Here is a 57671-nt window from a genome sequence, read left to right on the forward strand (position 1 = left end):
CAATCACGTTTTTCGCGGCGGCCGGGTCTTGGACACCGGGCAATTCGATACGAATACGGTGTTCACCCTGACGCTGAACTAAGGCTTCTGTAATCCCTAACTCTTCAATCCGGCTACGCATAATTTGCAGGTTTTGCTGCACGGTTAAATTACGTAACTTGATTTGCTCTTCTTGAGCGAGTTTTACCACTAAACCATTATCCGCATTAGTTAATTGCCAAGTCGGGTAGCTTTGCTGCATAAACTGGCGAATGGCTGAGCGCACGTTATTGGCAGATTGAGCCGCGTCATTAAATGCAATCGCAATTTGCAGCCCTGCGTCATCGCGCGTGCTATCAATACGCACACTGGCGCCGCGAATTTGCTGTTCACGCAAAAACTGTCGAAGGGACTCCACTAATGCATCGGCTTGGGCTTGATAGACAGGCTGCACATCCACATCCAGCAAAAATTGCACCCCACCGCGCAAATCGAGCCCGAGTTTAATCGGTTCAAAGCCCATATTTTGCAGCCAGCTTGGCGCAGCACTCACCAGTGCCAGCGTGAGCTCTTTCGGCTCACTCACCATGGATGACACTAAGGTCTTTACCAAGGTTTGCTCGCTGTCATCATTGAGCACTATAAGGGTTTGCCCGTCTTCCGAGCTGTTGGTACTCCCCTGTTGGGCATGCTTAACTTCAATACGTTTAACCTCAACGCCCTGCGCCTTTAATTTATCCCGCAGTTCAATGGGGGTTAAGTTAAGTCCCGCTTTAGCGCCCACCTGCACGGCGGCGTCCTCTCCATACCAAGTAGGTAATGCACTGAATAACATCACAATAATCGTGACGATAAGCACAAGGTATTTCCAAGCTGAATAATGATTTAGCAGCTTTTTACTCTGAATTTTATCCATAGATATCACTCGCATGATATTGCCCGCTCTGATAGCCAAATGCTGCGCAAGTAGCGCTAATAAACATGAGCGAACAATCACTGTATGTACGGTGAAACCTGTAAATACCTATCCCACAAGGAGTGCGCTAAGCGCTTGTAAACTCAGTGGTGATAACCTATTCAAATTCGTCTAAACCGAATGGATTTAAATCCAATGCGATTTAGTCGCACCTTCGGCAATCACTCCGCAGGCTTTGACGCTAGGTTATCGGGTACAGGTTTCGGATGACAAAATGCAAAGTTAATCAAAGGTATCCGTAGAAACGTATCGTTCAGGGGACGAACTTAACTGTATCGTGATGGATAAGCCTTGCTAACTTGCGACAGAGAAGTGAGTTAAGCGGCTTGCTGACTAAAGCGATATTGCAGGTTGGAGACTTTCCAACCGGAGATCCGCGCGGGTGAAGATTCGGCTAAGAGAGTCCAATCCGGGCGAGCATCGAGGCGAATATTTTCCCCTAATGCGGGCGCTGACTCGGGTACAAACTCAAAGGCCAACAGGTAAACAGGCTTCACCTCACGCATATCATGCTGAACAAGATTGATAAAACGCTGGGAGTTAACCGGAGCAAAATTAAAATCATCCGAGTGACTGACTAATTCAGGCTCGGAGCAATCGATGGCTTGTGTCTTATCTGAAGCGGTGCAGACCGCTTTGCTATCGCTTGCAGTCGATGGTGCCTTTGAGTAATGTGATGCAGCGCTCTCTTGCACTGAAAGTGATGGCGTATCCGCGGTAAGCGCCGTTGTCACTACAGCTTTAGACGCCAGATGCTGTTGCTGGGCGGTTAAGCTGCGCGGCGCATAGCCACCCGCATGGGCGATCAAGATGATCGACACGCAGAGTAACATTAATCCTTGGCGCCAGTGCTTAATCAAACTCAGTTCCTAAAAGGTACACGCAACCATTTACGTGATGAAATATTTGCAGAAAAAAACAATACTTTTTTGGATAGCTTTCGTAAAGAACCTTGATGAATGCATAGAAAGCTCCAAGCATGCAGCTTAGGTAACGGCCGCTTTAGAGGCAAGTTAAACTTTATCCATCTTGCGAATTTGTGCGCTGAAGATTCTGATTTTGCAGTGTTTTACGTATAAAAAAGCCGCACTAGGCGGCTTTTTTATCGGTAAACAATCGAGTATGGCGATACCAAGACTTAGATGTATTGCACCGAAATAATTTCGTAATCGGTCAAACCACCAGGGGTTGCGATCGACACTTCATCACCTTCATTCTTGCCCACTAAACCACGGGCAATCGGAGAGTTAACTGAAATCAGGTTTTCTTTGATGTTAGCTTCATCGTCGCCCACGATACGGTAAGTCACTTCCGCATCGGTATCCAGATTAAGGATAGTCACAGTGGTACCAAAAATGATACGACCATTGTTCGCCATCTTAGTCACGTCGATGATCTGCGCGTTAGAAAGTTTGCCTTCAATGTCACGAATACGCGCTTCACAGATCCCTTGCTCTTCACGGGCTGCATGATATTCCGCGTTTTCCTTTAGATCGCCTAACTCTCTCGCTGAGGCAATCGCTTCAGTGATTTTCGGGCGACGTTCAAACTTGAGCATATCTAACTCTTTACGCAGCTGTTCTGCACCGACAACTGTCATAGGAACCTTAGTCATAACTTCTTTCGTCTCCTTTAAAACAAAAGCAACCCGTGCCGACGCTAAAGGTCAACACAGTAAAATCAGGGTGGAATTGCGCTATTCTAATCGTTATGCGCTTGGGATGCATCAAGAACTATGCACCAGTGCAGCTTACTGAAGCTCAGGCTCAGATGCTAGTGCCAAAGTATAATAGTGCGAACTTAAGTAGGATAAAACAAAATGCCCACAAACGAACTTGTGGGCATTGCTAAGAAGGAGCATTAAAGCCTGCGCTTATTCAAGCCCAGCTTCGAAGGTCAAAAAGATTTCGCTAACTGTTTTATCGGCAAGCGATTTATCAGGACTTGGACGTTCGATTGAAGCATGCAGCAGATAACGACCAGCAGCGGGCAGCGTCATCGCCACTTTACCTTCTTTATCCGAAGTTAAACTGATTTCTTCCGGCTTGTTACGGTACAGGCTGCCATCCTTCATGATTGCCACACTCACGCCTTCAACAGGCTTACCATCATAAACAAACTGCAATGTTGCGGGTTCATTTTCAACGATATCAGCGGGATGGGTAATAGGCACCAATTCCAAGTATTCCCCCTTCGGCGCTAATACCTTATCGGTGGGTTTGTTGCGGGTCACATAGGTTTCGACCCGTGCCACATTCAATGAGCCTTTAAGCTCATAGGCATCCTTTGGCATCACGGCCGCTGTCGCTTTTTTATCGAGTCGACTGCGAACCATGCCTTCTTTACCTTTGATTTTGTAAACAGAAAAGTATCTCGGCGTGACTTCCTTTTCAAATTTATAGGTACCGTCTTGCAGTAATTGCACATCGAACACCGATTTACGACCGCCAGTGTAGCTTGAACTTGGGGAGCTTGGCTTACCATCGGGTAAGTACACTCGCACATCGCTGGCGGTCACCGGTTTATCGTACATAAACACTTGGTTACTGGCGGACACATCAGATGTGATCCACACCGCCTCTTGGCTTTCGGCCGAGACGTTATAGTGGCTAGGTAAAATCCAGCGGTCATGGCTGCTCGCCAATGGGCTGATGCAGAGCGCGCTAACTAAGGCAAGTAAACGTAGTTTCATCTTCATATCCTTTTCAGTAAAGTGCAGGGCTTAGCGAGTCATACCGCTCAAGCGAATATCAATCACGCCAGTTTCAGTGGTTGCTGGTAGCTGGGCGGTAAAATCCCCCGCCGTTAAATCAATATTTTGTCTCACGAGGTCACGCCCGCCGTGCTCGCGCACCACTTCGATAAACACTGTGTAGGAGGCTGGCGTCAGCGGTTTACCCGCATCATCCGTTAAGTCCCAATCAATTTTGTAATGGCCTGCAGGCTTGGTCGCCGAGGCGATACCGTCGACAAAGCTCATGTCTTCGCGCCCCGCCTTTCGCCACCAACGGCGAATGTCCTTGAGCCATTTATGGCCCTCGTCCCATACCCATAGGCTTATGGTTTTAACGGTTTGGCCCTTGCTATCCTCAACCCACACCGCCACATAGGGTCTGTGATACTGGCCCTCGGTAATTTCTGGCAAGGTCAGATCAACGGTCATTTTCGGCGCGGCAAATACCGCTGAACTCACAAACAACGCACCGACGGCGCTGGTGCGAATAAGCTGACGCATCATTAATCGGTTCTCCCTATGGAACAAAATAGACATACACAAGTGCACAGCCTGAACTGACGAGCACCATATAAAACAAGGATTTTTTAAGTCGCTTCGTTTGAGGCAGCAGCAAATAGGCGCCGGTGAGCGAAAAGAGAATAATCAACAAGGCGCAAAGATCTAACACCCAAGCCCATACCGTTCCTGTATTGCGCCCCTTGTGCAGATCGTTGAGCACCGCAACAACGCCATAATCTAAGGTCTCAACATAGGCTTTGCCGTCGAGCAGATCTAAGGTGATGGTGCGATAGGTGCCAGGGCCTTTATTTACTAGGCTTATCTCATCCTCATCGATATCGGCAGTGCCAATATCCATATCCCATTGGCTTTTTAACCAATGCCCCGCCGCTAAACGCCATTCAGGCTCCTGCGGCGCAGCTGGTATTAAATAATTAGGAATATCAAACTGTTCACGTCGCGGTTCTTGATCCGCTGAAGAAAACCAATTGGGATGGTTTAAAGTGATCCCGGTTACGGCAAAAAACAGCATTAACAGCAGCAGTGCCATAGAGACATAAACATGAATAGTCCGAGCGAAGGAAAGCGATGATTTACTAACTTTTAATTTCAATGACTGACTCTCAAGAAGGGATATTAGGCGAGCGCCTAAATCGCCACCAACCGTTGGCTAATAGCCTGTATTAACGAAAGTTAATGGGATAGAGAGTAAATGATATTTATTATCAACAAAACCCAACTTTACATTCTTTACATCATAAGTACGGTATAACGGCAACGTTGATGGGAAATATCGCAAACTCGCAGAGCGAGAAACGAGGAGGAGAAAACAGAAATAATTGTAAAACCAATACAAATTCAATTAGATAAAACTTAACCTTTTACCCTCTAATCCCTGTAAAAATTTACTTATTCACCCCTCTCGTTTACAGAATCGCAATCGGCTACAATCCGCCGCCGGCGACTTGCTGGTACTTCCAAAGGAAATATCATCTTGAGTACAACTCTGCTCAAAAAAATGCGTTGCCTACACATTATCTGGCTCGCACTAATGCTTAATGCCTGTGTTGCCCCACTGCTATTGATGTCACCCCAAGGCCAACTCATGTGGGCACTGCTAAAACCCCTTGTCGGATTAAATCCAAATGACGTGGGGCTGTTCGAACAGCCACTGATTAAAGATCGGATGAAAGCTCTGCTCGGAGACAACTACGAGACCACGGTATCGCTGCTGAAAACCGCCGATAAAATCCAGCAGGAAGGTCCACTGTTTTATATGGTATCGACCTATACGCCAGTGCCGGAAATGGCCGAAAAAGCAGGCTTTGTGTGGAACTCAGAAACCAACCAAATGGCGGTGATGTTGCTTACGGGTGGATCGCCAAAAATTATCTCTGAGCAATTTACCGATCAGGCTGAGAAACTGGTACCAAGCTGGCCTAAAGAACTGGCTGACTACACAGATCCGCAAAAACTACAGCAAAAGGCGATAGATGCAGGCACGGAGAAACTGCAAGAACAAGTTCCAGCGGCCGCACCCCTGAAAGCGGTTGCCACAGGCGATGTAAAAGCGACACAGGAAGCAGTGCTTGAAAAGGCGGTGAGCGAAGTCGTAGCCCCCACGCCAGTAAAAGAAGTTAAACCCGTTCAATAATAACTAATCAACGCTCGGCGAACGTTTTAGTCGCATTTCACTTTTGTCGGTGTCAGCCACAGTGCTTATTAAGCACTGTGGCTTTTTTATCTCGGTGACACCCCCATTCCCAAAGCGTCTCTTAGCCCTTAGTCATTCGCACATAGCCAAATAAAGCCATAACACGCGAGTAATAGAGCAGAAGATTGAAAGATAACGAAGTAATAAGGGAGTGACTCGATAAGCACATCACAAAAGACAGAAAGCAAAAAGCCCGTCGTAGGACGGGCTTTTTAACTATGGCTGGGGTACTAGGATTCGAACCTAGGTATGCCGGGATCAAAACCCGGTGCCTTACCGCTTGGCGATACCCCAATTAACTTGTTTCACTTTGATGGTACGGGAAGAGAGACTTGAACTCTCACACCTCGCGGCACCAGAACCTAAATCTGGCGTGTCTACCAATTTCACCATTCCCGCATCAAAATGTACCAGATTGGCAAACAAAGGCGTCTCTGGATTTTTACCAGATAAATCAAATTGATTTAACGTGGATTTAAATATGGTAGCAATGGCGGGACTTGAACCTGCGACCCCAGCATTATGAGTGCTGTGCTCTAACCAGCTGAGCTACATTGCCATGGCTGGGGTACTAGGATTCGAACCTAGGTATGCCGGGATCAAAACCCGGTGCCTTACCGCTTGGCGATACCCCAAAAACTGAGAAACATGAAATGATGGCTGGGGTACTAGGATTCGAACCTAGGTATGCCGGGATCAAAACCCGGTGCCTTACCGCTTGGCGATACCCCATCACTAACTTGTTTCATACATCCGCTTACGCCGATGTTTAAAAATAATGGTACGGGAAGAGAGACTTGAACTCTCACACCTTTCGGCACCAGAACCTAAATCTGGCGTGTCTACCAATTTCACCATTCCCGCACTGCTTCAAGTTGACATCCTGAATTGATGCTAGCAAACGCTAGTATAACGAAATGGTAGCAATGGCGGGACTTGAACCTGCGACCCCAGCATTATGAGTGCTGTGCTCTAACCAGCTGAGCTACATTGCCACTTCGTTATTGCGTGCCCCTCGTAGCGAGGAACGGGGCGTATTATGCTTATTCGAGGTATCGAGGTCAACAGCTTTTTTTCGCTATTTCCTTCGAGACAAACCGTTCGGCTATTACTTCACCAAACTGAGCAACAGATGCGCTAAATCGACCTCTGTTGCCCGTATTTTGCCTTACTTTCTAAAGCTTAGCCCTTTATCAAAGCTGTTATACGTTAAACAGGAAGTGCATGACATCGCCGTCTTGAACAATGTATGTCTTGCCTTCTACACGTAACTTACCCGCTTCTTTGGCGCCTGCTTCACCTTTATAGGTAATAAAGTCGTCAAATGCCATCACTTGAGCACGAATAAAGCCACGTTCGAAGTCGGTGTGGATAACACCCGCCGCTTGTGGTGCAGTCGCGCCGACAGAAACGGTCCAAGCGCGCACTTCTTTCACACCTGCGGTGAAGTAAGTTTGTAGGCTCAGCAATTGGTAACCTGCGCGGATCACGCGGTCTAACCCTGGCTCTTCTAACCCGAGGTCCGCCATAAACTCATCACGCTCTTCCGCCTCCATTTCAGCCAGTTCTGACTCAATGGCGGCACACACAGACACAACAATGGCGTTTTCTTTTTCAGCAATGGCACGCACTGCATCTAAATGTGGGTTGTTTTCGAAACCATCTTCAGCCACGTTAGCGATATACATGGTTGGCTTTAAGGTTAAGAAGTTTAAGTAAGCAACCGCTTCTAATTCTTCCTTAGACAGCTCCATAGAACGCAGCATATGGCCTTCATCGAGGATGGGGCGCATCTTCTCGAGAACATCCACTTCAAACTTAGCGTCTTTATCACCACCCTTAGCGCGTTTTTGTTGGCGGATCACCGCACGCTCTAAGCTGTCTAAGTCGGCTAATGCCAATTCAGTGTTGATGACTTCGATATCGCGCGCAGGGTCAACACGGTTAGCCACGTGGACAATGTTGTCATCTTCAAAGCAGCGCACCACGTGACCGATAGCATCGGTTTCGCGGATGTTGGCAAGGAACTTGTTACCTAGGCCTTCACCTTTAGACGCGCCCGCCACTAGACCAGCAATATCCACGAATTCCATCGTGGTTGGCAGTACACGTTGCGGATTTACAATCGCCGCCAGCGCGTCTAAGCGTGGATCCGGCACAGGTACAACGCCAGTGTTTGGCTCGATGGTACAAAACGGGAAGTTTGCCGCTTCGATGCCAGCCTTAGTTAACGCATTAAAAAGCGTTGATTTACCTACGTTAGGAAGACCAACAATGCCGCATTTAAAACCCATATTCTTACCTTTCTCTCGATGATAGGCTGGCGAGTCACACTCACCAGCAAGTTTATAGTCAGCCTGCCCTTAGGCAGTACATTGATTAATTCTATTGTCCTTGTGTTCGCCGTCCTTTTCGCAGGCCGCGAGCACAGGACTTACTCCGCTTTAAAGGAGTGTAAGCGAGTCATGGCTTTCACCATGTCCTCTTTAAATAGCACTTCAGTGGAGCGTACAGCTTCATCTACGGCGGCGTTGATCAGCTCTTGTTCTTTGGCTGGCGCCTTACCCAGTACGTAACCACTTACTTTATTCTTATCGCCAGGATGGCCAATCCCAATCCGTAAACGGTAGAAGTTTTTATCATTAGCCAGTTTAGCAATAATGTCTTTTAAACCGTTATGGCCACCATGACCGCCACCGAGTTTAAATTTAGCCACACCTGGCGGCATATCCAACTCATCGTGGGCCACTAGAATTTCTTCAGGCGTAATACGGAAGAAATTCGCTAAGGCCCCCACGGCTTTGCCGCTTAAGTTCATATAGGTGGTTGGGATCAGCAAACGCACATCTTTGCCATGCAATACGGCTCTGGCGGTGAGGCCAAAATACTTGCTATCCGGCACTAAGCTGACGCCACAGATGCGGGCCAATTCTTCCACATACCAAGCGCCCGCATTATGGCGAGTCTGCGCATATTCGGCGCCAGGATTGGCAAGACCTACGATTAATTTAATTTCGCTCATGACACTCACTAATGGCACTCAATACTGCGTTAATTGGTCGATGGCAAAGCGCACATGGACGACCATCTTGAGTTAATAATGCCGCTTATGCTCGTTAAAAACGCGGCATTTTAGCACTCAATGCGTAAGTCAACAAATGCCAAGTGAGTCAGCACTCACGATGTGGCCTAATTGAGCCCCATCGCATACTTCAGCACGGTTCGCTTGATGGGAGAATTAATATTGGCCAGTTTTAACGCGAAGTTACGCAGTAATTTTAGTGGCAGAATGTCGTTACTAAAGCCTGCGTAAAACACATCCATGGTCGTCATCATCAGCTGATTATCGCGATAACGTTTAGCTTGATAGGCATTTAATACCTCGGTGGACCACCAAGGTTTATCCTCGATTAATGCAGTCTTGATGACCGCCAGTAAGGCCTCGACATCTTTAAAGCCGAGATTAACCCCTTGGCCCGCCAACGGGTTAATGGTGTGCGCAGCATCCCCTAAAATCACCACATTCGGCTTAAAATAGGCATTCGCGTGGCGGCGCGTGAGGGCAAAGCTGCCTTTGGCTTCGACAGTAAAGTCACTGTCTAAGCGAGCAGGGAAATGCTGGCGGATTTGGTCGGCAAGCTGCTTATGATTGAGCTGCATTAACTGTTTAATGCGATTGGCATCGTCATACCAGACTAATGACGCATGATTGCCGGGTAGAGGTAATAACGAGCGCGGGCCGTTAGGGGTAAATTGTTGCCAAGTGACATCTTGCTGGCCTTGGGCGGTTTGGATATTAATCAGCATCGCCGATTGGGCATAGTCCCACCCCGAAATGCCAATTCCCGCCCATTGGCGCACCTGCGAGTTGGCGCCATCGGCCCCGATGAGCAGCTTTGCCTCAAGCTGAATACCGGATTGTAAGTGCACACTCACACCGTCTGCGAGGCGCGAAAATGTCGCCACACGCTCGGGGCAAAACAATTTAATCGCATCCCATTGCTGCATTTGCTCCCACAGGGCGAGTTGCACCAAACGGTTTTCAACAATATGCCCTAAATGGCTCGCGCCAATTTGTGAGCTATGGAATTGAGTAATGCAGCCATCAAACTCCCAGGTTTCTAAGCCCAGATAAGGCACATTACGCATGTTAAGCAGACTCTCGAGTGCGCCTAACTGCTCGAGTAGCTGTTCGGAGGCCACGCTTATCGCCGACACGCGCACATCTAATGCCTGCTCGGGGGAATAAGCCTCGGGGGCAAATGATTCAATCACCGCCACCTGCAAGCCTTGCTTCGCCAACCCGATAGCCGTTGCCGCGCCCACCATACCGCCACCGACAAGGATCACATCAAATAGCTGAGTAGCTGTGGTTGTCTGGCTTGGTTGCTGTGTTTGGCTTATCGCTTGGCTCATCTTAGTTACCACTCTTTAGAATTCTTTCCATTTATCTGACGCACTTTACTCTTAGCAGAGCTCGAACTTAAGCCTCAAGCTTAAAGCGCATCAATCTGATCACGGGCATTGTATCAAAAGCATGTCAATTTCAGCTCAAAGGTGAGCAAATGTTGCTAGGGGCGCATTTGCTCACAGTTGCTTACAAAGGCAAGTTTTCAGCCTTGGCAAAGCCACTACACTCTAAGGCAACCCCGCGGGGATCTCAGGCGGTCTGCGGGATAAGCCGATTAGCTTCTCACTTAGCGAGCCCTAGCCGTTCGGGACGAGTTACCAGTGAATCCACTTAATAGAGTTAGTGAGGATGTCATGAAAACACTCATCCACTTGCAGATAGCCAGTAGTCTACTGATTTGCAGCGCGATCCCATTTAGTCATGCCCTGGCGGCAACGCCCGTGATGGAAACCATCACAGTCAGTTACCGCGACCCGCTCGATTATGCCCTATATCTACATACCACGGAAATGTTGAGCGTATTTCGACTCGAAATCCGTGAAGACATTAGCATTCAAGCCCGTAATAGCTTGTTAGAAATGGCAAATACGGCTCAATTTAGCCAGCCATCCCTAGCACAAAACCCGTCAGCCGAGATAAACCTAGCTTCTTTGTGGGTATCACAATCTCAGGGGATTAGCGAGTAAAAATGTGGACAAAGCTGGTCAGCAGCCATAACTGCGGGTAAAATGTCGCGCTATTTTTACTGGGCGGCCAGATTTGTCTGTAACAGGGCAAAGGCAGCTTGGGCACATATTTACTGGGCAGCGTAGGGCAACACAACTGATGAGCAAAAAACTCCATATTAAAACTTGGGGCTGTCAAATGAATGAGTATGACTCATCCAAGATGGCGGATCTTTTAGGCGAATACCAAGGTTACACCTTGACTGAAGAAGCAGAAGAAGCGGACATTCTACTGCTAAACACTTGTTCTATCCGCGAGAAAGCGCAGGAAAAGGTGTTCCATCAGTTAGGTCGTTGGAAAACCCTTAAAGATAAAAATCCCGCTCTGATCATTGGTGTGGGTGGTTGTGTTGCATCGCAGGAAGGTAAGGCGATCAAAGACCGTGCTCAATGCGTCGACATCATTTTTGGACCACAGACACTGCACCGTCTGCCGGATATGATCGACCAAGTTCGTCGTGGCGAAAAGGCCGTAATCGACGTGAGCTTCCCTGAAATCGAAAAATTTGACCGTCTACCAGAACCGCGCGCCGAAGGCCCAACGGCGTTTGTGTCTATCATGGAAGGTTGCAGCAAGTACTGTTCATTCTGCGTGGTACCTTATACCCGTGGTGAAGAAGTCAGCCGTCCATCGGACGACATCATCCTCGAGATTGCCCAACTGGCAGAACAAGGTGTGCGCGAAGTCAACCTGCTCGGTCAAAACGTTAACGCTTACCGTGGTGCAACCCACGACGGCGGGATCTGTACCTTTGCCGAGCTATTACGCTATGTCGCCGCTATCGATGGTATCGACCGTATTCGCTTCACCACCAGTCACCCGATTGAATTTACGCAGGACATTATCGACGTTTACGAAGATACTCCTGAATTAGTCAGCTTCCTGCACTTACCAGTGCAATCCGGTTCTGACCGCATTCTGACGGCAATGAAGCGTGGCCATATGGCGATTGAGTACAAGTCAATCATCCGCCGTCTGCGTAAGGCTCGTCCAGATATCCAAATCAGCTCAGACTTTATTATTGGCTTCCCAGGCGAAACCAAAGAAGACTTCGCCGATACTATGAAACTGATTGAAGATGTGGCGTTTGACCACAGCTTTAGCTTTATCTACAGTGCGCGCCCTGGTACTCCTGCGGCAGATTTACCCGATGACGTTGATATGGAAGAGAAAAAACAACGTCTGGCGATTCTGCAAGACCGTATCACTCAACAAGCCATGCGTTACAGCCGCCATATGATGGGCACAGTACAACGTATTCTGGTTGAAGGCCCATCGGTGAAAAACCCTATGGAGCTGCGCGGTCGTACCGAAAACAACCGTGTCGTCAACTTCGAAGGCCTGCCAAAGCACATCGGTAGCTTTGTGGATGTCGAAATTGTCGACGTTTACACTAACTCACTGCGCGGTAAATTTATCCGCGGTGAAGATGAAATGGATCTGCGCCGCAACCTGCGCCCATCGGATATTCTGGCCAAACACAAACAGGATGACGATCTCGGTGTGACACAATTTAAACCTTAAGGGTTTAAAATTTAGCGAGCAGCACCTATATCAGGGCGACATGGTTAGTTAACCTCAGTGTCGCCCTTTTTGTTTTGTGGGCTTTTGCCTTCTATAGAGCAGCTATTCAAAACCCTTGGGCTTAACGATTTTCCGTTAGCAATTATCCGCTATGGCTCGTAAACTGAGATTATCTTCTGATTAGAGACTGCGATAGCAAACAGGCATCGCACTAGGCTTTTTACTCAGCACTTTGCTTGGTATTTGACAATAGGAGTACTATTTGTCCAGTAAATTAACCACAATGAATCTGTATCTCGAACCCGCAGAAACCCGCCGTTTGGCCTCGCTGTGCGGTCCCTTCGATGACAATATCAAACAGATTGAGCGTCGCGTTGGCGTTGAGATAGTCCGTAAAAACAACCATTTTCAAATTACCGGACTGCCACGTAACTGTTTAAGTGCTAATAACTTACTTAAGCAGCTCTATATCGAAACCCAAACGGTCAAGGGCAGCACGCCGGATCTCGATCCAGAACAAGTGCACTTGGCAATCCAAGAAGCCATCGCCTTAGAGCAGGACGACAGCGGTGACGATAAAGCCTTATTTATCAAAACCCGCCGTGGTGTGATTAAACCGCGTAACCCCAACCAAAGCACCTATGTGGCCAATATTGTTCGCCACGATATTACCTTTGGTATTGGCCCTGCGGGAACGGGTAAAACCTATTTAGCAGTGGCCGCCGCCGTTGATGCATTAGAGCGTCAAGAAGTGCGCCGGATTCTGCTCACCCGCCCCGCGGTTGAAGCAGGCGAAAAACTCGGCTTCTTACCCGGCGATTTAAGCCAGAAAGTCGACCCTTACCTGCGCCCACTTTATGATGCCTTGTTCGAAATGCTCGGCTTTGAAAAGGTGGAACGCTTAATAGAGAAAAACGTCATCGAAGTGGCGCCACTCGCCTATATGCGTGGTCGCACCCTAAACGATGCCTTTATTATTCTCGATGAGAGCCAAAACACCACGGTCGAACAGATGAAGATGTTCTTAACCCGTATTGGCTTTAACTCACGCGCGGTGATCACGGGCGACATCACCCAGACAGACTTACCCAAACATGTTAAGTCGGGTCTGCGCCACGCTATTGAAGTCCTGAGCCAAGTTGAGGAAATCAGCTTTAACTTCTTCGTGTCCCAAGACGTAGTGCGTCACCCAGTGGTTGCTCGGATTGTCGAAGCCTATGATGCTTACGATCGTAAAGAGCAGGCATTAAAGGCCGAAAAAGAGCGCCGCGACTATCAACAAGCGCACCCACAAACGCAACCGGAAGTTTTAAAGCATGAGTCTTGATTTAGCCTTAGATGTGCAATACGCCACGGCGAGTGACTATCTGCCGAGCGAAGAGCAGTTTGCCCTCTGGGTAAAAACCGCCATTGGTAACAGCATGGAACAGGCGGAGCTGACCATCCGCATCGTCGATGCCCGTGAAAGCCAAATGCTAAACAGCACCTACAGAGGCAAAGACAAACCCACCAATGTGTTGTCGTTTCCCTTTGAAGCACCGCCAGAAATTGAACTTCCACTGCTTGGAGATCTTGTCATTTGTGCCGCAGTCGTTGAAAATGAAGCGCGTGAACAAGATAAAACCCTAGAAGCCCATTGGGCACACATGGTTGTACATGGTTGCCTGCATCTGCTAGGTTATGATCACATTGAAGACGAAGAAGCCGAAGAGATGGAGTCGTTAGAGACTCAACTCATTGAAAGCTTAGGTTTTACTGACCCATATAAGGAACAATAATTAACCGCAGTGCCAAGCATCAAGGTTAATGAGAAAACTATGAGTGACGATATCCCCCCGAGTACGAGCGCCCAAAAGAAAGGCTGGTTTGACAGAGTAAGTCAGTTATTTCAGGGCGAACCTCAAAATCGCGAAGACTTAGTCGATGTGATTGATGGCGCAGAGCAGCGCGAGTTAATCACCGAAGACACCCGCGAAATGATCAAAGGTGTATTAGAAGTTTCTGATATGCGTGTTCGGGATATTATGATCCCACGAGCTCAAATTGTCGCGATTCAAATCGACAATACTGTCGAAGAATTGCTCGCAACGGTTATCGGTTCAGGCCATTCTCGCTTCCCTGTGGTGAACGAAGATAAGGACCATATCGAAGGCATTCTACTGGCTAAAGATTTGATCCCTTATGGTTTCTCAAACAGTGAAGACCCCTTCTCTCTTGAGCGCGTGATCCGCCCCGCCGTCGTTGTGCCTGAGAGCAAACGCGTCGACGTGTTACTCAAAGAATTCCGCTCCCAGCGTTACCATATGGCGATTGTCGTCGACGAATACGGCGGAGTATCGGGTCTGGTGACCATTGAAGATATTCTCGAAGAAATCGTCGGTGAGATTGAAGACGAATTCGACCACGATAGCCCTGAAGATACTGAGATCCGCAAAGTCGGTAACACTGTCTACATGGTTAAAGCGTTGACGCCTATCGAGGATTTTAACGAAGAATTCAACACTCACTTCAGCGATGAAGAGTTTGATACCGTCGGTGGTTTAGTATCCCATGCCTTTGGTCATCTGCCAGAGCGTAATGAGAGCATTATGATCGAAGGTATTGAATTTAAAATCATCAATGCCGATACCAGACGCTTAATCCAACTCAGAGTTAAACTCCCCGACCCCAATGTCGGTGAAGACGTAGAATAACCCTCTGCGTAAGAATAACGCTCAGTGTAAGAAGAATTATCCGTGCTAACTAAGATTCGGGCTTTTGCCCAACAAAAGTCCCGACTGAGCGCGTTACGGCTCGTGCTGGCGTTTATTTTAGGCGCCAGTACGGCGCTTTCCTTTGCCCCCTATTCCTTGTGGATTATCTATCCCGTCGCCATGGCCTTAGCCCTGTGGCTGAGTGGCTCCTTGGGTTCTAAAGTCAGCTTCTTCCATTGGTTAAGCTTTGGTTTTGGCTGTTTCGCCGTTGGGATCAGTTGGGTGCATGTCAGTATGGACACCTTCGGTGGCCTCCCCTTAGCCGCGTCAGTGGGGCTAATGGCGCTGTTAGCCCTCTATTTAGCCCTCTATCCGGCCTTAACGGGTCTCGGTTTAGCGTGGTTGACCCGCGCTAATACGCCCTCGTTATGGCGCAATCTATTACTCTTCCCCGCGCTTTGGGTCTTAACCGAATGGGCCAGAGGCTGGGTGATGACGGGGTTTCCCTGGATCTGGGCCGGCTACTCCCAAACCCAAGGTCCATTAAAGGAACTCGCGAGTATCATTGGCGCCTTGGGACTCAGTTTCTTAATTGCGATGCTCGCGGGCGCCTTAGCTCTGTGTTTTAGCAAGCGCTACAAAAGCCTGTTGATTTTACTGCCCATCATCGCAGCTGCGGCCTGGGTTGCCCCAAAGCTAACGCAAATAAAGCCAACAGGCGAGTCAGTTAAAGTTGCCTTGGTACAGGGGAATATCCCCCAGAGTATGAAATGGGAACCCGAGGCGCTCTGGCCAACCCTATTGAAATACATGGATTTATCCCGTGAGCACTTTGACGCTGATATTATCGTCTGGCCAGAAGCCGCGATCCCAGCGCCAGAATCTATGGTGCAAGACTTTTTGGATAATGCTAACAAGGTCGCCAACCTTAACCACACTTCAATCATTACGGGGATTATTAGCCGTCAACAGGACGAGTTTTATAACTCTTTGATAGTGCTAGGTAACCATAATCAGAAGCAGCAAGAAACGCCCGATTATGAGAGCGATGGCAGCAACCAGTTTAAGAAACATCATCTGCTGCCTATCGGTGAGTTTGTGCCCTTTGAAGCCTTACTGCGCCCGATTGCGCCTTTCTTCAATCTGCCCATGTCCTCCTTCGCACGGGGCGATTATCAACAGCCGAATTTGAGCGCCGTAGGCCATAAAATTGCTCCGGCAATTTGTTATGAAATCGCCTTCCCAGAGCAGCTGCGTGACAGTGTTAACCTCGGCACCGATCTGCTATTAACCGTATCGAATGATGCGTGGTTTGGCACCTCAAATGGCCCGTTGCAGCATATGGAAATCGCCCAAATGCGCGCCATCGAATTGGGCCGCCCTCTAGTGCGCGCCACCAATAATGGCGTGACCGCGGTTGTCGATGAGAATGGCAATATCACAGCCGCACTGCCGCAATTTGAAACGGGTGTGCTGAGCGCGACGATTCCACTAGTCACAGGCCAAACCTGGTTTGCCAAAATCGGCCAAACGCCGCTGCTACTGCTCTGTGCTGCGCTCCTGTTACTCGGTTTTATTCGTCGTAAAAAACAGCAATAGAATTTGAAATGATTAATCACAAACACACTCAAGGCTTTACCTTAATCGAACTCGTGGTCGTTATTATCGTACTGGGGATTTTAGCGGTTATCGCAACACCGAAATTTATCGGCATGAGCAAAGAGGCGCGGGAGAAAAGCCTACTGCAACTCCAAGCCAGCGTAAAAACCGCCAATACCTTAGCCTATTCCAAGACCCAAATGCCGAGCTTGCAGAGTCAAGCCGTTGCTGGGCGTGACGATATTATCGACATCGACCTTGATGGTGATGGCAAAGCCGAAACCCGCCTAAAATGGGGTTATCTGGACAATACCGATATCGAGAAATGGATTGTGAAAGACGATAAACTCGTTATTCAATACCAAGGCATTGATATTACTTACATCGGCTACGACTTGAATGACAACACCTTAGCCGACGACGATCAGTGTTATTTCCGCTACACCCAAGCCGCCGATGCCAGCACACCACCGCTTTACGATATCAATATCCAAGGCTGTTGATGACGCATAAAAAACGACGCTAAGCGTCGTTTTTTATTTATGACACAACCACAGGACTAAGGCGTTAACGCCTCGCGGGTAAACTCTTCATGGTCACACTCGGGACAATCGGGGATCACTCCCGGGAACTCAATACTCATTTCATGACCGCAGTTAGTGCACACCATCACCCCTTGGCTGACGATATCACCGCTCTGGTAATAGCCGTGGTGTTTAAAATCTTGCGTCAGCTCGTGCCACTCCACTTGGCTACGGTCAGTGATTTCACTTAACCAATGCCAAAGGGTGTTTTCGAGGGTGATCACCGTTGGGCTATGGCTTAAACTGTCGGCATTTTGCTCACGCAAAAAGCTGGCGATATCACGCTTTAGGAATTGCTCCACTAAGGCGAGCTCATCTTCCCCCGCTTGTTCTTTGAGGCGTAAAAACTCCTTCCCTTGAGTGACAGACTTAAATAAATTCTTTGCAGTCAGCGAGTTATCTTCCGCAAATTGCGCTTTCACTTCGTTAATTAAGGCTTGATACAGTCCTAGTAGCGCACTACTTCTATCATTCATAACCAATACTCCTTCATAGAACCTTTTTAATGCATCGCTTCTAGTTTATTCTATGCAGATCTTATTCGCGTCGATATGGCGTTAGATCAAATAAATAGGCGGCACTGCCGGAAATAGCGTGATGCAAGAGCAATATAATCCCTCAGAAATTGAAGCCTTAGTGCAAAAGCACTGGCACGACAACAAAACCTTTGAAGTTACTGAAGATGCGAACAAAGAAAAGTTTTATTGCCTTTCGATGTTCCCCTATCCTTCAGGTCGACTGCACATGGGACACGTTCGCAACTATACCATAGGCGATGTGGTTGCCCGCTTCCAGCGTCTTCAAGGCAAAAACGTGCTACAACCTATCGGTTGGGACTCTTTCGGTTTGCCTGCAGAAAACGCCGCAATCAACAACAAAACCGCTCCAGCACCATGGACTTATCAAAACATTGAGTACATGAAAAACCAGCTAAAACTGCTGGGTTTTGGCTATGACTGGAGCCGTGAAATCGCCACTTGTACCCCAGAATATTACCGCTGGGAACAATGGTTCTTCACTAAACTGTACGAAAAAGGCTTAGTTTACAAGAAGACCGCTTCTGTTAACTGGTGCCCTAACGATGAAACCGTACTGGCTAACGAGCAAGTACAAGACGGTTGCTGCTGGCGTTGTGATACCCCTGTAGAACAAAAAGAAATTCCACAGTGGTTCATTAAGATCACCGCCTACGCCGAAGAACTGTTAAACGACATCGACACTTTAGACGGCTGGCCTGAACAAGTTAAGACCATGCAGCGCAACTGGATTGGTCGCAGCGAAGGCGTGGAAATGACCTTCGGTGTAGCGGGTAGCGACAAGTCATTCGACATTTACACTACCCGTCCAGATACCTTAATGGGCGTAACCTATGTGGCGATTGCAGCGGGTCACCCATTAGCCGAATTAGCGGCTCAAACTAACCCTGAGCTTGCCCAATTCGTTGAAGAGTGCAAAAACAGCACCACGTCTGAAGCCGATTTAGCCACCATGGAAAAACGTGGTGTAGCAACTGGCCTATACGCCATTCACCCAATCACTGGCAAACAAGTGCCAATTTGGGCGGCTAACTTCGTCCTGATGAACTACGGCACAGGTGCAGTGATGTCAGTTCCAGGTCACGACCAACGCGATTACGAGTTTGCGAAAAAGTACAACTTAGCCATTGAAGCGGTGATCAAACCTGTTGACGGCGAGTTAGACATCAGCGAAGCGGCTTACACCGAAAAAGGTGTACTGTTTAACTCTGGCGAGTTCGACGGTTTAGACTTTGACGGTGCCTTCAATGCCATCGCCGACAAGTTAGTCGCTGAAGGAAAAGGCAAACGTCAAGTAAACTACCGTCTACGCGACTGGGGTGTATCACGTCAACGTTACTGGGGCGCGCCAATTCCTATGGTGACCTTAGCCGACGGTACTGTTATCCCAACACCTGAAGATCAACTGCCAGTTATTCTGCCAGAAGATGTAGTGATGGACGGTATCCAAAGCCCAATCAAGGCCGATAAAGAATGGGCGAAAACTCAAGTTAATGGTCAAGATGCCCTGCGCGAAACCGATACCTTCGATACCTTTATGGAATCTTCTTGGTATTACGCCCGTTACTGCAGCCCACAGGCTGACCAAATGTTAGATCCAACCAAGGCTAACTACTGGTTGCCAGTAGATCAGTACATTGGTGGTATCGAACACGCCTGTATGCACTTGTTATACTTCCGCTTCTTCCACAAGTTGCTGCGTGACGCGGGTCTAGTCAACACTAACGAGCCAGCAAAACAACTGCTGACTCAGGGCATGGTATTGGCCGATGCTTTCTACTACACCAACGACAAAGGTGCCCGTGTATGGGTGTCGCCGCTGGATGTAGTGACCACAGAAAAAGACGACAAGGGCCGTATCACTAAGGCTATCGACAAAGACGGTAACGAGCTGGTTTACACCGGTATGAGCAAGATGTCTAAGTCGAAAAACAACGGTATCGACCCACAGGTGATGGTTGAGAAATACGGCGCCGACACAGTACGTCTGTTTATGATGTTCGCCTCTCCACCAGAATTAACCCTGGAATGGCAAGAGTCTGGCGTTGAAGGCGCGCACCGCTTTATCAAACGTCTGTGGAAACTGGCCAGCGATTATGTGGCGCAGGACAACAGCGAAGCACTAGACGTTAGCAAATTAACTAGCGAGCAAAAAGCACTGCGCCGTGAAGTACACAAGACTATCGCTAAGGTGACCGATGATATCGGCCGTCGTCAGATGTTCAACACTGCGGTTGCCGCCGTGATGGAACTGATGAACCACCTGCAAAAAGCGCCACAAACCACAGGTCAAGACCGAGCCATTATCGGCGAAGCCTTAACTGCGGTAGTGCGTTTACTGTACCCAATCATCCCGCACGTGAGCTTCACCCTGTGGAATGAACTGGGCAACACCAACAGCATCGAAGACAGCCAATGGCCAACCGTCGATGAATCTGCACTGGTAGAAGACAGCAAACTCATCGTGGTACAAGTGAACGGTAAAGTGCGCGCTAAGATCACAGTCGCAGCCGATGCTGACCAAGCATCAGTTGAAGCCTTGGGTATGGCGGACGAGCAAGTCATCAAGTACTTAGATGGTGTTACTGTTCGTAAAGTTATCTATGTACCCGGTAAACTGCTCAGCATCGTTGCCAACTAACATCGTTGCTGTGATAAACGGATGCTGTCCACAAGACAAACAGGAAACCGCGAAAACTTATGCTAATTAAACGCTTAGCTTTCGCAATCATGGCGCTGGTCATTATGACCAGCGCAGGTTGCGGTTTTAAGCTTCAACGTAGCTACCAAATCCCCGAGCAGCTCAATCAACTCAGTTTGAGCAGCTCGGACGAATACAGCGAACTCACCCGTTTGGTGCGTGAGCGGTTACGTTTGAACAACGTCAAGATTGTCGATGCCGCCAATGATGTGCCAGTGTTAAGGCTCATCACCGACTCCTTAGAGCGTTCTACCCTGTCACTTTACCCTACGGGCAATGTGGCTGAGTATGAGCTTATCTATTTCGTCGAATTTGCCGTGGCCTTGCCGGGCAAAGAGGCGCAGCCTTTCAAGATTGAAATTCGCCGCGATTACTTAGACGACCCTCGCACCGCACTGGCGAAAAGCCGTGAGATGGAACTGTTAGTCAAAGAAATGCGTATCCAGGCGGCCGACCGGATCCTGCAATCCATGGCCAGCACAGAGGTGAATTAATGCAGGGTCCAAATTAATGTGGCACTGCAATAAAATGTGGAGAGTGGTTTAAATGCGTGTTTATCCTGATCAACTCTCCCGCCATCTCAATCCGCTTCACGCTTGCTACCTGATTTTTGGTGATGATCCTTGGTTGCTCGAAACCTCCAAGGATCACATTCGCCAAGCAGCCAAACGCCAAGGGTTTGAAGAGCGCGTTCAGTTAATTCAAGAAACGGGTTTTAACTGGGGTGACTTGACCCAAGAATGGCAATCCATGAGCCTGTTTTCTAGTCGACGCATCATTGAGCTAACTCTGCCCAACGCAAAACCCGGTGCAGATGGTTCGGCGGCACTACAAGCGTTGCTGCAAACGCCAAATCCTGATGTGTTGCTGATCCTCGAAGGCCCAAAACTCGCCAGCGAGCAAACCAATAGCAAGTGGTTCAAAACCTTGGATAGTTTAGGGATTTATTTGCCCTGCACTACGCCAGAGGGCGACCAATTCAGACGTTGGCTCGACTCACGTATCGCACACTTTAAGCTGAATTTACAACCCGATGCGCGCGCTATGCTGTACACACTCTACGAAGGGAATTTACTCGCCGCAGATCAGGCCATGCAGTTACTACAACTGTTAAGCCCAAGTCAGCCTATCGGTGCTGACGAGTTAAGCCATTACTTTGAAGATCAATCCCGCTTTACCGTGTTTCAGCTCACCGATGCACTGCTGAATAATCGCCAAGACAGTGCTCAGCATATGTTGGCCCAGCTCAACGGTGAAGGCACGGCCATGCCGATTTTACTCTGGGCCTTATTCAAAGAGTTGCAGCTACTGCTTAGCCTCAAGAGTGAACAAGCCCAAGGCGCGCCCTTAAATAGCTTGTTTGGTAAACATCGAATTTGGGATAAACGCAAACCCTTGTACCAGACCGCGTTGCAGCGCTTAAGCCTCACCCAAGTCGAACATATGCTTGCCTTCGCGTCTAAGCTGGAGCTGAACCTAAAGCAATTAGGCCATGAAGATTGGACAGGGCTTAGCCACCTGTGCTTATTATTCGATCCTAAGGCCCACGGCCATTTGGCCCATATCAGCTTAGATTAAGGCACTGACTGAATGCGTATCGGTATTTTAGGCGGCACCTTCGACCCCATACATTACGGCCATATTCGCCCCGCGATGGAAGTCAAAGCGAGTCTCAAGCTGGATAAAATACTGCTGATGCCCAACCATATTCCGCCGCATAAAAACACCACCCACTCGAGCACGGCGCAGCGGCTCGAAATGGTCGCGCAGGTATGTGAGGCATTAACAGGTTTCGAGCTGTGTGATATCGAAGCTAAACGTGACAGTCCATCCTATACGGTTGTCACCCTTCAGCAGTTAAGTCGGCTTTATCCCGATGACGAACTGTTTTTTATCATGGGGATGGATTCATTTATTCACCTGCAAAGCTGGCACAAATGGCAACAACTGTTTGAATTAGCCAATATTGTGGTATGTCAGCGCCCAGGCTGGCATTTAGCCGAAGGGCACCCAATGCAGCATGAGCTCATTGCACGTCACGCAACGCTTGAAGACTTAAGTCACTCAAGCGCGCCGCAACATGGGCGCATCTTTACCGTCGATATCAGCCCACAGGATATTTCGTCCACTCAAATTCGCTCACAGCTGGCCATGGGGGAAATTCCGCTGGACGCCCTCCTACCCGTCACTCTAAATTACATTCAAAAACAACGGCTTTATTTTTCTTAGACCGAAAATCAAGCGCTATTAGTACAAACTCAGCCGCGAAGATCGCTAAGAGAATGTATTCCCCCGCTTAAGACTGATATACTAGCGCGCTATTTAAAATGAATGAGGTACATCAGCGTGCAGAGCGCCGAATTAAAGCAGTTTGTTGTCGACAAAATCGACGATTTAAAAGCCCGTGACGTCGTGGTTATCGATGTCAGCAACCAATCTAACATCACTGACTATATGGTGATTTGTTCAGGTACATCTAAAACTCACGTGAAAGCGATCGCCGAAAACCTCGTGCTCGAAGCGAAAGCCGCTGGCATTCCACCAATCGGTATCGAAGGCCGCGACAGCAGCGAATGGGTATTGGTGGATATGGGCAACGTGATCCTGCATGTTATGCAAGACCAAACCCGCGATTTCTACCAGCTTGAAAAGCTCTGGTCAGAAAAGCAAGCCTAATGAAGTTGCAACTTATCGCAGTAGGGACACGGATGCCCGATTGGGTCACCCGCGGCTTTGAAGAGTACCAACGCCGCTTCCCCCGAGATATGGCGCTGGAACTTATCGAAATCCCTGCCGGCAAGCGCGGAAAAAACGCTGATATCGTTCGTATCCTGCAGAAGGAAGGCGAGCAAATGTTAGCGGCAATCCCTAAGGGCAATCACATTGTCACCTTAGATCTTCCCGGCAAAAACTGGACTACGCCAGAATTGGCGACCGCCATGAACAAATGGCAACTCGATGGTCGTGATGTGAGCTTACTGGTTGGCGGCCCCGAAGGCTTAGCGCCCGCCTGTAAGGAAGCCGCCCATCAGAGTTGGTGCCTATCGGCATTGACCCTGCCCCATCCTCTGGTGCGGATTGTGGTTGCCGAAAGCTTATACCGCGCGTGGAGCGTGAACACCAATCACCCTTATCACAGAGAATAGCGGGATCTTGATGTTAACGAGTGTCAACCACCCGGATGGGATCAGCTGGAGATAGCCTAAGTGTCGCCAAAAAAGCGGATAACCATGCACGACCACGCCGCCGAGGCGTCACTGTTTAAGCGCCGTGCGCTGTTCACTTTTTTTTGTGTTGTCGCCCTCCTGAGCGTGTTGGTGACCAATCTTTATCACCTTCAGGTTGAATCCTATAAAGATTACGCAACACGTTCTAATGACAACCGTATTCGCGTCGTGCCCATCGCCCCCAGTCGTGGCCTGATTTACGACAGAAACGGCGTACTCCTCGCCGAAAACCAACCCTTTTATTCCCTCGATCTGGTGCCTGAAAAAATTGCCAATATGTCCGAGACCTTGGACGAATTGGGCAAGTTAATCGAGATCACCCCTGATGAGCGTGAAACCTTTACCGACGCCTTAAAGTTTCACCGCCGCTTTAAACCGCTTACCCTTAAAAATCAGCTGACTGAAGAGCAAGTGGCGATTTTTAGCGTGAACCAGCATCGCTTCCCAGGGATATCCGTCGAGGCGGGTTTAAAGCGTAACTACCCCTATGCGAGCCAGCTCACCCATGTGCTGGGCTATGTGGGCAAAATCAACACCCGCGATCGCGCTCAATTGGAGCGTAACGATCAATGGAAGAATTATGCCGCCACCAAGGATATTGGTAAGCAAGGCATTGAAAAGTTTTATGAATCTCTGCTGCACGGTACGCCGGGCCACCTCGAAGAAGAAGTGAACAACCGCGGCCGGACTATCCGCACCCTTAAAATTGTGCCACCGGAGCCTGGGCAAGATATTTACTTAACCCTCGATTTGCAATTACAGCAAAAGGCCGTGGAATTACTCCAAGGTCACCGTGGCTCGATTGTCGCGATCGACCCGAGGGACGGCGGCATCTTAGCCCTAGTTTCAAGCCCAAGTTACGATCCAAACCAGTTCGTCCAAGGGATTAACAGCAAAGATTACAGCGATTTATTGAACGATAAATCCCGCCCGCTGATTAACCGCGCCACCCAAGGCCAATATGCACCGGCCTCGACGGTCAAACCCATTATCGCCCTACTGGGGTTAGATGAAAAAGCCGTCACCGAGCACACTCGTATTTGGGACCCTGGCTTTTGGCAAATCCCCGGCGTTGAGCGTAAATACCGCGACTGGAAACGTTGGGGCCATGGCTGGGTCAACGTCTACAGCGCCATCGTCGAATCCTGCGATACCTATTTCTATGAATTGGCTTATAAAATCGGTGTCGACCCTATCGCCCGCTTTATGGAGCAATTCGGCTTTGGACAAAATACCGGTGTCGATATTTTCGAAGAGTCGGCGGGCAATATGCCGTCGAAGGACTGGAAACGCTTAAAATACAATCAGGCTTGGTACATTGGCGACACGATTTCCGTGGGTATCGGCCAAGGCTACTGGACTGCAACGCCATTGCAATTGGCCAGCGCCACCGCCATCCTCGCCAATGATGGCCGCCGCTTCCCGCCACATTTGTTAAAGTCGATTAAAGATAATACGGCCAAAATTGACTCGCCAATTAACGAGTTACCGCCAATTGAGCTTAAAAACCCGCGCAACTGGAAAATTATCAACGAAGCCATGCGCCAGACTGCTCATAAGTCGCGTTTTACCGACGCCAGCTACACGGCCGCGATGAAAACCGGTACGGCGCAGGTCATTGGCGTAGCCGAAAACACTAAGTACGATGCCAATAAGATTGCCGAGCATTTCCGCGATAACGCCCTCGTTGTCGCCTACGCACCCTTTGAAGATCCGAAAATCGTCCTCGCGGTGGTAATGGAAAACGCCGGCTGGGGTGGCGCAAACGCAGGGCCAGTCGCCCGCGCCATGCTCGATGAATACATGCTAAGAGACACTTGGAAACCAACGCCATGAGTGCCCAACCACGTCAAAATATCTGGCAACGAATGCATATCGACTTGCCCTTACTGCTCGGTCTGTTTGCCGTCATGGGCTTTGGCCTGTTTGTTATCTACTCCGCCAGCGGTGAAGATCTTGGCATGATGGAGCGCCAACTGTTTAGGATGTTTTTATCCCTAGGCATTATGTTTACCATGGCGCAGATCAATCCCGAGGCGCTAAAGCGCTGGGCCCTACCGATTTACCTTGCGGGGATTGTACTGCTACTTGGGGTACATTTTTTTGGCGAAATCAATAAAGGCGCGCAGCGCTGGTTGAACTTAGGCTTTATGGAGTTCCAGCCATCGGAACTGATTAAACTCGCCTTCCCTATCACTATGGCGTGGTATATCAGTAAGTTCCCTTTGCCGCCGAAGAAACGCTACCTTGCAGGTGCGGCGGTGATTTTGTTAGTCCCGACGCTGTTAATTGCCAAACAACCTGACTTAGGTACCTCGATTTTGGTTGCGGCATCGGGCATTTTCGTGCTGTTTTTATCGGGCATGAGCTGGGCGATTGTGGGTGGTTTTATTGCCGCCGTATTAGCCTTCTTGCCGATCCTCTGGTACTTCCTGATGCACGATTACCAAAGAACCCGCGTTATGACCCTACTAGATCCGGAGAAGGATCCGCTAGGTGCCGGTTACCACATCATTCAATCGAAAATCGCCATTGGCTCCGGCGGTCTCTGGGGCAAAGGTTGGCTTGATGGCACCCAATCCCAATTAGAATTTATCCCCGAACGTCACACCGACTTCATCTTTGCGGTGATCGGTGAAGAGTTTGGCCTGATAGGCAGTATTATCCTGCTCCTGATGTATCTGTATATCATCGGACGCGGCTTAGTCATCGCCTCTCGCGCACAAACCAGCTTCGCCCGCCTCCTTGCAGGCAGTATCACATTGACTTTCTTCGTTTATGTTTTTGTGAATATTGGTATGGTTTCAGGTATCCTGCCTGTGGTGGGTGTACCTTTACCCCTTGTCAGTTATGGTGGTACTTCCATGCTGACATTGATGACAGGGTTTGGCATTCTTATGAGCATTCATACCCATAGACGTTTTGTAGATAGATAATTTTTAGGGACTTTTTAATGCCTATTCTTCGAGCTTGTTTGGCTCCACTGGCAGTACTTTGCCTCAGTTCATATCTCCTTGGTTGCTCGACGGCAAACGAGCCTGCGGCACCTACACCGCCTCCAAGTGCGGCCGTGACCACACAGGCCCCTGCGCCAGTCTTACCCGAAGCCTTAAAGGCAGAATTTATTAAAACCCAAATGGCACAAGGCTTTACCCAAGCCGAAGTTGAAAGTTTTTTAGCAAAGGCCAACTACAACCAAGCCGTTATCGATGCTATTTCTCGCCCTTGGGAAGCCAAGCCTTGGCACCAGTATTATCCGATTTTCCTCACCGAAAAACGCCTCAATACAGGTCTAGCCTTCTGGAAAAAACACGAGGCAACGATTGCCAAGGCCGCGACAAAGTACCAAGTCGAGCCACAAATTATTGTGGCCATTATTGGTATCGAAACCTTCTATGGTCAGTACACAGGTAATTATCCGGTAATCGACGCGCTCTATACCTTAGGGTTTTATTACGAGCCAAGGGCCACCTTCTTTCGCAAGGAGTTTGGCGAGCTGATGAAGTTGGTAAAAGAAGAACACTTAGATATCAATAGCCTCAAGGGTTCCTACGCCGGAGCCATGGGCTTTGGTCAGTTTATTCCTTCAAGCTACCGCCACTATGCCGTGGATTTTGATGGCAGCGGCAACCGTGATTTGCTCCAGAGTCCAGAGGATGCCATTGGCAGTGTCGCCAATTATTTCCATGAACACGGCTGGCAATTGCACGCGCCCGTTGCGATCCCTTTAGTGAACAGCAGTACCAATGCGCCTAAAGCCAAAGTGTGGGCCGGCGAGAAGTTACACTACAAGGTTTCTGATATTCTCTCACCAAGCTTATCGCTGGCCACCGCCCGCGATTTAGATGCCTCGCAAAAGGCCATGCTCATCGAGCTGGAACAAGTGGATAGCAAGGACTACTGGTTAGGACTCAATAACTTTTATGTGATCACCCGTTATAACCGTAGCCCTTTGTATTCCATGGCCGTTTACCAATTTAGCCAACAACTGAAGCAACAACATGACGCTAAAAAATAACCTTTTACCGCTCTTGATGCTCGGCTGCTGTTTTGCGCTCGCGGCCTGCTCGAGTTCTAATTCTGGCTCGGCCAGCGAGAAGAACAAGAACATGGATCCCAATAAGGGCCGTTACGCGCTTAAAAACGATAAGATGCCCATCAATCCACCCAATGTGGACCATGTGCCAAACGCGACCCCCAAATACGAGCCCTACAGCCGTCGCGGTAATAAACCTTACACGGTTTATGGTGAGTCCTATACGGTGTTAGATTCGGGCCAAGGCTTTTCCGAAACGGGCCGTGCCTCGTGGTACGGCGAGAAATTCCATGGCTATGAGACATCGAACGGCGAACCCTACGACATGTATGGCATGTCAGGTGCCCACAAGACCTTGCCCCTGCCGAGCTATGCCCGCGTCACTAACTTAGATAACAATAAGCAGGTGATTATTCGGATTAACGATCGCGGCCCTTTCCATTCGGACCGGATTTTAGACTTATCCTACGCCGCCGCTTATAAGCTGGGTATGTTAGGCACAGGCACCGCACGGATTAAGCTAGATGTGATCTATATTGGTACTCAGGCCGCGACACAATCGGCCATAGCCAGTATCCAATCCTCAGGCAATCACTACATACAATTGGTGGCTTCGAAGGATCAGCATAGGCTGAACAAAATGGCGAAGGATCTGGAGAAGAAATATCAGGTCAAGACCCGTGTACAACCGGCAAACAATATGTATAGACTGCAGCTCGGTCCAATTGGCCAAACCGAACTGGCCGACCGATTACTCAATAAAGTGAAACAAGACGGTTACCCCGAAGGCTATATGGTTTTAGAGTAGTGACCGCTCACTATAAGATGTAGATTTAGCTTAAAAATACCCCAGATGAAGGAACCTTCACTGAAAACCTTTGTCGAAGGGTGGTATACTCGCGAAACTATTTTGCCTTTTCTTTCAATACAACCAAAAAGACGTGCTAAGTTAATGATGAATTTTGTAAAAAGTCCCATTAAAACATTGCTGCTAATTTCGAGTGTTTCTCTTCCTGTTTATGCTGCGCAGCCGATTGTTACCCCTGATGCACCTACAGTTGCCGCCAAGGCTTACGTCTTGATGGATTATTACTCGGGCCAAATCATTGCCGAAGAAAATGCCTACGAAAGCTTAAACCCAGCCAGCTTAACGAAGATGATGACCAGTTATGTGATTGGTCAAGAAATCAAAGCCGGTAACGTATCCCCTGATGATGATGTGACCATCAGTAAAAATGCGTGGTCGAAGAACTTCTCTGACTCATCAAAAATGTTCATCGAAGTGGGTAAAACCGTTAAGGTTTCCGACTTAAACCGCGGCATCATCATCCAATCGGGTAACGATGCCTGTGTGGCCATGGCCGAACACATTGCCGGCACCGAAGGCGCCTTCGTCGACATGATGAACTCATGGGCCAAGCAGCTTGGCATGCGTGACAGCTACTTCGAGAACTCCCACGGTTTAGACTCTGAAAACCACAAATCAACAGCCTACGACATGGCGTTATTAGGTGCTGCGCTTATCCGTGACGTGCCTGAAGAATACCGTGTCTACAGTGAAAAATATTATACCTTCAATGGTATCAAGCAATATAACCGCAACGGCCTGCTGTGGGATAACAGCATGAATGTCGACGGTATCAAAACCGGCCACACCTCTGGCGCAGGTTATAACTTAGTCGCATCTGCTACCAAAGACGGCATGCGTTTAATTTCAGTGGTAATGGGCACCCAGAGTGAAGCCGCCCGTAAAGCCGAAAGTAAAAAGCTGCTTACCTATGGTTTCCGCTTCTTCGAAACCGTCACCCCTTACAAGGCGGGCGACAGCTTCGTGACCCAACAAATTTGGTACGGCGATAAGAGCACTGTCGATTTAGGTGTAGCGACTGATACCCCAATCACCATCAGCCGTGGCCGCGCGAAAGACTTAAAAGCCAACTTCGAACTGACTAAGCCACTTGACGCACCACTGAAAAAAGGTGAAACCGTTGGCCGCTTATACTTCCAGTTAGATGGCAAAGATATTGCGCAATTCCCACTGGTTACCCTGCAAGAAGTCAACGAAGGCAGCTGGTTCAGCAAATTAGTTGATTACTTTAAGCAACTGTTTTCTGGTTGGTTTAGCTAATCCGAATCACAAAAACTAAGCCACCTTCGGGTGGCTTAGTTGTTTTTGGGGGAGTATCGCCCTTGAATCGGGTATAATCGTCACCATATATTTCCCATTAAAATGGTTATAGAGCACGACTATGTTAAACACGAAATTTGATGAACTCATGGAGTTCCCCTGCGCCTTCCCCTTCAAAGTGGTTGGCGATGCCCACGAAGCCCTGACCGACAGAGTCGTTGCCGTAGTGCAAAGACACGCGCCTGGTGATTATTCACCCACGGTTAAGGCCTCAAGCAAAGGTAGCTACTACTCAGTGACCATCCGCGTCACAGTGACCAGCAAAGATCATATTGAGACACTGTACACTGAGCTTGCCGGTATCGAAGGCGTACGCCGCGTACTATAAGTATTCCTCAAGGCCATGAAATGTGATCTGTCTTACATTTATGGTCAAGAGGCGTATAATAGCGCCACTCAATTCTAGGGGAGAGGTTGCCCTTGCAAGACACCACTTTGCATATTCGGCATCTGGGACAACAGGATTACGAGTCTGTGTGGCATGCGATGCAGCATTACACCGACACTCGTAACGGCGATAGCCCAGACGAGCTGTGGATCGTTGAACATCCAGCCGTATTTACCCAAGGCCAAGCAGGTAAAAGCGAACATATTTTGAATCCGGGTGATATTCCCGTGATCCAAGTGGATCGTGGCGGCCAAGTGACTTACCACGGGCCGGGACAATTAGTTGTCTACCCTCTCCTCGATATTAAACGCAGCAAGATTGGCGTCCGTCAGCTAGTGACCCACATCGAGCAAAGCATTATCGATATGCTCGCCAAATACGATATCAATGCCTACGCCAAGGCCGATGCGCCGGGCGTGTATGTGGATGAGCGCAAAGTCGCCTCTTTAGGGCTTCGCATTCGTAAAGGCTGCTCCTTCCACGGCTTAGCACTGAATGTCGATATGGATCTGGCGCCGTTTCGCCGCATTAACCCTTGCGGTTATGCCGGGCTTGAAATGGTGCAATGCAAGGAACTGGGCGGCCCACAAACCGTGATAGAAGCAGGCGACCAACTCATTATTACCCTTAGCCAACTATTGGGCTACCAACAACTAGTTCATCATCAAGGATTAGCAGCGTCATGAATAGGCCTGAACGTTTACAACCCGGAGTCAAATTAAGAGATGCCGATAAGGTCTCGCGCATTCCGGTTAAAATCGTGCCCTCTGAGCGCGAAACCATGTTACGCAAACCCGATTGGTTAAGGGTCAAACTGCCCGCTTCTAACCAACGCATTCTCGAGATCAAGCAAGCATTACGTTCGAATGGCCTGCACTCGGTCTGTGAAGAAGCTTCCTGTCCTAACTTGGCAGAATGCTTTAACCACGGCACCGCGACCTTTATGATTTTGGGCGCAATTTGTACTCGCCGCTGCCCATTCTGCGACGTGGCCCATGGCCGTCCATTGAAGCCTGATAGCGATGAGCCGGTCAAACTGGCACAAACCATTCGCGATATGAAGCTGAAATACGTGGTCATCACCTCGGTTGACCGCGATGACCTGCGTGATGGCGGTGCCCAGCACTTTGCCGACTGTATCCGTGAGATCCGTAAGCTCAATCCTGAAATTAAGATTGAGATCTTAGTGCCCGATTTCCGTGGTCGTATCGACGCAGCCCTCGACATTCTGTCGACAGAGCCGCCTGATGTGTTCAACCACAACCTCGAAACTGCGCCTATGCATTACCGCAAAGCGCGTCCGGGTGCGAACTATCAATGGTCACTCGACCTACTGAAGCGCTTTAAAGAGCGTCACCCTAATGTGCCGACAAAATCGGGACTGATGATGGGTCTAGGTGAAACCAACGAAGAAATCGCCCAAGTGCTGCGCGACTTACGTGAACACAAGGTGGAAATGTTGACCTTAGGCCAATATCTGCAACCGTCTAAGTTCCACCTGCCGGTTGAGCGTTACGTGTCACCAGCCGAGTTCGATGAGCTTAAAGTCCTTGCCGATGAGCTTGGCTTTACTCACGCCGCCTGTGGTCCATTAGTGCGTTCAAGCTACCATGCCGACCTGCAAGCTCAAGGTAAAGAAGTGAAGTAATCTTCGCTTTATTAATCCCATAAAAAAACAGCGCTAAAGCGCTGTTTTTTTATCCTCCTCTAAAACCTTAAGCCGTTTCGCTTAAGGCTAAATCCATCAAAATTGCATCTTCTTTGCCATCAGCCAAAGGGTAATAGCCTTTGCGACGACCGGTTTCGACAAAGCCCCGCTTCTGATAGAGCGCGCGTGCCGCAAGGTTTGATTCGCGAACCTCCAGCATCAGCACCACGGCCTTGGCAGCCTTAGCGCCGTCGATAACCGCCGTGAGTAGCTGATGCCCATAACCTCGCCCTTGTTGCGCTGGCGACAAACAAATATCCAGCAGTGTTGCCTCATCAACAATCTGCTGCACAATCGCAAAGCCGAGTAACTCGCCATCGCGTTGCATTAATCCAAGGACGCGGTACAAGTGGCCAAAACAATCGGCAAGATTATTCTCACTCATAGGATGGGAATGGGCGCTGGCTTCAATGCGCGCCATTTGGCTTACATCCGTTGGCGTCAGGAGCACAATTTGCAACGATTCACTAAGGGTCTTAAGGACTTGATGGCTCACGGGAAAATCCAAATTAAAAGGCAACTTAAGATAATGTATACAGGGTACGACCAATAGAGGCTTAGGCCGTTAATTGCTGTTCACGCCACTGGCAGATCTGCGCCCATAAGGCACGCTTTGCCTCACTGCGAGACAGTAAGTCCGCTAAGGGATCCGACACTAACCAAGCCACTCTGGGCCTAACCCTGTGGCGGCGTAAATCCCAGACGATGGTTTTGCCCTTATGTGGCTCAGTGTTGAACTCACAGTCGTCCTTACTGATGCCGATTAATCCCAGCACGGTTTCGAGTAAAGGCTCAGCGGCGGGCGTCATCTCGTCTGCATCCCAAACCACTTGACAAGGTCGCACTTTAGTATCGCGAAGCTGCCAGGGAGTAATCTCCATTGCGGCTAAATAGGCTGATTTATTCATGGGGTTATTGGGGTTTCATTAGGTTCTAACACAAGTACAAGGATACCAGCTAAATGGGCTGAATGTTATTGTCACGACGCAGGTCTCCATGCAAATCCATCCCAAAATCCCAATTAGGCTGCAAAGATTAATCTATAAATTCGATTTATAAAATCTATTTTAACCGCTTTAGATGTTTAGCTCATTTGATAAGCTATCTCCATTGAGTAGGACAATAGGAGGAATTTCCATGATTAACATCGGCATCAACCAGAGTCACAGAGAAGAAATCGCCGCTGGGTTAAATCAGTTATTGGCCGACAGCTACAGCCTTTACCTTAAGACCCACAGCTTCCACTGGAACGTCACAGGCCCCATGTTTACTAGCTTGCACTTATTGTTTGAACAGCAATATACCGAGCTTGCCTTAGCCGTCGATTTAATCGCCGAGCGAGTGCGCGCATTAGGCGCAAGGGCATTAGGTTCCTATTCGGCCTATGCCAAGTTGACTGAAATCCGTGAAGATCAAGGTGTCACTAAAGCCGAAACCATGATCCGTGAACTGTTAAGCGACCAAGAAGTAGTGATCAGAAACGCTCGTGCGCTCTATCCCTTGGTTAGCCAAGCTAACGATGAGGCAACGGCAGATTTACTCACCCAGCGCATCCAACTCCATGAGAAAAATGCGTGGATGTTACGTAGCTTATTAAGCGAATAACCCTTTCATCATCCCCAAGCCAAATGGCCGAGCAGTCACGCGCTCGGCCATTTTTATTGGACATTTATCGATGCTAAATTCTATTTAGAGATATTTAAGCCAAGCCTGCTGACACTGTCCTTTGTAACGGCTAAACCAGCGCACGGGATAATAGAGTAAAGGGATCAAGACTAAGCTTATCATCCATACCCACCCCATATGCGCTACGCCAAAAAGCTCGCCATGGTTTGCGCCAAATCCCCATTTAGCCAGCGAATACAGCAACAGCAGCACATATAAGTGCAAGATATAGAAGAACATAGGCACTGAGCCAAACACTGCTAACCTCTGCCCCATCCAACCTAATACTCTGCCTGTCGCAAAATAGCGCTCAAACACGACTAAGCCGTAGAACATCCCGCCCAAGGTCACCAACAAAAAACTGAGAGATGGCGGATACTTAGTTAGATTGAATACCGACATTAAGGTTTGGCCTAAGATATCGCCAAACTGCCAAGGCAGCGTCTCGCCGTAGAGATTGAATCCACGCAGCAAGCCAAACAGCACGATACAGCCAAGCCCTAACAGTATTAATTTTTGCTGACGCAGCCACGCATCTCCCCCTCGGCCAAAGACGGGGCCTGCTACATAGCCCAATAAAATCACGCCAATCCATGGTAGCGCTGGGTAACTTATCTTCAGCTTAAGCTCGCCCTCGGCAATCAAATAACCTCGGTCGTGCGATATCGTCCACAGACTATAGCCCCACTCGTCTGGCGTAAAATGAATAGGCGACAATAGGTTATGGCCAAAGATAATCAATAGCCCGAGTAATGCCATCCACAACCTTGGGAGGTTGATTAATGCCGCGAGGGCCAACATGCTCAGTCCTATCACCCAAATCACCTGCAACCACAGGGTGTGATAATTGCCCATCCATGAGAAATTAATCACCAGCACTTCGAGAGCGATTAAGAATAGTCCGCGCTTGATTAAAAACTCGCGCGCAGAACGCGGTTCGCCATAGCCACGATTGGCGTAAAGCCAAGCCGAAACCCCAGTTAAAAAGACGAAGACCGGCGCACAAAAGTGCGCCGCAAAACGGCTGACAAACAGCGCCCAGTTTGTAGTACTTAAATCCATAGGATCGCTCACCTGCATATGCAGGAAAAACCGCTCCCGCACATGGTCGAGCAACATAATCAACATCACTAAGCCGCGCATCATGTCGATGCTATTGATCCGCTGACGCCCTTGCAGTTTAGGCGCCACCAGCAAAGCCTCGGGTGTCACTGTGGTATTAGAATTCATAGCTAACACTCACTTTAACGTTACGTGGCTCACCCGGTACGGCCCACAGCGCCGAATAACTGCTGGCGATATAGTGCTCATCCAGCAGGTTATCGGCATTGAGCGCGAGACTTAGGTTTTCGCCAAGCCGAGTAGTGAAGAACATTCCAAGCAGCTGATAACTCGGTAATTGAAAACTTGGATCGGCCGAATCGCCCAAGCGTGAGTCCACATAACGCCAACTCAACCCTAAATGACCGTCAATAGAAAGATCATTTAAGTCCTGCTTGAGGATGACACTGCCCGAGTGTTTTGGCACATTGACCAGCGGACTCCCCACCGGAATTAACACGCCCCAATCCAGATTCAGGCTGTCGTTCGCCGTGCGGGTATTCAGGTAGGCATAGGACAAGGTCGCTTGTAAGCTCTCGGTCAACTCGGCCGCAATATCCAATTCAATTCCCGTGCTCTTAGCTTCGCCAAGGGTCGCCGAAAAGCCGACATTAACGGGATCTGAGGTCAAGATATTGCTCTTTTGCGCATCAAACCAAGCCAAACTGCCATTGACGGGTAGCTCAAACCAAGTGCTGTTGAACTTAACCCCTAACTCGACGGATTTGCTCTCCTCAGGCTCGAAGGGATTACCCGCATAATCAGTGCCTGAAAGCGGTAAAAAGCCTTCCGAATAGGAGCCGTAAACACTTAACGCCTCAGACCATTGATAAACTAATCCGACTTTTGGGCTGATCCTGTGATCGTTTTGTTTCGACAGACTCGCGTTCACCTGCTCTGCGATTTCTTGGGAATAACGATCAAACCTTAACCCTAAATGTAGTTTCCAGTGCTCGGATAACTCCAATTGGTCCTGTAAATAGGCGCCCCAGGCATCTTGAGTCTCTCGGTTTTCATACAGCAGACTGACCTCAGGCTGAACCGCGCCATATTGAGGCGCAAAAATATCGATTGCATAGGCGCCCTTCTGGCCTCGATAACGGTAGAGTCCCGTTTTTAGTCGATAATGATAGGCATCCGTTCCGAGCAGCAGATTGTGTCTTATGCTGCCAGTATCAAACTGGCCGCTGAGTTCGGCACGCACTGAATGGTCTTCAGAGGCGTAATCTCGATAGCGATGTTGCCGGGTCAGAGTACGGCCATCGTCATATAAGGATTGACGCCCCTTTGCTAATTCAGCATCCGATGAGTAGCCATTCAGACTCGAATCGCGATAGTTATAACCCGCGGTAAGCGACCAATCCTCATTTAATTCATACTCATAGGTAAGCTGATGCCCAGTCGCATCCACTTTAGTTGGCCCATCGTTGGGCTCGCCCAAGTAACGCGAACGGGGCACGGTATTAAAGTCGTTATTGAGCACTACTACGCCACGGTCAAATAACTGTTCTTGCCTAAGATATTCAACCTCATACAGGAGCGATGACTTATCCGACAATTGCCAGCGCAGCGATGGCGTGACAATTTTTTTATCGCTAAACACGTAATCGCGAAAACTGTCATGCTCCTGCCAAGCGCCATTGATCCTAAAGGCTAAGTTATCGGTCAGCCCCGAGGTAAAATCCCCTTCCAAACGATATTGTTCGAAACTCCCCGCGGACGCTTTTAAATAGCCCTGCGCCTCGTACTGCGGCTTTTTAGTCACAATATTCACAGTGCCGCCGGGCTCCGAGCGTCCATAAAGCGCCGAGCCCGGGCCTTTGAGGATTTCAACATAGGCCACGTTCGATAGGTCTCTATGGCCGCTAAAGCCTCGACCACCATTAAAACCATTGATTAAATAGCCCGATGGCATGTTTTCATTCCCAGGAAAGCCCCGTAACGAAAAACTATCCCATAACCCACCACCGTTATTTTGCCGCGCGACACTGGCGGAATAATCCAATAAGTCTTGAAAACGCGTCAGCCCAGTATCTTTAATCAGTTGCTCATCCAGCACAGTAATTGCCTGGGGCAACTCAGTCGCTGGCACATTGCCGCGGTATGCCTGACGATAATGAATGCTTAAACGCTCGATATCGTCATTAAGTCCAGTGGTATCAGTTGGCATAGCCTCGGCGGCCAATAGGGGAACACTCGCATCCAACGCCAATAACGCCACGCCCAGCACGAATGCCGAGCGCTTGTGGCTCATATAAACAGCCATTTTTTACTCCAAAAATAAACAGCATCGGGCACCTTGGTTAAGCCAAGGCGCTCGAAAAATAAGAGAAATAGATAAAAAGCAGGAGTTAGGCTGTTAGCGGCGGCGCACGGCTATGAAAGTGGCGCCTAAATGGCGTCTTAAAGGAAATAACATCAAACTCAACCGAGATAACGCCCTGTTGAGTAACTTGAAAATCTAGCGGAGAGTATGAGATGGCATGCTGCAATTGGTGCTGATGCAAACACAGCGCGCAATGGGCCTTGGTATCATCATTGAGGTGGGAAACACTGTGCACCGCAAACGCAACAGACAGCAACACTAAGATGGCTGCAAGCCATAGTGCTAATCTGCGCCTTGTTTGCATCACAGAACCCAAACCATACATCCTCAAACCAAAGGGCTTGCGATTGTATGTTAGCTCCTACGAAAGTTGCAAATACCTTTACTTAACAAATGTAAGCAAATGCGCAGGGAAATTTTATCGCGCGCAAAATAAAACGGCTCGCATATTTCTATGCAAGCCGTTGTTTTATTTGGCAGGGGTGGCAGGACTCGAACCCGCAACCATCGGTTTTGGAGACCGCTGTTCTACCAATTGGAACTACACCCCTGTTGACGTGGGGCATTATGCTAAAAGCACTCTCAAAGGTAAAGGACTTTTTATGACAAACTTAATTAACTGAGGAATTTTCAAACAAGTTTTGCATCTACTGTTGATTTAATTGGCATAAAGCTGAAAAAGTCGGCATTTACGCTTAGTACTGTATGTGTAAAACCTACTGACTATGAAGTAAATATTGAAACCTAATACCCTGCCTATGGCACAGAAACTCACAAAAGAGTCGTGAAAATTCCTTAAAAGATGAATTAAAGCGCAACGTGTACCACGCACTCGCGACCAAATCCCATCACGGATGGTTAATCATCAAGGGTTGAGATAAAAATTCGCCGCAAATCATTGTCCCAAAGCTGGATAATTTTGCGGGTCTTATCCTTATTCCAAAAACACTTGCCAAACAGGATAAGCCCTGCGCCCTCTAAATCCCGTTTATCTTCGATATTAAAGCGCTTAAACAGTTTAGTTTTGACGCCCTCAATAGGAATACCTATGTCTTTACTGTCGGCGGGATTAAGCCAAGATAAGGTCGGGTCGCTGTGGGAGATAGTGCCCCAGTACATATGGGGTTTATTATCTGTAGGATCCGCATCGGCAAAATTCACAAACAAATTCTTCGCCCGCCAGCGGTACTTACGCTCATCATCGGTGTAAACCCAAAGATCCGAAGTCGCCAGATCCGAGCCACGCAGCAGGCTATGGAGTAACTTTTCTAGCCCTTGGCTCGGAGTACGCTTTGCCGTGATGGCTATCTCGGGCTTATCGGCCGCCACCTGATAGCCAGCTTTAGGCTCCTGCACTGACTCTAATGGCTCGGTCTTATTTGCAGTTTTACTTTTGGACCCAACCTCTTGCTCTTGGGGAGCGTTCACTTTGAGCGTTGAGTTATAGGGTCTCTTGTTACTGGGATTGAGCGAAAAATCGATAACCAAGGCATCGGCGTCGAGCAGTTGTTGCTGCACTTCGAGGGCATCTTGTTCTTCACGGGACTTTTGCGCCGACGGATTAAATTCGATGCAATCGAGCTTATGGTAACGGGAGCCAAAACAGGCAGCCTTACCATCCTTAGATGCTTTACGAAAATAGGCTTTGCCGTAGCAGGCGGGGCAATATAAATGCTGGCGCAAACGCTCAATCTCAGCCTCGGGTAACTGCTGAAACTTGAACACACTGTAGGTGACACTGGTCTGCGCATTAGGGTTGAGTCGTAGTGGCGACGAAGCCTGTTCTGCCGCAGTCTCGGTTGTAAGTACACAAATCGCATCCAACATCGCTCGTCCCCCTAATCCTTATCTTCGCGAGCTTATCTTAAGTCTTAAGCCGGATGAAAATAGCTTGCTAGTCGTGCGGCTAAACTCGGCGGCAATAAGGGTTTATTGCCGACAGTCGTTTTGCCATAAAAACCTTGCAGCTTGTCGATTAACTGCCAAAAACACAGGTTTGCCGCCAATGCATCGAGGGCGGCGTACTGAACTTGCGCTTGGGATAAAGGCACCTGTTGCCAATTCGAGAGGGTAATTTTTTTAGGCTTATCGATGCGTTTATGCAGTAATACCGCCACCAATTGCCGCGTGCCCATTTCCTTCCCAGCACCAAGCTGCGCCATAGCCCAATTCAAATCGAGTCGTGGGGATACCTGAATATCCCAATCCCGTTTCAGTGCTTGGCCATCGCCCCTTAATCCAATCCCCACTTTGAGGATCTGCTCATTTTCCAGCAACGGTTTAAGTTCGGCGAGCCTCTCACCCAATACCGCCTGCTGAAATAAATAGCAGGTATCGGAGGTCGCTAGTTGCACTAAGCTCAAGGGATGTTGAACGCCCGGCTCAAAGCTTGCCCGCGTTTCGGTATCAAACCCCAGTACGGATTCACGGCTAAGTTGTTGTAATGCGGTGGCAAGCTTATCGAGCGTGACTAATTCAACATGCATTTCAACCCGCATTTCCTCCCGTATTTCGCCCCTTATATCCACCAGCGACAGTGGCGTAAGATTTGCCAGCTCGGCATCAGTTAATCGCGTGGTTAAGGCAAGCTTCTGCTGAAACCATTGGAACTTTAGTTGCGAATCGGCTGCCGATAAGTCCCCCGCTTGGGATTCGGCTAACCCAGCTAGATAGTGACTCCCTGCTTTATCCATCGCCGCGATAAGCTCATCGGCGTGTTCACCTAATTCCTGACGCAGCCAAGCCAACTTATTGGGAGAAAGGCAATAACGCATTAATTGCATACTTCGTCCTTGAGCGCTGAAATACTCGCAGCAAGCACCTTGGTACTCGCGCAACTCGGGTTAGCTGACTCAATAATGGCCAGCAATAAAGGATGAAAAATGGATCAACTCCGCAGCTTTTGGAATCCCGTCATCAGTAGTACCGCCACTGCGCCCGCTGCAATACCAAAGAGCGCGTTGAGCACACTCGGCGTCAGTAACCCAAGTACAGGGCCGACAACGGCAATGGTTTCCACAAATTGCTCGGCATGGTGAATTTGCTCGCCAACCCAATGTAATCCATGGGTCAGAATGCCGCAGCCCACCATAAACATGGCGGCAGTACCAATAATGGTTAAGCTCTTCATCAACACGGGGGCCGCGCTGAGCAAGCCAAAACCCAACTTACGATTAAAGCGAGTAAAACTCGATTCGCCCTGACGCTGGCTCAAATACAGACCCGCATCGTCCATTTTGACAATCGCCGCCACCAGACCATAAACACCTATAGTCATCACAATACCGATAATCGCGAGGGTGAAAAATTGTGTCGTTAGCGACTTGTCCGCGACTATGCCTAAAGTGATGGCGATAATTTCTGCCGACAACACAAAGTCGGTGCGAATTGCGCCCTTCACCTTTTCCTTCTCATAGGCCGCGAGATCGCTTATCTCGGGTAAGTCAGATTCGGTCTGCTCCGCATGTTTGTCTTTGCGATGACTATAGCTGTGGTGTAATTTCTCAAAGCCTTCAAAACATAAAAACAAGCCGCCGAACATCAATAAGGGGGTCACCGCCCAAGGAATAAAGGCGCTGATCAACATAGCCGCGGGCACTAAAATCAATTTATTGCGAAATGAGCCTAAGGCGACCGCCCAAACCACGGGTAATTCACGGTCAGCACTCACACCCGTGACTTGCTGGGCGTTTAAGGCCAAATCGTCCCCTAATACCCCAGCGGTTTTCTTGGCCGCGACCTTACTCATTACCGCCACGTCATCCAATATGGACGCAATATCATCGAGTAAGGTTAATAAACTCGCCCCTGCCATACATGCTCCCTTAAATAAATAATGCTGTTTTTATCAATTCTGCTTTTGCCATAGTAACTTAGTTAGATTAAGCCCGCCTAGCGAATCGTCAATAGCGAAATGGGCTTTATCTTAGGCGCATCACTTATTTTAACGAGTTCGCTGAGTGATTAAATCTGTAAGCACTGTAAACAGGACACTGCACGAGATCACAGCTACAGTGCAATAGCACCACACACTTTGATGGAAAAGAGTATACTAAGCCCAGAATTTTTTACTCATTTGCCATTACAGGATGTCAACATGACTCAAGATGAAATGAAAAAAGCCGCAGGCTGGGCTGCTCTCAAATACGTTGAGAAAGACAGCATTGTGGGTGTAGGCACTGGCTCAACCGTCAATCACTTTATCGATGCCCTCGCCACCATGAAGGCCGATATTGAAGGTGCGGTATCAAGCTCTGAAGCCTCAACCCAAAAGATGAAAGCCCTTGGCATCCCCGTTTATGACTTAAACAGCGTCGATAAATTATCTGTGTATGTCGATGGTGCCGATGAAATCAACGGCCATATGGACATGATCAAAGGCGGCGGCGCGGCATTAACCCGCGAGAAAATCGTTGCGGCTGTGGCTGAAAAGTTTGTCTGTATCGTGGATAACACTAAACAAGTGGATATTTTGGGTGAATTCCCACTGCCCGTTGAAGTGATCCCAATGGCGCGCTCTTACGTGGCCCGTGAACTGGTCAAACTCGGCGGTGACCCTGTGTACCGTGAAGGCGTTGTCACGGATAACGGCAACGTGATCCTCGACGTTTACAACCTTAAGATCATCAATCCTAAGGAATTAGAAGAGAAGATCAACGCCATCGTCGGCGTAGTGACCAACGGCCTGTTCGCGAAACGCGGCGCCGATGTGTTACTGGTTGGCACCCCTGAAGGCGTGAAAACCTTTACCGCTTAAGGCAAAGTGAGTCGAAAGACTCCCACGCGAGAAACAAAAATGCCGGTGCAACTGCACCGGCATTTTTTATGACCCTCATTTTTTATGACACTAAGGCTATTAAGCGATTACCACACTCGAGCCACTAAGCCCTTGAGGTAAAAACCTTCTGGGAAGGCGCTGCCAATCGGGTGATCGCTCGCTTGGCTTAAACGCTCGATAAATTGGATCTCACGTTTGGCATCCAAAGCCGCATCGGCAACGATTTTTTGGAACAGATCCGCTGGCATTAATCCCGAACAAGAGAAGGTCAACAGCACCCCGCCTGGATTTAATAACTGCAGCGCAATCATATTGATATCTTTATAGCCACGGCAGGCGCCATTGAGCTGCGACTTGTTGTCGGCAAACTTTGGCGGGTCGAGTACGATCACATCGAAGGTTTTACCCTCATCGCGGTACTGACGTAGTAACTTAAACACATCAGCTTCGTTGTAATGCACATTGTCATCATTTAAGCCATTGACTCGCATGTTCAAACGCGCGGTATCGAGGGCAAGTGCCGACACGTCAACGTTTTCAATGCTGGCCGCGCCCGCCTTAGCAGCATACAGGCCAAAGGTGCCCGTGTAGCAAAAACAGTTCAGCACCGATTTACCCTTCACAAACCGCGCGGCCATGGCACGGTTGTCGCGCTGGTCGAGGTAGAAGCCAGTCTTATGACCCTTAGTCACATCGACGGCAATCTTAATACCGTTTTCTTCAATAATGACGGGCATTTCAGGCAACGTGCCATGGAGCAGTCCCATGGTAGAGGCTAAGCCTTCTTTCTTACGGGAATCGACGTCAGAGCGCTCGTAAATCGCGCAATCGGGATACAGCTCGGCGAGCACATCAACAATAGTGTCACGCCATACATCGGCGCCCATGCTCAGCAATTGGCAGACCAACACATTGGCGTATTTATCAATGGTGATACCGGGCAGACCATCGGACTCGGCGGCAATTAAGCGGTAACCGGTTAAACCTTGTTCACGAATAAGATCGTCGCGGCCCGCTTGGGCACGCAGAATACGGCGCTTAAAAAACTCACGGTCGATTTCTTCTTCGCGATCAAAAGTCCAAATCCGCACTTGGATTTGAGACTCAGGAGACCAGGCGCCACGGCCCAACCAATGACCATCATGGGCAACCACATCGACGGTCTCGCCCGCTTCGGGCTTACCTTTAACGTTGTGGATCCCGTTGGAAAAGACCCAAGGATGACGACGCTCAAGGGACTTTTCGCGACCGGGTTTAAGTTTGATTCTGACTGCCATAGTACCGCCTTAAAAAAGTACCGCCTTGCTAAATTGAACCGCCACAACAAACTGCGTTAAGTTCGTCAGGCGCCGTCTTCAAAAAATGGAAGCGGATAATATACCTAATATCGTTTGAGCGCGAGCCATCCACCGTAAACAACACACGTCCACCGTCAACCACGCGCGTCCACTGTCAACAACGCGTAATAGTGCCGCGCTAAGTGATGGCGATCATAGCTTAGTTTTCGCCGCAAAACCCAGTTGTCACAGCCGATTTTTGGCAAGCCAGCGCGATTATAGATGAGATAAACAACATTGCGCTGAAAGATATTCTCCTCCCTTAAGGTCTTATTCCAGTAACAGGACTTAAGCAAAAGCTGCACAAGCAACTAGGCTTATTCCTGTATTTATCCATCCGCTTTATATGCTGCCTATTGGTGCTGTCGTTATAAAAGCAAGCTAATCAACAAGATACTCATATCGTCAGATATGCAAAGGAATAGACCATGAATAAGAAAGCCCAAACCGCACTTTCGGGTGCAGCACTTGCTATGGCCATGGCCGGTATGGCAAGCCAAGTGAATGCAGCAGAACCCATGACCAGCGCCGACAGTAGCGACCTCGTCCACTGTTATGGCGTGAATACCTGTAAAGGCCATAACGATTGTAAAACCGTAGACAATGCCTGCGCCGGCCACGCCAGCTGTAAAGGCAGTGGATTTGTGGCTATGCCATCCAAAAGTTGTGGCGATGTCGGCGGCAAAGTAGCCGATGATTGGGTGGGCAAAATCGCCAATACCGAGCTAGTGCACTGCTATGGTATCAATACCTGTAAAGGCCATAACGACTGCAAGACCGCTGACAATGCCTGCGCCGGACACGCCAGCTGTAAAGGCAGTGGTTTTGTGGCCACCCCAGCCAAAGCCTGTGGCGACTTAGGCGGTAAAGTCGGCGCCTAAGACAAATAGGTGTTTATCGATAAAGAAGCGGTCGGAATATTGATCGCTTCAGCCACTCAGTCAACATAAGGTTTATACATGGATAAGCAGAGTCTCACTCACCCCACCCTAGGTTTTGGTTTAGGACTGCGAACCCAGCACTTCGATCATGTGCTTAGGCATCAGCCCGAGGTCGACTGGTTCGAGATACTCTCGGAAAACTTTATGGTCGCGGGCGGAAAACCCCGCTATTACCTGAGTGAGATTGCCGAGCGTTATCCGCTGGTGATGCACGGCGTTTCTTTATCCATCGGCAGTACAGATCCGCTGAATATGGATTATCTCAAGGCGCTTAAACAACTCGCCAATGAAGTGCAGCCCCAATGGATTTCGGATCATATTTGCTGGACCTCCATCCACGGCATCAATAGCCATGACTTACTGCCTCTCCCCTACACCGAAGAAACCGTCAGACACGTGGCCGAGCGCATCGGCATAGTGCAGGACTTTTTAGGTCGCCGCATTCTGATGGAAAACGTCTCCAGCTATTTGTCCTACCAAGATTCCACCATGAATGAATGGCAATTTGTTAACGCGGTAGCCGAGGAGGCCGATTGCCTATTGCTGTTAGATATCAACAACATCTACGTCAGTGCCCGTAACCATCAGTTTCCCCCTGAGGATTATCTGCTGCAAGTCGCGCCTAATCGGGTGCAACAATTTCACTTAGCGGGTCACTCGGATTACGGCGACTATGTTATCGACACCCATGATCACGACGTTTGCCCTAGTGTCTGGGAGCTGTATCGGCAGGCATTAACCCGCTTTGGCGGCGTCAGCACTATGATCGAGCGCGATGCCAATATCCCCGAATTTAATGCATTGGAAGCCGAGTTGGCGATTGCTCGCAACATCGCCCGCACCACGTCAGGCGAGTCACATCCTCTGGTTTACAGACCGCGGCAGGAGACGGTGGCATGAGTCAACTTAGCGAGATCCAACAGCAATTTATGGATTATCTGCTGGCAAGCGCCGCCCAAATGCCGATACCAGAAACTATAGAGAAATCCTTTAGCGACAAGGTTGCCGAGCAAGGCGGCGTTGGCCGTGATATACGGATGCAGATTTACGCCAATGCCTATCGCATTCGCTTAACCGAAGTCCTCGATACCGACCATGAAATACTCGGTCTGTATTTAGGCGATGACTTATTCGCGCGGATGGCCAATGGCTATATCGCCCACCAGCCCTCACGTTTTACCTCGCTACGCCAATTTGCCGATGCCCTGCCCGACTACTTAGCCAGCGACGCTTTTTTTAGTCAGTATCCGATTATCAGCGATATCGCCAGATTCGAGCGCAGACTACTCAATGCCTTCGATGCCAAGGATGAAAAACGCGCAAGCTTTGTGGCGCTGCAATCCTTACCCGCCGATGCTTGGCCCTATTGCCAACTGCGTTTTCACCCTAGCGTGCAGCTATTTGAGTGTGCCAGCAATGCGGTCGAAACCTGGCAAGCCTTAAAGCATCAACAAGTCCCGCCCGCGCCCGATTATCAAGGTAAACGCGCTTGGCTACTTTGGCGCGGTGAAAGCCGTTTAACGGAGTTTATCTCCCTTGCAGAATACCAATTAGCCTTGATTCAAGGATTTATTCACGGCGCCAATATTGCCGAGCAATGCGAATTGATGCTGAACTTTTTTGCGCCAGAAGAGGCCATGCAGCAGCTGTTACAAGCACTGCAAGCTTGGTTTCAATTAGGCTTGATATTGAGTGTTCAGCCGAACAATTAAAGTTTGAGCAGCTAACGCCGCAGTGCTAATTCCACCATCACGGGCGCATGGTCGGTACTATAGGCATCGCGCTCATATTCTGGCCTGACTAAGTGTCTATCGCAGGTCTGATAATCCACCACCTGCGCCAAACTGCGGCTATCGCTGGCATCAAACTCATTGGAAAGCAACACATAATCCAGCACAGAACCTTTAGGGCCATAGTAATGGGTGGGCGCCCTATTCTCACGGTAATGGACGGCGTTATCGGCTACATTGGCTTCGATAAATAGCTCATAGGCGTCTTGTAATCGATAGTGGCCAAACACTTGCGCTAATGCCGCATCGGATAAATGCCTAAGCCCTGCGGCTTTTATATCGTTACTGTGCAGTGCTTCGCCTTGGAGCGTTAACGCATCCAGCGCGCCTAAGGACAAACTATCGTTAAAATCCCCCATCAGGATCACCGGATATTTTGCAGTCTGCCTTCTGGCGAGTATGGCATGGAACAGCAATGCCGCCTCAGCCCCCCGCTGCATGGTCGAGGCCCAGCGCCCGAGGGCCTGTTCGGTTAATAACTTAGTCTCTGCGTGTAACTTAAGATCCGACGGGGCATTTAACAATAAGCCCAAAGGATGCGGTTCAAGAGCTAATCCCGGCCGCTTAGATTTAAAATGCACCACATAGCAATCACAGGGGCCAATCTGCGGCACCGCCACCGTCGCCCGTAACACTTTACGGCTAAAGGCAAATTCGCTCGACAAGCCCATCGCCGCCACTAAGTGCGCCTCAGGCTCGATAGCATGTACCTCAAGGATAGGGAAGCGAGACGCCAAGGCTACCACAGGGCTTTGGTAGATATAGTCACTGACCAAGATCGCGCTATCGACCACCGCAAAGTAAGAGAGTCCCAGCTGCAACGCAAGCTGGCGTAACGGTTCGGGGCTAAACACCTCCTGAAACCCGACAATATCCGGATGATGTTGATTCAACAACTCACTAAACCACTGGCACTTCTTCTGCCATTGGCCGTGGCTATAGATATTCTCAAAATCGTAAAAGGCTGAGGGCGGCTCGATAAAGTTAAATAAATTCACGGTCGCAATTTTAATATTCGATTGCGTTGCCTCAGTCGAACTCGACAATTCTGGGGAATGCTGCGCCACAGTATTATTCCTCTTTAGCCAAATCATGCACTCAACAGCGCCTTTAACGGATTTTCGCGTCAAAATATCTCTTTACCCAACAACTTAGGCAAGAGATGCCATCTTAAGGCGTGATACCCAAGGTTATACCTAAATCGATTGGGTCATCAATCGCAGCATGCTCCTTGCCACCAGCGACCTAGGCAGGAAAGCCCATAAAACCAACAACAACCCCACTCGCAGAGAACATTCAGTCACCAAGGCACAACAAGATGAAAACCAACCAATTCAATTCACCCAAGAATGGAAACCATATTCAAACATAAACATGGCGAATTGGCGTTCGGGTTTGACTTTGCGTTTTCGCGGTTTAGAATCTAGCCACTTTTATCATTGCGGAGACCCACTGTGGGCACACACATAAGTGACAGTAGATGCCCTGTCCAAGTGACAGGATTAAACACCTAGCACTAGCCCGCAATGTTTTTGCTGCTACCTGCTAGGCAGGGTAGTAGCGTGACGCTTCCTCACTCCACTCCCATTTATTCAATTTAAGCCTTTACTCATGGCCAATCATGCCCGTGCATGCGCTCGGCTATTGGTTTTATCCGGCCTTGCGCTGGAGCTAGAGTGCTGGCCATTGAATACATCTTCACGCATGTTTTGCCCCAGTAGACTTCCCTTACTTTGGGAGTTTACCTATGGCTTATATCAAGCATACATCCACCTTAGCTCGGCAACCTTTGGCCCTATTTGGGCTATGCCTTAGCGTCACGGTAAACGCTTCTTTGCTGGACCTTGATGATCCCGGCATCGCCGAGCGCTGCGAGCTGCAACTCGGCTGGCAACAACCTAGGTCCGATCACTCTGCCTCAACACTCAAAACGGCGGCGACCTGCAACCAAGGACAATGGGAATGGCACTTAGGGTTTGAACATCAACACCTAAGCGTTGAAGATCAAGCAGACAGCAGCAATAGCGAACAGCAAACCGAGCTGGGCATTAAATTGCCCTTGCACGTTGGCACGGGCCCTTGGCAGAGCGCGCTGGCCATGAATCTGCAACACCATCATCAAGACCATCACCCCATTAGCGCAGAAGTGCTCGGCATTATGGGATATCAGATGGCGGAGCTGGATTTACGCCTCTATAGCAATTTGGGCTTTTATCAGCATGCGGCTCAGTCGCCGCAACTGATCGCGGGCGTCGCCATTGCCCTAGCGCCAAGCGCAGATCAGCAATGGGTCGGCGAAATTTATCGCAAGGCACCCGAGGCACACGCCTACCGGCTTGCCTATCAATGGTTACTCAAAAGACAGTTGCAACTCGAATTCAGCCTAGGCAACGACCTTAAGGGAAATGCCCAGCAATTCGGTGCAGATATCACTTTTTTCTTTGGCTAATAGCTCGTTGGGAGAATGACCTATGAACATGAACAACCAAAAAAACACTAAGCAAATCATCTTAGCCCTGCAAATCATCCTAGAACAACGCGACAGCGCTGGCATGGTCGCCTTGGCCAAAGAGCGCCATCCCGCGGACATTGCCGCCGCGATCAGCACCTTTAGTCAGTCGCAGCAATTAGTATTTTTGCAACTGGCACCAGCAAAAGTTGCCGCCGATTTACTGCGCTATTTAAGCGATGAGCAGCAAGCCGCATTAGTGCAACAGCTTGATAAAGCCACACTATCGTCGCTCTTGCTGACGATGGCGGCGGATGAGCGCGCCGATCTCTACAATCTGCTTGAACCTGAGCAGCAACAACTCTTCTTGCCCGTGTTAGCGCAGGCTAAACGGGAAGATCTGCGCACCTTAGCCGCCTACGATAAAACCAAGGTCGGTGCGGCGATGACATCGGATTATACCTTGCTCAATAGTCGACATACCGCCGCCCAAGCGATTGATATGCTCCGCACGGAAACCGCCGACAAAGAAACCATATATCAAGCCTATGTGGTTGATATGTTGGGGCGCTTAATTGGTACCGTCTCGCTGCGGCAATTACTGCTGGCTCAGCCAGAAAAACGGGTGGTCGATTTTATGAAGCCCAACCCCATTGCCTTAGATGCTAACGCCCAATGCCAAGAAGCGGTGCAGATGATCGCCCATTACGATCTGCTAGCTTTGCCCATCATCAATGGCAAGGGGCAATTAGTGGGGATTGTGACCTATGACGATGCGATGGATATTGCCAGCTCACAGGCCGATCTCGAGTTCACCAAAAACGCGGCCATAGGCAATATCGAGCACAATTTAAAGACAGCAAGCATAGGGCTACTCTACCGTAAGCGCGTGGTCTGGTTGGTGATTTTGGTCTTTGGCAATATCTTCTCGGGGGCCGGTATCGCCTTCTTCGAAGATACGATTTCGAGCTATGTGTCTTTAGTGTTCTTTCTGCCCTTGCTTATCGACAGCGGCGGTAATGCAGGCTCCCAATCCGCTACCTTAATGGTGCGGGGATTAGCCACCGGCGAAGTGATACTCAAGGATTGGCTCTCTCTGCTAGGGCGCGAGTTAGGGGTTGCGGGATTACTCGGCGCCAGTATGGCACTGGCGGTTTCCTTGCTCGGTTTCTGGCGCGGCGGCCCTGAAATTGCCCTCGTCGTCGCACTGACCATGCAAATTGTGGTGCTCATTGGCAGCCTGATTGGTATGTCACTGCCCTTTTTACTCAGCAAGTTAAAAATGGATCCCGCTTCAGCCAGCGCGCCACTTATCACCTCAATAGCCGATATCATTGGTGTGCTGGTTTACTTTAGTATTGCCACTCTGATACTCGACTTACCGACGGCATAGGTAAATTGAGACTTAAAGTGCCGTTGTTCAATACACTCACCCAAAGGATAACGGCACAGCTCTAGGCTCAAGATTGATGATGGGAATACAAGGTATTCAGCAATAACTGACTTGTATTCCCTCATTATTAAGCATTTATTTGCTCAAGCTCATAAATCCACTGTTCTTTTATCAATGAAGCTTGGGCATACACTAATATTTAACCACCAGCAGCTTGCGATTTATTTCAACCTCGCTGGGGTTGCACCATAAAATTAATAAGCTGTCGCCATAACAATAACTAGAGGTTTATATGTGGTTTAACGCTCAACTCAAGTCTGAAAATAACGCTCTCAAGCAACAGCTCATTCAATTACAACAGCAGCATCAACAAGAATTAGATGAACTAAAAACCATCATCCATGAACACGAAACAATGAAACAACAGTCACGCCAAGCGGCCGATCTGTTTACCGAGGTCATAGCCTGTCAAAATCAGGGCGGCGAAATGTTAAATGCGATTCGAGATGGCTTAGCGAGCAGTGCGACTCAACTCACCGAAGAAAAGGATTCTCTCTCCGAACTTGATGCCATTTTCGATCAAACTAGGCTCGCCATTGCGAACTTAGGCCAAAGGGCACATGAGATAAACACTCAAGCGAGCCAAAGCATGGAAGCCGTGACCGCTCTTAATGGCACGACATCATCCATCAACCAGTTTGTTTCTGCCATTCAAGGGATTTCAGAGCAAACCAACCTACTTGCCCTCAATGCCGCCATTGAAGCTGCCCGCGCGGGCGAAGCAGGCCGCGGTTTTGCAGTGGTCGCCGACGAAGTTAGGCAACTAGCGAGTAAGGCTCACGAGGCCAGCAGCCAGATTGAAAAGTTAGTAAAACAGATAGTTACCCAAGCAAGCGAGATTAAGAATATTGTTAACACCAATCAATCCAGTGCCAGCGATATTGCAGCCTCATCGACACAAATCGGCCACGTGGTTGAGGATGTCCTTCAGCGGTCACATAAAATGCAGCAGGTGATCCATAATGCGGCGACCACCTCTTTCCTTAACACCACTAAACTCGACCATGCAGTCTGGAAGAGTAATGTTTACCAACTAATTGAAAAACCAAAGCATGATCATAGCGTTAATTCACATACCGAATGTCGCTTAGGCCAATGGTATTTCAAAGGATTTGGCGCGGAAAATTATCAGCATTTAAGCAACTTTAAAGCCCTCGACGCTCCCCATAAGGCGGTGCACGATGCGGGTAAAGCGGCGTTGGCAGCGAGACAAAAAGGCAACTTGTCCGACATGGTTAAACAACTCCATGTGATGGAAGACGCCAGTATGCGGGTAGTCCAGTGCATAGACCATTTGATGCATGATGTGTATCAGCGTTAATGGATTTTAGTCCCCCAAAGAGCACTCGCTGCTCTTTGGGTTTATTTATCCTGTAAAAGGTAAATTAGTGGCTTAGCCGAGATACTTTTTTCACATTGCTATTTACAAAATAATCTCGGTTAGCTATTGATAGCCGTACACTTATCATCTTTAATTCATTCAGAGCACGCCGTGAGACTCTAATATAACGTTCTAATTTTTTTAGGGTTATTAATGAAATTTTTCACAGGCCTACTGCTATTACTCACCGTTGGCGCCTTTCCCTTGCGCGTAGCAGCCACACTGAATATTTATACCGAAGAATGGGCCCCCATTAGTTTTTCCGTCGACGGCAAACCCGATGGTTTAGCGGTACAAGTGGTGCAAGAAATCCAAAAGCGCGTGAATAATCAGGATCCCATCAAGGTGGTGCCCTGGGCACGCGGCTGGAAAATCATGACGGAACAAGCTAATACAGTGCTGTTTACTATGACTCGTACCCCCGAGCGAGAACAGCTGTTTAGTATGATAGGCCCAGTCGCCGTTGGCACGACAAACTTCTACGCACTCAAAAACAGTCAACTCAACATTCGCTCGATTGATGATGCTAAACAGGCTAAAGCCGTAGGAGTGTATCGCTCCTCTGTTGAGGAACAATTATTAATGGAGCATGGTTTGACGAATCTAGCCCCCTCATCGACACCACTACTGAGTGCTAAGCAACTGATGAAGCGCCGAATCGATCTCTGGTGCAACGCCAATCTTACCGCCCCAAGTATTCTCGCCGAAGCGGGCGCAAGTATTGATGATGTCAAATCCCTCTACACTATCAGTGCGAATCATCTGTACATTGCATTTTCGAAGGGAACGCCAAGTGAAGAAATCGATAAATGGAAAGAGGCACTTATCAGCATTAAGGCCGATGGCACCTTTGCACAAATTTATCACCACTGGTTGCCCAATGATGCGCCGCCAATGGAAACCGAGCGCATTGGGCAATAAATTTTGAGCGTAAGTTTTTGAACGCAAAAACAAAGGCCGGATAACTTAAGTTATCCGGCCTTTTGATGACAGAGGCTTATGGCTTATTTAGCCAATACGCGCTGATGCAGCTCTTGCACTGACGTCACGTTAGTGCGGTCGTCCGCAGCGTGCGCCATACAAGTGGCGAATGCCGCGTTCATGGTCGTGGTGTAGTTCACTTTGTAACGCAGTGCACCGCGACGTAATTGACGAGAGTCTTCAATCGCTTGACGGCCTTCGGTGGTGTTCACTATGTAGGTGTACTCACCGTTCTTGATGCGGTCAAGAATGTGTGGACGGCCTTCATGTACCTTGTTCACTAAGCGTGGGTTGATACCCGCTTCACCTAGGATAACCGCAGTACCGTGGGTGGCATCGATTTGATAACCCAGCTCAATCAACTTAGCGGCTAAGTCGGCAACACGTTTCTTGTCGCTGTTACGCACAGACAACAGAGCACGACCAGACTTAGGCACTTCAGAAGTCGCACCTAACTGCGCCTTAGCATAGGCTTCGGCGAAGGTATCGCCCACGCCCATCACCTCACCTGTTGAGCGCATTTCAGGGCCTAACAGTGGGTCAACGCCAGGGAACTTGTTAAATGGCAGTACCACTTCTTTCACTGAGTAGAAAGGTGGGATAACTTCTTGAGTGAAGTTTTGCGCCTTCAAGCTTTGACCCGCCATCACACGGGCGGCAATCTTAGCTAACGGCACACCTGTCGCTTTCGATACGAATGGCACGGTACGCGCAGCACGTGGGTTAACTTCAATCATGTAGATTTCGTTATTCTTCACGGCAAACTGTACGTTCATCAGACCGACAACACCCAGCTCCATCGCAAGCTTACGCACTTGCATGCGCATTTCGTCTTGGATTGCTTGGCTTAAGGTGTAAGGAGGCAGTGAACAACCAGAGTCACCTGAGTGAACCCCCGCCTGCTCGATATGCTCCATAATCGCGCCGATAACTACGGTTTCACCGTCACATACTGCGTCGATATCCACTTCGATAGCATCGTCTAGGAAGTGGTCTAACAGTACTGGCGAAGCGTTAGATACGCTGACCGCTTCGTTGAAGTAGCGCAGTAAATCCTGTTGGTCGTAAACGATTTCCATCGCGCGGCCGCCCAGTACGTAGGATGGACGAACAACCAGCGGATAACCGATACGCTCAGCGGCAATCACAGCACCTTCAACTGTGGTGACGGTATCGTTTTCAGGTTGCTTCATTTCCAAGCGTTGAATCGCTTGCTGGAAACGCTCACGGTCTTCTGCACGGTCAATCGCATCTGGGCTAGTACCAATAATGGGCACACCCGCCGCCTCAAGGGCGCGAGCCAGTTTCAGCGGAGTTTGACCACCGTACTGTACGATAACGCCCTTTGGCTTCTCGATACGAACGATTTCTAACACGTCTTCTAAAGTAACAGGCTCGAAGTACAGACGATCTGAGGTGTCATAGTCGGTAGAAACGGTTTCAGGGTTACAGTTCACCATGATGGTTTCATAACCGTCTTCACGCAGTGCTAATGCCGCGTGCACACAGCAGTAATCGAATTCGATACCTTGACCGATACGGTTTGGACCGCCACCTAACACCATGATTTTCTCACGGTCTGATGGGTTCGCTTCACACTCTTCCTCATAGGTTGAGTACATGTAAGCAGTATCAGTAGCAAATTCAGCCGCGCAGGTATCTACGCGCTTGTAAACTGGGTGAATGTCGAAACGGTCACGCAGTTTACGGACTTCAGTCTCGTTTACGCCAAGGACCGCCGCCAGACGCGCATCGGCAAAACCTTTACGCTTAAGCTTACGCAGCAGCTCTTCGTTAAGACCGGCTAAACCACCTTCGGCCACTTGGCCTTCCAGCTTAATCAGCTCTTCAATCTGAACTAAGAACCATGGGTCGATGTTGGTTAAACGGAAGATTTCATCCAGCGTTAAACCCGCACGCATAGCATCGGCGATGTACCAAATACGGTCACAGCCTGGCTCTTTCAGCTCGAGGCGAATACGCGCTAAGGCATCGGGTTTGGTTAAGTCAGTGATGGGGTCAAAACCGTGACGGCTCACTTCTAAACCGCGCAGGGCTTTTTGCAGTGACTCTTGGAAAGTACGGCCAATCGCCATGACTTCGCCCACTGATTTCATCTGAGTGGTTAAGCGGTCGTTTGAGCCAGCAAACTTTTCAAAGTTAAAGCGAGGTACTTTAGTCACGACGTAGTCGATGGCTGGCTCGAATGACGCTGGGGTTCGGCCGCCAGTGATGTCGTTCATCAGCTCATCGAGGGTGAAACCGACCGCTAACTTGGCGGCGATTTTCGCAATCGGGAAGCCAGTTGCTTTAGACGCTAGTGCCGATGAACGCGATACACGTGGGTTCATCTCGATGATCACCATACGGCCATCTTTCGGGTTGATACCAAACTGTACGTTCGAACCACCGGTTTCAACACCAATCTCACGCAGTACCGCCATAGAAGCGTTACGCATCAGTTGGTATTCTTTGTCAGTTAGGGTCTGCGCTGGGGCAACGGTAATAGAGTCACCAGTGTGCACGCCCATTGGGTCGAAGTTTTCGATAGAACAGACGATGATACAGTTGTCGTTACGGTCACGAACCACTTCCATCTCGTATTCTTTCCAACCAATTAAGCTCTCGTCGATGAGTAGCTCTTTAGTTGGCGATAAATCTAAACCTTGAGAACAGATTTCTTCGAACTCTTCCTTGTTGTAGGCGATACCACCGCCCGAGCCACCCATAGTGAATGATGGACGGATAATACAAGGGAAACCAACGAGGTCGAGTACACCATAGGCTTCTTCCATGCTGTGGGCGATGCCCGCGCGTGGACACTCTAAGCCAATGCTCTTCATGGCTTTGTCGAAGCGGCTACGGTCTTCTGCTTTATCAATCGCATCGGCGGTTGCACCGATCATTTCAACGTTGAATTCAGCCAGTACGCCTTTGGCTTCAAGCTCAAGGGCGCAGTTCAGCGCGGTTTGACCGCCCATGGTTGGCAGAATCGCATCAGGACGTTCTTTGGCGATAATGTTACGTACCACTTCCCATTGGATTGGCTCGATGTAAGTGGCATCGGCCATTTCAGGGTCGGTCATAATGGTGGCAGGGTTAGAGTTCACCAGAATGACGCGGTAACCTTCTTCACGCAGGGCTTTACAGGCTTGAGCGCCTGAATAGTCGAATTCACACGCCTGACCAATAACAATTGGGCCTGCACCTAGGATAAGAATACTCTTTATATCTGTACGTTTTGGCATTGCTTCTCTCTTCTCCTAGCTTGCGTATTACTTAGCGTTCTGACGGTATTGTTCAATAAGCTCGATAAAGTGATCGAACAGTGGGGCCGCATCGTTCGGACCTGGGCTCGCTTCTGGGTGACCTTGGAAGCTGAACGCTGGCTTGTCCGTCAGATGGATACCTTGCAGTGAACCATCGAACAGTGACTTGTGGGTCACTTTGATATTGGCAGGTAATGTGGCTTCATCGGCAGCAAAACCGTGGTTTTGGCTGGTGATCATCACGTTACCTTTTTCGATATTGCTCACTGGGTGGTTAGCACCATGGTGACCAAACTTCATCTTTAAGGTTTTCGCGCCTGATGCCAATGCCAGTAACTGGTGGCCTAAACAGATACCGAAAATTGGCGTATCGGTTTTCAGGATTTGTTGAATCGCTTCAATCGCGTAGTCGCATGGCTCTGGGTCGCCAGGACCGTTAGAGAGGAACACACCGTCTGGGTTCATCGCTAACACTTCAGCAGCCGATGTTTTTGCCGGAACAACGGTGACGTCACAGCCACGGTCAACCAACATACGCAGGATGTTTTGCTTAACGCCGTAGTCGTAGGCAACGACTTTGTACTTCAGCGCTTCGGCTGGCGTATCTTCAGGCAAGCCGCCCACTAAACGCCAGCTACCCTTGCGCCATGGGTAAGCTTTGTCAGTCGTCACTTCTTTTGCTAAATCCATGCCCTTTAAACCTGGGAAGGCTTTAGCCGCAGCCAGTGCTTTCGCTTCATCTAAGTCAGCACCTGCCATGATGCAACCCGCTTGGGCACCTTTTTCACGGAGGATTCGAGTTAATTTACGAGTATCGATATCTGCGATGCCAACAACATTGTTTGCTTTGAGATAATCACTGAGGGTTTGCTGATTGCGGAAACTACTTGCTACGAGTGGAAGATCGCGAATGATTAAACCACAAGCATGAACCCCATTGGATTCGACGTCTTCATTATTGGTACCAGTGTTACCAATGTGGGGGTAGGTTAAAGTTACTATTTGGCGTGAATAAGAGGGATCAGTTAAAATTTCTTGGTATCCTGTCATGGAAGTGTTAAAAACAACTTCACCAACAGAGAGACCATCGGCACCAATTGCTGTGCCAGTGAATACGGTTCCATCTTCGAGTACGAGTAAGGCAGACTTTGTCAACGCGACCTCCATAAAGAGCCAAGCCACTGAAATATAATGTTTTTATGCTATGTTAAGATACCAATTTCCGCTTATTTACGAAATTTTGACAAATTCCAGCGAGTTTACAGGATAAATCCAAACTCGTCTACACCTTGGCATCTGAGTGCAAAAAAAAACGCCAATATGGCGTTTTTTCTGTTAATTCAAACCTAATACCTGCTGCATGTCATACAGACCCGGTTTTTGCTCCACTAACCAATAGGCGGCACGCATAGCGCCATTAGCAAAGGTCATACGACTAGAGGCTTTATGGGTGATCTCTAAACGCTCACCGATATCGGCAAACATGGCGGTATGCTCACCGACTAAGTCACCCGCGCGCACAGTCGCAAAACCGATAGTTTCACGGTCGCGCTCACCAGTGATCCCTTCGCGGCCATAAACAGCGCATTTTTCGAGATCACGACCTAAGGTCTTGGCAATCACTTCACCCATTTTTAATGCCGTGCCAGATGGCGCGTCTTTCTTATATCTGTGGTGACCTTCGATAATTTCGATATCGGTGTAATCGCCCATGACCTCAGCGGCCAACTCGAGCAATTTCCACATCAGATTGACGCCCACAGACATATTCGGCGCCATCACTACCGGCGTCTGCTCGGCAAAGGCATTGATCTGTTCTTTTTGAGCATGATTGAAACCAGTTGTGCCAATCACCATGGCTTTCTTATGGCGCACACACCAGTCTAAATGGACAATACTGGCCTCTGGCGCAGTAAAATCAATCAGCACATCAAAGTCATCGGTCGCATAGTCGAGCGAATCCATGATAATGACAT

At 49.0% G+C, this 57671-nt stretch carries 54 protein-coding genes and 8 tRNA genes (2 of these 62 running past the window's edge); 31 read left to right on the forward strand and 31 right to left on the reverse strand.

What is annotated here, in order from left to right; genetic code table 11:
• The 6 genes from secD to B5P39_RS06470 all read right to left on the reverse strand — a co-directional run.
• Positions 1-895: the start of a protein translocase subunit SecD gene (gene secD, locus B5P39_RS06445; RefSeq protein ID WP_088210881.1), read on the reverse strand. Its footprint begins 980 nt before the window's first position; only the first 895 of its 1875 coding nucleotides appear in the window; it begins with the start codon at positions 893-895; its stop codon lies off the left edge, out of view.
• 377 nt (positions 896-1272) lie between these two features.
• Positions 1273-1788 (reverse strand): hypothetical protein, encoded by a 516-nt coding sequence (locus B5P39_RS06450; protein ID WP_088211130.1) that lies wholly within the window; start codon positions 1786-1788, stop codon positions 1273-1275.
• Between the two features lie 305 nt (positions 1789-2093).
• A complete protein-coding gene (gene greA / locus B5P39_RS06455) occupies positions 2094-2570 on the reverse strand; it encodes a transcription elongation factor GreA (protein ID WP_011621805.1) in 477 nt (158 codons plus the stop codon).
• Between the two features lie 258 nt (positions 2571-2828).
• A complete protein-coding gene (locus B5P39_RS06460) occupies positions 2829-3647 on the reverse strand; it encodes a DUF4198 domain-containing protein (protein ID WP_088210882.1) in 819 nt (272 codons plus the stop codon).
• A gap of 30 nt (positions 3648-3677) precedes the next feature.
• The gene (locus B5P39_RS06465; RefSeq protein WP_176399884.1) at positions 3678-4190 is read right to left on the reverse strand and encodes a DUF2271 domain-containing protein; all 513 of its coding nucleotides are present in this window, start codon (positions 4188-4190) and stop codon (positions 3678-3680) included.
• Positions 4191-4206: 16 nt separating this feature from the next.
• A complete protein-coding gene (locus B5P39_RS06470; protein WP_088210884.1) occupies positions 4207-4803 on the reverse strand; it encodes a PepSY-associated TM helix domain-containing protein in 597 nt (198 codons plus the stop codon).
• A gap of 405 nt (positions 4804-5208) precedes the next feature.
• Here B5P39_RS06470 and B5P39_RS06475 point away from each other — a divergent pair, with 405 nt between their 5' ends.
• Complete coding sequence (locus B5P39_RS06475; RefSeq protein ID WP_176399885.1) at positions 5209-5844, forward strand: hypothetical protein; 636 nt, start codon at positions 5209-5211, stop codon at positions 5842-5844.
• A gap of 279 nt (positions 5845-6123) precedes the next feature.
• Here B5P39_RS06475 and B5P39_RS06480 read toward each other — a convergent pair.
• From B5P39_RS06480 to B5P39_RS06525, 10 genes are all read right to left on the reverse strand, one after another.
• Positions 6124-6198: transfer RNA gene (locus B5P39_RS06480), tRNA-Gln, on the reverse strand.
• A gap of 20 nt (positions 6199-6218) precedes the next feature.
• A tRNA-Leu gene (locus tag B5P39_RS06485) sits at positions 6219-6303 on the reverse strand.
• Between the two features lie 83 nt (positions 6304-6386).
• Positions 6387-6463: transfer RNA gene (locus tag B5P39_RS06490), tRNA-Met, on the reverse strand.
• A gap of 1 nt (position 6464) precedes the next feature.
• Positions 6465-6539, reverse strand: a tRNA-Gln gene (locus tag B5P39_RS06495).
• A 22-nt stretch (positions 6540-6561) separates the two neighbouring features.
• Positions 6562-6636, reverse strand: a tRNA-Gln gene (locus B5P39_RS06500).
• Between the two features lie 47 nt (positions 6637-6683).
• Positions 6684-6768 (reverse strand) — tRNA-Leu (locus B5P39_RS06505).
• A 54-nt stretch (positions 6769-6822) separates the two neighbouring features.
• Positions 6823-6899: transfer RNA gene (locus B5P39_RS06510), tRNA-Met, on the reverse strand.
• Positions 6900-7106: 207 nt separating this feature from the next.
• Entirely contained in the window at positions 7107-8198 is a 1092-nt protein-coding gene (ychF, locus tag B5P39_RS06515) for a redox-regulated ATPase YchF (protein WP_011621800.1), read from the reverse strand.
• A 140-nt stretch (positions 8199-8338) separates the two neighbouring features.
• Entirely contained in the window at positions 8339-8926 is a 588-nt protein-coding gene (gene pth / locus B5P39_RS06520; protein WP_011621799.1) for an aminoacyl-tRNA hydrolase, read from the reverse strand.
• Between the two features lie 167 nt (positions 8927-9093).
• The gene (locus B5P39_RS06525) at positions 9094-10320 is read right to left on the reverse strand and encodes an FAD-dependent monooxygenase (RefSeq protein WP_176399873.1); all 1227 of its coding nucleotides are present in this window, start codon (positions 10318-10320) and stop codon (positions 9094-9096) included.
• Positions 10321-10668: 348 nt separating this feature from the next.
• On the opposite strand from B5P39_RS06525, the gene B5P39_RS06530 reads away from it, so the two are divergent.
• The 7 genes from B5P39_RS06530 to B5P39_RS06560 all read left to right on the forward strand — a co-directional run bounded on the left by B5P39_RS06530 (position 10669) and on the right by B5P39_RS06560 (position 17360).
• Positions 10669-11001, forward strand: coding sequence for a hypothetical protein (locus B5P39_RS06530; RefSeq protein ID WP_088210886.1), 333 nt, complete (start codon positions 10669-10671; stop codon positions 10999-11001).
• Positions 11002-11140: 139 nt separating this feature from the next.
• Positions 11141-12565, forward strand: coding sequence for a tRNA (N6-isopentenyl adenosine(37)-C2)-methylthiotransferase MiaB (gene miaB / locus B5P39_RS06535; RefSeq protein WP_088210887.1), 1425 nt, complete (start codon positions 11141-11143; stop codon positions 12563-12565).
• A 262-nt stretch (positions 12566-12827) separates the two neighbouring features.
• Positions 12828-13892: a PhoH family protein gene (locus B5P39_RS06540; RefSeq protein ID WP_088210888.1), complete on the forward strand. Its 1065-nt coding sequence runs from the start codon at positions 12828-12830 to the stop codon at positions 13890-13892.
• Complete coding sequence (gene ybeY, locus B5P39_RS06545; RefSeq protein ID WP_023268295.1) at positions 13882-14343, forward strand: rRNA maturation RNase YbeY; 462 nt, start codon at positions 13882-13884, stop codon at positions 14341-14343. Before B5P39_RS06540 ends, ybeY begins: the two co-directional genes overlap by 11 nt.
• A 39-nt stretch (positions 14344-14382) precedes the next feature.
• Complete coding sequence (gene corC / locus B5P39_RS06550; RefSeq protein WP_088210889.1) at positions 14383-15258, forward strand: CNNM family magnesium/cobalt transport protein CorC; 876 nt, start codon at positions 14383-14385, stop codon at positions 15256-15258.
• A 42-nt stretch (positions 15259-15300) separates the two neighbouring features.
• Complete coding sequence (lnt, locus tag B5P39_RS06555; RefSeq protein WP_088210890.1) at positions 15301-16857, forward strand: apolipoprotein N-acyltransferase; 1557 nt, start codon at positions 15301-15303, stop codon at positions 16855-16857.
• A gap of 8 nt (positions 16858-16865) precedes the next feature.
• A complete protein-coding gene (locus B5P39_RS06560) occupies positions 16866-17360 on the forward strand; it encodes a type II secretion system protein (protein ID WP_176399874.1) in 495 nt (164 codons plus the stop codon).
• Positions 17361-17416: 56 nt separating this feature from the next.
• Here the strand turns inward: B5P39_RS06560 and B5P39_RS06565 are convergent, their stop codons facing one another.
• Positions 17417-17917: a zinc ribbon-containing protein gene (locus tag B5P39_RS06565; RefSeq protein WP_011621790.1), complete on the reverse strand. Its 501-nt coding sequence runs from the start codon at positions 17915-17917 to the stop codon at positions 17417-17419.
• 121 nt (positions 17918-18038) lie between these two features.
• Between B5P39_RS06565 and leuS the strand changes: the two genes are divergently transcribed.
• The 14 genes from leuS to lipA all read left to right on the forward strand — a co-directional run bounded on the left by leuS (position 18039) and on the right by lipA (position 32165).
• On the forward strand, positions 18039-20618 hold the full coding sequence (leuS, locus tag B5P39_RS06570; RefSeq protein ID WP_088210891.1) for a leucine--tRNA ligase: 2580 nt from the start codon (positions 18039-18041) through the stop codon (positions 20616-20618).
• A gap of 59 nt (positions 20619-20677) precedes the next feature.
• Positions 20678-21172, forward strand: coding sequence for an LPS-assembly lipoprotein LptE (locus B5P39_RS06575; protein ID WP_011621788.1), 495 nt, complete (start codon positions 20678-20680; stop codon positions 21170-21172).
• A 52-nt stretch (positions 21173-21224) separates the two neighbouring features.
• A complete protein-coding gene (gene holA, locus B5P39_RS06580) occupies positions 21225-22256 on the forward strand; it encodes a DNA polymerase III subunit delta (RefSeq protein ID WP_088210892.1) in 1032 nt (343 codons plus the stop codon).
• 12 nt (positions 22257-22268) lie between these two features.
• Entirely contained in the window at positions 22269-22907 is a 639-nt protein-coding gene (gene nadD / locus B5P39_RS06585; protein ID WP_088210893.1) for a nicotinate-nucleotide adenylyltransferase, read from the forward strand.
• Between the two features lie 117 nt (positions 22908-23024).
• Positions 23025-23354 (forward strand): ribosome silencing factor, encoded by a 330-nt coding sequence (gene rsfS / locus B5P39_RS06590; RefSeq protein WP_037430791.1) that lies wholly within the window; start codon positions 23025-23027, stop codon positions 23352-23354.
• Positions 23354-23824: a 23S rRNA (pseudouridine(1915)-N(3))-methyltransferase RlmH gene (gene rlmH / locus B5P39_RS06595; RefSeq protein ID WP_011621784.1), complete on the forward strand. Its 471-nt coding sequence runs from the start codon at positions 23354-23356 to the stop codon at positions 23822-23824. Before rsfS ends, rlmH begins: the two co-directional genes overlap by 1 nt.
• Before the next feature lie 60 nt (positions 23825-23884).
• Positions 23885-25741 carry a penicillin-binding protein 2 gene (gene mrdA, locus B5P39_RS06600; protein ID WP_086903351.1) on the forward strand — a complete coding sequence of 619 codons (1857 nt, stop codon included), beginning with the start codon at positions 23885-23887 and terminating at the stop codon, positions 25739-25741.
• Positions 25738-26841, forward strand: a complete 1104-nt coding sequence (gene rodA, locus B5P39_RS06605; protein WP_011716116.1) for a rod shape-determining protein RodA — start codon at positions 25738-25740, stop codon at positions 26839-26841. Before mrdA ends, rodA begins: the two co-directional genes overlap by 4 nt.
• Before the next feature lie 17 nt (positions 26842-26858).
• Positions 26859-27923 (forward strand): lytic murein transglycosylase B, encoded by a 1065-nt coding sequence (gene mltB, locus B5P39_RS06610; RefSeq protein WP_088210894.1) that lies wholly within the window; start codon positions 26859-26861, stop codon positions 27921-27923.
• Positions 27907-28749: a septal ring lytic transglycosylase RlpA family protein gene (locus B5P39_RS06615; protein ID WP_088210895.1), complete on the forward strand. Its 843-nt coding sequence runs from the start codon at positions 27907-27909 to the stop codon at positions 28747-28749. The genes mltB and B5P39_RS06615 overlap by 17 nt, the downstream gene beginning before the upstream one ends.
• Before the next feature lie 144 nt (positions 28750-28893).
• A complete protein-coding gene (locus tag B5P39_RS06620; RefSeq protein WP_011621779.1) occupies positions 28894-30069 on the forward strand; it encodes a serine hydrolase in 1176 nt (391 codons plus the stop codon).
• A 121-nt stretch (positions 30070-30190) separates the two neighbouring features.
• On the forward strand, positions 30191-30457 hold the full coding sequence (ybeD, locus tag B5P39_RS06625; protein WP_011621778.1) for a DUF493 family protein YbeD: 267 nt from the start codon (positions 30191-30193) through the stop codon (positions 30455-30457).
• 92 nt (positions 30458-30549) lie between these two features.
• The gene (gene lipB / locus B5P39_RS06630; RefSeq protein WP_088211133.1) at positions 30550-31203 is read left to right on the forward strand and encodes a lipoyl(octanoyl) transferase LipB; all 654 of its coding nucleotides are present in this window, start codon (positions 30550-30552) and stop codon (positions 31201-31203) included.
• The gene (gene lipA / locus B5P39_RS06635; RefSeq protein WP_088210896.1) at positions 31200-32165 is read left to right on the forward strand and encodes a lipoyl synthase; all 966 of its coding nucleotides are present in this window, start codon (positions 31200-31202) and stop codon (positions 32163-32165) included. The genes lipB and lipA overlap by 4 nt, the downstream gene beginning before the upstream one ends.
• A gap of 67 nt (positions 32166-32232) precedes the next feature.
• On the opposite strand, the gene rimI is transcribed toward lipA, so the two are convergent.
• On the reverse strand, positions 32233-32685 hold the full coding sequence (rimI, locus tag B5P39_RS06640) for a ribosomal protein S18-alanine N-acetyltransferase (RefSeq protein WP_176399886.1): 453 nt from the start codon (positions 32683-32685) through the stop codon (positions 32233-32235).
• 97 nt (positions 32686-32782) lie between these two features.
• Entirely contained in the window at positions 32783-33133 is a 351-nt protein-coding gene (locus B5P39_RS06645) for a DNA polymerase III subunit psi (protein ID WP_088210898.1), read from the reverse strand.
• A 229-nt stretch (positions 33134-33362) separates the two neighbouring features.
• Between B5P39_RS06645 and dpsA the strand changes: the two genes are divergently transcribed.
• A complete protein-coding gene (gene dpsA / locus B5P39_RS06650) occupies positions 33363-33830 on the forward strand; it encodes a DNA starvation/stationary phase protection protein DpsA (protein WP_011621773.1) in 468 nt (155 codons plus the stop codon).
• Positions 33831-33914: 84 nt separating this feature from the next.
• Here dpsA and B5P39_RS06655 read toward each other — a convergent pair whose 3' ends face one another.
• From B5P39_RS06655 to B5P39_RS06685, 7 genes are all read right to left on the reverse strand, one after another.
• Positions 33915-35120 carry a DUF1624 domain-containing protein gene (locus B5P39_RS06655; protein WP_176399875.1) on the reverse strand — a complete coding sequence of 402 codons (1206 nt, stop codon included), beginning with the start codon at positions 35118-35120 and terminating at the stop codon, positions 33915-33917.
• Positions 35110-37257 (reverse strand): TonB-dependent siderophore receptor, encoded by a 2148-nt coding sequence (locus B5P39_RS06660; RefSeq protein ID WP_088210899.1) that lies wholly within the window; start codon positions 37255-37257, stop codon positions 35110-35112. The genes B5P39_RS06655 and B5P39_RS06660 overlap by 11 nt, the downstream gene beginning before the upstream one ends.
• Positions 37258-37342: 85 nt before the next feature.
• On the reverse strand, positions 37343-37633 hold the full coding sequence (locus B5P39_RS06665; RefSeq protein WP_176399876.1) for a DUF2946 domain-containing protein: 291 nt from the start codon (positions 37631-37633) through the stop codon (positions 37343-37345).
• 158 nt (positions 37634-37791) lie between these two features.
• Positions 37792-37868: transfer RNA gene (locus tag B5P39_RS06670), tRNA-Trp, on the reverse strand.
• 307 nt (positions 37869-38175) lie between these two features.
• Complete coding sequence (locus tag B5P39_RS06675) at positions 38176-39144, reverse strand: hypothetical protein (RefSeq protein WP_088210901.1); 969 nt, start codon at positions 39142-39144, stop codon at positions 38176-38178.
• Between the two features lie 44 nt (positions 39145-39188).
• A complete protein-coding gene (locus B5P39_RS06680; RefSeq protein WP_088210902.1) occupies positions 39189-40100 on the reverse strand; it encodes a 3'-5' exonuclease in 912 nt (303 codons plus the stop codon).
• Between the two features lie 104 nt (positions 40101-40204).
• Entirely contained in the window at positions 40205-41131 is a 927-nt protein-coding gene (locus tag B5P39_RS06685) for a DUF808 domain-containing protein (protein ID WP_088210903.1), read from the reverse strand.
• Between the two features lie 282 nt (positions 41132-41413).
• On the opposite strand from B5P39_RS06685, the gene rpiA reads away from it, so the two are divergent.
• Positions 41414-42073 (forward strand): ribose-5-phosphate isomerase RpiA, encoded by a 660-nt coding sequence (rpiA, locus tag B5P39_RS06690; protein ID WP_011621766.1) that lies wholly within the window; start codon positions 41414-41416, stop codon positions 42071-42073.
• A gap of 107 nt (positions 42074-42180) precedes the next feature.
• On the opposite strand, the gene B5P39_RS06695 is transcribed toward rpiA, so the two are convergent.
• Positions 42181-43371 carry a class I SAM-dependent rRNA methyltransferase gene (locus tag B5P39_RS06695; protein WP_088210904.1) on the reverse strand — a complete coding sequence of 397 codons (1191 nt, stop codon included), beginning with the start codon at positions 43369-43371 and terminating at the stop codon, positions 42181-42183.
• Positions 43372-43859: 488 nt separating this feature from the next.
• Here B5P39_RS06695 and bufA2 point away from each other — a divergent pair, with 488 nt between their 5' ends.
• The 3 genes from bufA2 (at position 43860) to B5P39_RS06710 (ending at position 46084) form a co-directional block, all read left to right on the forward strand.
• A complete protein-coding gene (gene bufA2, locus B5P39_RS06700; protein WP_088210905.1) occupies positions 43860-44312 on the forward strand; it encodes a BufA2 family periplasmic bufferin-type metallophore in 453 nt (150 codons plus the stop codon).
• 78 nt (positions 44313-44390) lie between these two features.
• Positions 44391-45272, forward strand: a complete 882-nt coding sequence (gene bufB / locus B5P39_RS06705) for an MNIO family bufferin maturase (protein WP_088210906.1) — start codon at positions 44391-44393, stop codon at positions 45270-45272.
• Positions 45269-46084 carry an HvfC/BufC N-terminal domain-containing protein gene (locus tag B5P39_RS06710; protein ID WP_088210907.1) on the forward strand — a complete coding sequence of 272 codons (816 nt, stop codon included), beginning with the start codon at positions 45269-45271 and terminating at the stop codon, positions 46082-46084. Before bufB ends, B5P39_RS06710 begins: the two co-directional genes overlap by 4 nt.
• A gap of 11 nt (positions 46085-46095) precedes the next feature.
• Here the strand turns inward: B5P39_RS06710 and B5P39_RS06715 are convergent, their stop codons facing one another.
• Complete coding sequence (locus B5P39_RS06715) at positions 46096-47229, reverse strand: endonuclease/exonuclease/phosphatase family protein (protein ID WP_088211135.1); 1134 nt, start codon at positions 47227-47229, stop codon at positions 46096-46098.
• Between the two features lie 680 nt (positions 47230-47909).
• Between B5P39_RS06715 and B5P39_RS06720 the strand changes: the two genes are divergently transcribed.
• From B5P39_RS06720 to B5P39_RS06735, 4 genes are all read left to right on the forward strand, one after another.
• Positions 47910-48611, forward strand: a complete 702-nt coding sequence (locus B5P39_RS06720; protein ID WP_088210908.1) for a hypothetical protein — start codon at positions 47910-47912, stop codon at positions 48609-48611.
• A gap of 22 nt (positions 48612-48633) precedes the next feature.
• Positions 48634-50004 carry a magnesium transporter gene (gene mgtE, locus B5P39_RS06725; protein ID WP_088210909.1) on the forward strand — a complete coding sequence of 457 codons (1371 nt, stop codon included), beginning with the start codon at positions 48634-48636 and terminating at the stop codon, positions 50002-50004.
• Positions 50005-50296: 292 nt separating this feature from the next.
• On the forward strand, positions 50297-51385 hold the full coding sequence (locus B5P39_RS06730) for a methyl-accepting chemotaxis protein (protein WP_088210910.1): 1089 nt from the start codon (positions 50297-50299) through the stop codon (positions 51383-51385).
• 213 nt (positions 51386-51598) lie between these two features.
• A complete protein-coding gene (locus B5P39_RS06735; RefSeq protein ID WP_088210911.1) occupies positions 51599-52366 on the forward strand; it encodes a substrate-binding periplasmic protein in 768 nt (255 codons plus the stop codon).
• A gap of 83 nt (positions 52367-52449) precedes the next feature.
• On the opposite strand, the gene carB is transcribed toward B5P39_RS06735, so the two are convergent.
• From carB to dapB, 3 genes are all read right to left on the reverse strand, one after another.
• Positions 52450-55674, reverse strand: a complete 3225-nt coding sequence (gene carB / locus B5P39_RS06740) for a carbamoyl-phosphate synthase large subunit (RefSeq protein ID WP_088210912.1) — start codon at positions 55672-55674, stop codon at positions 52450-52452.
• A 27-nt stretch (positions 55675-55701) separates the two neighbouring features.
• Positions 55702-56862, reverse strand: a complete 1161-nt coding sequence (carA, locus tag B5P39_RS06745; RefSeq protein ID WP_088210913.1) for a glutamine-hydrolyzing carbamoyl-phosphate synthase small subunit — start codon at positions 56860-56862, stop codon at positions 55702-55704.
• A gap of 168 nt (positions 56863-57030) precedes the next feature.
• Positions 57031-57671, reverse strand: the 3' portion of a protein-coding gene (gene dapB, locus B5P39_RS06750; RefSeq protein ID WP_088211136.1) for a 4-hydroxy-tetrahydrodipicolinate reductase. It continues 172 nt past the right edge of the window; only the last 641 of its 813 coding nucleotides appear in the window; its start codon lies beyond the right edge, outside the window; it ends in the stop codon at positions 57031-57033.

It is taken from the genome of Shewanella sp. Shew256, assembly GCF_002196695.1.
GTDB classification, from domain to species: domain Bacteria; phylum Pseudomonadota; class Gammaproteobacteria; order Enterobacterales; family Shewanellaceae; genus Shewanella; species Shewanella mangrovisoli.

What these genes read in the sequence shown, in the direction of transcription:
- B5P39_RS06450 (WP_088211130.1), bottom strand. Translation starts at nt 1,788, where the DNA reads ATGTTACTCTGCGTGTCGATCATCTTGATCGCCCATGCGGGTGGCTAT.
- greA (WP_011621805.1), bottom strand. Translation starts at nt 2,570, where the DNA reads ATGACTAAGGTTCCTATGACAGTTGTCGGTGCAGAACAGCTGCGTAAA.
- B5P39_RS06460 (WP_088210882.1), bottom strand. Translation starts at nt 3,647, where the DNA reads ATGAAACTACGTTTACTTGCCTTAGTTAGCGCGCTCTGCATCAGCCCA.
- B5P39_RS06465 (WP_176399884.1), bottom strand. Translation starts at nt 4,190, where the DNA reads ATGCGTCAGCTTATTCGCACCAGCGCCGTCGGTGCGTTGTTTGTGAGT.
- B5P39_RS06475 (WP_176399885.1), top strand. Translation starts at nt 5,209, where the DNA reads ATGCGTTGCCTACACATTATCTGGCTCGCACTAATGCTTAATGCCTGT.
- ychF (WP_011621800.1), bottom strand. Translation starts at nt 8,198, where the DNA reads ATGGGTTTTAAATGCGGCATTGTTGGTCTTCCTAACGTAGGTAAATCA.
- pth (WP_011621799.1), bottom strand. Translation starts at nt 8,926, where the DNA reads ATGAGCGAAATTAAATTAATCGTAGGTCTTGCCAATCCTGGCGCCGAA.
- B5P39_RS06525 (WP_176399873.1), bottom strand. Translation starts at nt 10,320, where the DNA reads ATGAGCCAAGCGATAAGCCAAACACAGCAACCAAGCCAGACAACCACA.
- B5P39_RS06530 (WP_088210886.1), top strand. Translation starts at nt 10,669, where the DNA reads ATGAAAACACTCATCCACTTGCAGATAGCCAGTAGTCTACTGATTTGC.
- miaB (WP_088210887.1), top strand. Translation starts at nt 11,141, where the DNA reads ATGAGCAAAAAACTCCATATTAAAACTTGGGGCTGTCAAATGAATGAG.
- ybeY (WP_023268295.1), top strand. Translation starts at nt 13,882, where the DNA reads ATGAGTCTTGATTTAGCCTTAGATGTGCAATACGCCACGGCGAGTGAC.
- corC (WP_088210889.1), top strand. Translation starts at nt 14,383, where the DNA reads ATGAGTGACGATATCCCCCCGAGTACGAGCGCCCAAAAGAAAGGCTGG.
- B5P39_RS06560 (WP_176399874.1), top strand. Translation starts at nt 16,866, where the DNA reads ATGATTAATCACAAACACACTCAAGGCTTTACCTTAATCGAACTCGTG.
- B5P39_RS06565 (WP_011621790.1), bottom strand. Translation starts at nt 17,917, where the DNA reads ATGAATGATAGAAGTAGTGCGCTACTAGGACTGTATCAAGCCTTAATT.
- leuS (WP_088210891.1), top strand. Translation starts at nt 18,039, where the DNA reads ATGCAAGAGCAATATAATCCCTCAGAAATTGAAGCCTTAGTGCAAAAG.
- B5P39_RS06575 (WP_011621788.1), top strand. Translation starts at nt 20,678, where the DNA reads ATGCTAATTAAACGCTTAGCTTTCGCAATCATGGCGCTGGTCATTATG.
- holA (WP_088210892.1), top strand. Translation starts at nt 21,225, where the DNA reads ATGCGTGTTTATCCTGATCAACTCTCCCGCCATCTCAATCCGCTTCAC.
- nadD (WP_088210893.1), top strand. Translation starts at nt 22,269, where the DNA reads ATGCGTATCGGTATTTTAGGCGGCACCTTCGACCCCATACATTACGGC.
- rlmH (WP_011621784.1), top strand. Translation starts at nt 23,354, where the DNA reads ATGAAGTTGCAACTTATCGCAGTAGGGACACGGATGCCCGATTGGGTC.
- rodA (WP_011716116.1), top strand. Translation starts at nt 25,738, where the DNA reads ATGAGTGCCCAACCACGTCAAAATATCTGGCAACGAATGCATATCGAC.
- mltB (WP_088210894.1), top strand. Translation starts at nt 26,859, where the DNA reads ATGCCTATTCTTCGAGCTTGTTTGGCTCCACTGGCAGTACTTTGCCTC.
- B5P39_RS06615 (WP_088210895.1), top strand. Translation starts at nt 27,907, where the DNA reads ATGACGCTAAAAAATAACCTTTTACCGCTCTTGATGCTCGGCTGCTGT.
- B5P39_RS06620 (WP_011621779.1), top strand. Translation starts at nt 28,894, where the DNA reads ATGATGAATTTTGTAAAAAGTCCCATTAAAACATTGCTGCTAATTTCG.
- ybeD (WP_011621778.1), top strand. Translation starts at nt 30,191, where the DNA reads ATGTTAAACACGAAATTTGATGAACTCATGGAGTTCCCCTGCGCCTTC.
- lipA (WP_088210896.1), top strand. Translation starts at nt 31,200, where the DNA reads ATGAATAGGCCTGAACGTTTACAACCCGGAGTCAAATTAAGAGATGCC.
- B5P39_RS06645 (WP_088210898.1), bottom strand. Translation starts at nt 33,133, where the DNA reads ATGAATAAATCAGCCTATTTAGCCGCAATGGAGATTACTCCCTGGCAG.
- dpsA (WP_011621773.1), top strand. Translation starts at nt 33,363, where the DNA reads ATGATTAACATCGGCATCAACCAGAGTCACAGAGAAGAAATCGCCGCT.
- B5P39_RS06655 (WP_176399875.1), bottom strand. Translation starts at nt 35,120, where the DNA reads ATGAATTCTAATACCACAGTGACACCCGAGGCTTTGCTGGTGGCGCCT.
- B5P39_RS06660 (WP_088210899.1), bottom strand. Translation starts at nt 37,257, where the DNA reads ATGGCTGTTTATATGAGCCACAAGCGCTCGGCATTCGTGCTGGGCGTG.
- B5P39_RS06675 (WP_088210901.1), bottom strand. Translation starts at nt 39,144, where the DNA reads ATGTTGGATGCGATTTGTGTACTTACAACCGAGACTGCGGCAGAACAG.
- B5P39_RS06680 (WP_088210902.1), bottom strand. Translation starts at nt 40,100, where the DNA reads ATGCAATTAATGCGTTATTGCCTTTCTCCCAATAAGTTGGCTTGGCTG.
- B5P39_RS06685 (WP_088210903.1), bottom strand. Translation starts at nt 41,131, where the DNA reads ATGGCAGGGGCGAGTTTATTAACCTTACTCGATGATATTGCGTCCATA.
- rpiA (WP_011621766.1), top strand. Translation starts at nt 41,414, where the DNA reads ATGACTCAAGATGAAATGAAAAAAGCCGCAGGCTGGGCTGCTCTCAAA.
- B5P39_RS06695 (WP_088210904.1), bottom strand. Translation starts at nt 43,371, where the DNA reads ATGGCAGTCAGAATCAAACTTAAACCCGGTCGCGAAAAGTCCCTTGAG.
- bufA2 (WP_088210905.1), top strand. Translation starts at nt 43,860, where the DNA reads ATGAATAAGAAAGCCCAAACCGCACTTTCGGGTGCAGCACTTGCTATG.
- bufB (WP_088210906.1), top strand. Translation starts at nt 44,391, where the DNA reads ATGGATAAGCAGAGTCTCACTCACCCCACCCTAGGTTTTGGTTTAGGA.
- B5P39_RS06710 (WP_088210907.1), top strand. Translation starts at nt 45,269, where the DNA reads ATGAGTCAACTTAGCGAGATCCAACAGCAATTTATGGATTATCTGCTG.
- B5P39_RS06720 (WP_088210908.1), top strand. Translation starts at nt 47,910, where the DNA reads ATGGCTTATATCAAGCATACATCCACCTTAGCTCGGCAACCTTTGGCC.
- mgtE (WP_088210909.1), top strand. Translation starts at nt 48,634, where the DNA reads ATGAACATGAACAACCAAAAAAACACTAAGCAAATCATCTTAGCCCTG.
- B5P39_RS06730 (WP_088210910.1), top strand. Translation starts at nt 50,297, where the DNA reads ATGTGGTTTAACGCTCAACTCAAGTCTGAAAATAACGCTCTCAAGCAA.
- B5P39_RS06735 (WP_088210911.1), top strand. Translation starts at nt 51,599, where the DNA reads ATGAAATTTTTCACAGGCCTACTGCTATTACTCACCGTTGGCGCCTTT.
- carB (WP_088210912.1), bottom strand. Translation starts at nt 55,674, where the DNA reads ATGCCAAAACGTACAGATATAAAGAGTATTCTTATCCTAGGTGCAGGC.
- carA (WP_088210913.1), bottom strand. Translation starts at nt 56,862, where the DNA reads ATGGAGGTCGCGTTGACAAAGTCTGCCTTACTCGTACTCGAAGATGGA.